The sequence below is a fragment of the Brevibacterium yomogidense genome, assembly GCF_900163715.1.
Taxonomy (GTDB): Bacteria; Actinomycetota; Actinomycetes; order Actinomycetales; family Brevibacteriaceae; genus Brevibacterium; species Brevibacterium yomogidense_A.
Window position 1 is genome coordinate 57,672 of the sequence record NZ_FWFF01000013.1, and the last position, 57,671, is coordinate 115,342.

Sequence of the window (57,671 nt, forward strand, 5' to 3'; positions counted from 1 at the left end):
AGTACGCGCGCTCGCCCTTCGCGACGATCATCACGCCCGAGGTCCCCACGTCCAGACGCTGCACGATCCCCTGTCGTTCGGCCGCGCCCGAGGTCGCGATCCGGTGCCCCGCGGCGGCCAGCCCGCCGATGACGGTGGGACCGTGCCAGCCGGCGGCCGCATGGGCTGCCACTCCCACCGGCTTGTCGACCACGATCAGCGCATCGTCCTCGTGGATGATCGACATGCCGGGAACCGGCTCCGCCACGATCTCCAGGGGACGCTCCGGCTCCGGCAGAGTCACATCGAGCCGGGCGCCGGACAGCGCGCGGTCGGACTTCCCCACACGGACGCCGTCCTGCTCGACGCCCCCGTCCTGCGCGATCTGCGCCGCGGAGCTCCGCGACAGCCCGAGCACGCGCGACAGCGCCGTGTCGATGCGTTCTCCGTCCAATCCCTCCGGTACGAACAGCGACCGTGTCGTCATCGTCTGCTCTCCTCCTCTTCCTCACCCGCGCCGACCTCGCCGGTCGCTTCGGGTCCTCGATCCGCATCGGCGGGGCCCGCCGACACCGTGTCATCTGCGCCGTGCTCCGCCTCGCGCTCCGACTCCAGGCGTCCGTCCAGTCCGATCCCCCTGAACGAGGCGATGATGAGCAGGGCCGCCGCACCGGTGATCGCGATGTCCGCGACGTTGCAGACGAAGAAGTACAGGTCGATGAAGTCGACGACGGCACCGTGGAAGAACTCGGGGGGCCTGGCGAGTCGATCGATCAGATTGCCCGTCAGTCCGCCCAGCAGCAGTCCGAGTGCCCAGGCCCACGCCCGCGACCCCAGCCGCCGACCGGCCCACAGGATGGCGACGAAGACGACCAGCGCGATGATCGTGAACACCCAGGTGGCGTTCGATCCCATGCCGAAGGCCGCTCCGTCGTTGCGGTGGAAGAGGAACCCCGCCAGGTCGCCGAGCACCGGTACCCGCGGCTCTCCCTCGAGCACTGCGACTGCGATCTGCTTCGTCACCTGGTCGATGACGACGACCGCCGCGGCCACCAGGTAGAGCACGGCGCGCAGTGCGCGTCCGCGAGCGGGCGCATTCGTCCGCGCGGAGCCAGGGGTCATCGTGGTCCTCTCGTGTTTCGGTCGGGTCTCACCGCCGATCGGTGCTCCCACATCCTAGGCGGTCGCACACTCCGCGATGTTCAGGGAGCAGGCCGCGCAGGCCCGCTGAATGCGAAGGGGTCCCGGCCAGTTCGGCCGGGACCCCCACGGGTGGGTGCGGAGGGAGGGCGGTGTCGCCTCCGCTCGCGTCAGATGGAGCGGCGTGCTGCGCCGTCTCCGAGCGTCTCCGGAGCCAGCGAGCCGGAGTTCTCCAGGTCGCGGAGCTGATCCGTGAGGTAGCTCTTGAGACGAGTGCGGTACTGGCGCTCGAAGTTCTGCAGAGTGTCGATCTCCCGCTGCAGATCCGACTTCTGCGTCTCGAGGTTGGTGAGCGTGTCGTCGCGCTTCTTCTCCGCGTCGCCCACGATGGACGTCGCGCGAGTCTCTGCTTCCGCGATCAGCTCATCGCGCTTGCGCTCACCCTCGGACACGTGCTCGTCGTGGACTCGCTGAGCGAGTGCGATGAGGCCGTGCGAGTCCGCACCGGACGGCGCGGCGGCCAGCGCTGCGGAATCCGTCGACTGCGCGGAGGCGGTCGGTGCCTGGGCGGCGTCGGTCGGAGCCTGGGCCGGGACCGCAGGCGCTTCCTCGACTGCCGGCTGGGGCTCCTGCGGAGCGACGACCGGTGCGACCGGCTCTGCCGGAGCCTCTCCCCACGCGGGAGCCTCTGCCGACTCTGCCGGAACCGCCGCGGGCATGGCCTGCGTCGCCTGCGGGTCCTCCGAGGCCTGCGGTGCTGCGGGAGCGCCCGAGGCGGCTTCGCCGACGCGGGACTCTGCCGCAGAGAGCTTCTGCTTCAGCTCGTCGTTCTCCTGGTAGAGACGGCGCAGCTCGACGACGACCTCGTCGAGGAAGTCGTCGACTTCGTCCTGGTCGTACCCATCGCGGAACTTGACATGCTGGAACCGCTTGTTCACTACGTCTTCTGGCGTAAGCGCCATGAGGCCAACCTCTTCTCGACAACAATGTGGCACTTCGACTGGTGACAGCCGAGCTGTTTGTCACGATACCGCATCGGTATGGCTGTGTCTTGCGCAGACGCGCCGAAGACCGCGGTCCATGACGACTGGTGTGCTCAGGCGACGACTGCGGCGAGGTAGTAGAACCAGCTCGCGATGAACTGCACACCGATGAACACGATGATGAAGCCCAGGTCCAGCGCCACGCCTCCCAAGCGCAGGGGCGGGATGAACCGGCGCACGAAGCGCACGGGCGGATCAGTCAGCGTATAGACGAACTCGCACAGGACGAGCAGGAAGCCCGATGGCCGCCAATCGCGGGCGAAGACCTGTATGAGGTCGATCACCACACGAGCCAGCAGCACGAATACGTAGAGGTTGAGCAGGGTACCTGCGAGGGTGAGGATGGTGCTGAGCACAGTGTCACTTTCAATCGTCGGCGAGGGCACCTCGTCCACCGCTGCACGTCCGAACGTGCACAGATGGCGGACTACCGACTGTAGTCCGCCATCCTGGGAATTCTTTCATCCGCGGTGCTCAGTACCGCTGGTTCAGCTCTGGTTGAAGAAGCTCGCCTGCTCGTCGGGGCGGTCTTCCGTCTCCGTCGTCACGGTGATGCGCTCCGGGCTGAGGAGGAAGACGCTGCCCGTCACCTTCTCGATGGAGCCGTGCAGGCCGAAGATCAGACCGGCGGAGAAGTCGACGAGCCTCTTGGAGTTCGCCTCGTCCATCGCGGAGAGGTCCATGATCACCGGCACGCCGTCACGGAAGGCCTGGCCGATGGCCTTCGCATCGTTGTAGCTGCGGGGGTGGATCGTGCGGATCGTGTGCAGCGACCCCGGGGCCGCGGACTCCACCGGTCGCACCGATGAGCGGATGGGCGACACCGTCGCTGCCGGCTCCTCGATGACGGGAGCCGCATCGTACTGATCGTGCGCGATCAGGTGAGCGCCCGAATCGCCCTCGTCGTGGAACTCCTCATACCTGTCTCGGTTCGCGCCCTCGGACAGGCGCGGGTCGTCCTCGTCCTCGACGAAGCCGAGGTAACTGGCGACCTTGCGCATTGCGGACATATCGTCTCCTTCGGCTGTGCTCGCGCGGAGCCTTGTGATCCCCTCCCATGAAACTACCGGAGCGTGAGACACCGACGGGTCAGGCGGAGGGGCGTGTCGCTCCATCGGCGGACGACATCCACACGACACCGGCGAATCGACCGGTCGTCCCGTCCCGCCGGTAGGAGAACAGGTCGTTCGACTCGAACGTGCAGTGCGGGGACCAGTCGCGGATCGACACGCCTTCCCGCACGAGCTGCTCGGCCACCCCTGCCGCCACATCCAGTGCCGGAGTGCCCTGGCGGGTGACTGACGCGGTCACCGGCTCTGCGGCGGACACGTCATCGCGCATGGTCGCCGGGACCTCGTAGCGGCGGGGACCGATCGACGGCCCGATCGCCGCGGAGATGGATTCCGCCCCTCGTGCGCGCATGCGCTTGAGGGTGGCCGCCACGACTCCATCGACCATTCCGCGACGGCCCGCGTGCACGGCGGCGATGACCCCGGCGTCCGGATCTGCGAGGAGCACCGGTGTGCAGTCCGCCACCAGGATCGCGAGCCCCACATCGAAAGCGTCGGTCACCTGCGCGTCCGCCTCGACCGGCACGGACGCCGCGGCGCCGACCGGTCCGAGCGAGGCGGCGGATTCCGCCGTCACGGCGTGCACCGCGGTGCCGTGCACCTGCTGCACGAACGAGATCCGGTCGATCCCCAGCGCCTGGCCGAGCAGGCTGCGGTTCGCCGTCACGATAGACGGGTCGTCGCCCACGTGCAGCGCGAGATTGAACGAACCGAACGCCCCGTGGCCGTAGCCGCCGTTGCGATCAGTGAATGCCATGCGGACGCGGCCGGCCGCGCCTGCCAGATCCACTCGGCTCAGCAGCACTGCGCCTCCCACTCATCTCACTTGAGGAAATCCGGGATGTCGAGGTCGGAATTGTCGAATCGCGTCGGAGCCTCGTCCGGCAGCGAACGGGGGAGATCCTGATTCCGCTCCTGTGCCGGGCGCTGCGCCTGGGGCGCCTCCTCGCGGATCGGCTGAGCAGCCTCCTCCGCTGCGATGGGCTCTTCGTATGCCGCCTCCGCGACTGCGGGTCGCTCGTCCGCACGCCCGAGCGAACGCACGTCCGCGGTCTCCGAGGCAGGAGTGTCGAAGCCGGCGGCGATGACCGTGATGCGGCACTCATCGCCGATGTTGTCGTCGATCACCGCACCGAAGATGATGTTCGCTTCGGGGTGCGCCGCCTCCTGCACGAGTCGTGCGGCTTCGTTGACCTCGAAGATCCCGAGGTCGGACCCGCCCTGCACGTAGAACAGCACGCCGTGCGCACCCTCGATGCTCGCCTCCAGCAGTGGTGAGGCGATCGCGGCCTCAGCGGCCTGGACGGATCGGTCCTCACCGGTGGCGGAGCCGATGCCCATGAGCGCGGTGCCGGCATTCTGCATGACGGACTTCACGTCCGCGAAGTCGAGGTTGATGATGCCCGGCACCGCGATGACGTCCGTGATGCCCTGCACCCCGGACCGCAGCACTTCGTCTGCGGAGTTGAAGGCCTCCAGCAGCGACACGTTGCGGTCGGAGATCGACAGCAGCCGGTCGTTCGGGATGACGATGAGGGTGTCGACCTCTTCGCGGAGGGTCCTGATCCCCGCTTCCGCCTGAGCGGAGCGACGCCGTCCCTCGAACGTGAAGGGGCGGGTGACGATGCCGATCGTCAGCGCGCCCAGCGACCGGGCAATCCGTGCGACGACGGGGGCCGCGCCGGTACCGGTGCCGCCGCCCTCCCCTGCGGTGACGAACACCATGTCCGCTCCGTCGAGTGCCTCACGGATCGCGTCCTCCGAGTCCTCGGCCGCCTTGCGGCCGACCTCCGGGTCCGCTCCCGCACCCAGTCCACGGGTCAGCTCGCGGCCGATCTCGAGCTTGAGATCGGCTTCGGACAGCAGCAGCGCCTGCGCGTCGGTGTTGATGGCGATGAATTCGACGCCGCGCAGACCCACGTCGATCATCCGCTGGACGGCATTGACACCGCCGCCGCCGCAGCCGGCGACCTTGATGTCTGCTCCTGCGCTCTGGAATTCAGCCACGTCGGTTTCCTCTTTCGACCCTGGGGAATGGGCGTAATGCAATCTGTGGTCGACGCTATTGCCCCCGTGCTCCGAGTGCAACGACGCCACGCGGAGTGTCGGCGGTGGGTTTGCCTCAGCCGACCTTCGGGACGTCCGGGACGGAGACGTCGATCGTGTCGTGCCCTTCGTCCAGCAGCACGGAGGCGACCTGCGCCTTCCGCTCAGCGTCCTCTGCCGTGCCGAAGACGACCTCCGCGTCGCCGTCCTCCGTGGCGAGCCGCAGAGTGAAGGTGCCGGTGGCGCCGACGGCGAGCGTCTTCGCCTCACCGGGGAGTCTACCTCCGATGTCCGTGAGCAGGCGCGCCCCGTCTCGCGCGGCCGCAGCGGCGTCCGCCTGCGACGCGACCGTGAGGGTCGGCACATCCGCGGCGTCGGCGGGGACTGTGTCGATCGCCGCCCCGTCCGCGTCGTACCGGACGGCCTGGGCGCCGTCCGCCACTGCCACGACGGGCACCCGGTCGGTGACGACGATGTGCAGGCTGCGGGGGCCCGCATACGACACCTCGATGTCAGCGGCGGCCGTGTGCTCTGCCTCCAGCTGCTCCGCCAGGCCGCCCGTGCGGACCTGGGGCAGGGGCGTGCCGACCGTGCTCTCCTGGACGTCGGCGCGCACGGCCTCAGCGTCGACGATGCCCCCGCCCTCCGCAGTGACGGACTCGATCGCCAGCAGCGGGGAGAACCAGGCGACGGCCGCGATCCCCGCCAGCACGAGGACCGACGCGATCGCGATGGTCCACCGCAGCAGCACGGTGCGGCGACGTGCGGTGCGGATCGCACCGAGGTCGACAGCGGTGCTCATGCGCCTCCGAGCGCCTCGACGATCTCCGGACCCAGCACCGTGACGTCGCCGGCACCGACCGTCAGGACGATGTCCCCCGGTCGCACGCGCTCGAGCAGATGCGGGACGACCTGCGTGAACGCGGGGAGGAACACTGCGCCGCCGTGCGGCACCTCGTCGGCGACGATCGCACCCGTCACGCCCGGCACGGGATCCTCACGAGCAGGGAAGACGTCGAGGACGATCGCCTCGTCTGCGATGCCCAGCGCGATGCCGAACTCACGGCGGAAGTTCTGCGTGCGGGAGAAGAGGTGCGGCTGGAACACGACGTGGACCCGGCCCCCGGGGTCGACGACGTCCCTGGCCGCCGTGAGCAGCGCAGTGATCTCCGTCGGGTGGTGTGCGTAGTCATCGAAGACCCGGACTCCTGACCCCTGGCCCCGGTACTCGAACCGGCGACGGGTGCCGTGATAGCCGGCGAGGCCCTGCGCCGCCTCCTGCGGGGCGTACCCCAGCGCCAGTGCGGTGCACACCGCGGCCGTCGCGTTCAGCGCGTTGTACTCCCCCGGCTGATGGAGCTCCACGGGGATGGATCGCCCATCGATCGTGATCGTGAAGTCCTGATCCTGTCCCTGCGTGCTGCCCGGAATGATCGCTGCGACCCGCACTCCGACGGCCCTCAGGTCCTCGAACGGACCGCGCCCGTAGCCGATCACGTCACACCCCTGCGAGGCTGCGTAGGCCCCGATCCCAGCGGCGCCAGGGTCGTCGAGGCACGCCACCAGGGTGCCGCCGGTCTCAGCAGTGCGTCGGGCGAACGCGCGGAAGGCCTCCGTGACCGCGTCCGCAGTGCCGTAGTGGTCGAGGTGGTCGGCCTCGACGTTGGTGACGATGCCGACGGTCGGCTCATACAGCAGGAACGAGCCGTCCGATTCGTCCGCCTCCGCGACGAAGACGTCTCCGGTCCCCTCGTGCGCATTCGCCCCCGTCGCGGTGAGGACCCCGCCGATCACGAACGAGGGGTCCGCCGCGCAGGCCTGCAGCGCCACCGTCGTCATCGACGTGGTCGTCGTCTTGCCGTGCGTGCCCGCGACCGCGACGGTCCGCCTGTCGGTCATGAGGGAGCCCAGCGCCGCTGACCGGTGGATCACCCGCAGGCCCAGCCCGCGTGCGCGCACGAGCTCCGGGTTGTCGTCGCGGATGGCCGAGGAGACGACGACGGTGTCCACGTCATCGACTGTGTCTCCCGCGTGGCCGATCGTCACGACCGCACCCAGCGCGCGGAGCCCCGTGACCACGTCGGAATCGCGCGCGTCGCTGCCGGACACTGCGATGCCGCGGGCCAGCATGACCCGGGCGATGCCCGACATGCCCGCGCCGCCGATCCCGATGAAATGGACACGGCCCAGGTCGGCCGCGGGGACGATCCCCGTCGAAGTCGTCATGCGTTCTCCTCACCAGAGCGGTAGAACCGCTCGTGCTTCGTCCAGCGATCAGGACCGTACTCGCGCTCGGGATGATGCGCACCCGCCGCGTCGTGGATCATCTGCGTCATCGTCCTCGCCGCGGTGCCGGGGAATCCCTCACGCCGCGCAGCCTCCCGCATGGCCCCGAGCCGTTCGGCATCCGTCACCAGCGGCAGAACGGTCTCGACGACGTAGTCGGCGCTGAAGTCCGCGTTGTCGACCATGACCGCTGCGCCGGCACCCACGTGGGTCGCCGCATTGAGCTGCTGCTCGCCGTTGCCGACTGCCAGCGGGACGAACACGGCGGGCACCCACACGACGGAGACCTCCGCCACGGTCCCCGCACCGGCCCGACAGACGAGGAGATCGGCCGCGAGGTACGCGTTCTCCATCCCGTCGACGTAGTCGCGCACATGGTAGTGGGCCAGATCTGCGGTCGCCTCGCGCAGGGCCTCCCCCTTGCCGGCGCCGGTGATGTGCAGGACCTGCACGCCGGCCGATCCGATCGCGGTGAGCGAACCCGCCATCGCGTCATTGATGGCCTGCGCACCCAGCGACCCGCCGGTGACGACGAGCGTCGGCATCTTCTCGTCGAGACCCAGGGACCGCCGTGCGGATCGGCGCTGTGCCGGCTCGTCGTAATCGACCGCCTCGATCTGCGCGCGCATCGGCATGCCGACGTGACGCCCCTTCAGGGGAGTCCCCGGGAACGCGTACCCCACGAGGTCCGAGCGGGTGAGCCGGGCTCCGACCCTGTTGGCCATGCCCGGACGGGCGTTCGCCTCGTGGACCACGATCGGAGTCCCGGTCCGTCGTGCGGCGAGGTAGGCCGGGGTCGACACGTAGCCGCCGACGCCCAGCACCACGTCCACGTCGCGCTCCCGCAGCAGGTCGACGACGGACCTGACCGCTCCGCGGAACCGGCCGGGGAAGCGCAGTGCATCGGCGTTGGGACGACGCGGCATCGGCACCTTGGGGATGGTGACGAGCTCGTACCCGGCGTCCGGGACGAGGCGGGATTCCAGCCCCTCCTCGGTGCCCAGCACGATGATGGACGCGTCGGGGTCCTGGAACCTCAGGTCGTCCGCGATCGCGAGGAGTGGGGAGACATGGCCGGCGGTGCCACCGCCGGCCAGCAGGACGGACAGGCTCATGAGCGACCTCCGGATCGACGGGCGAGGATGGGCAGGGGGCGTCTGCGTCCGCGGCGCCACGCGAGAGCGTCCGCCGCGCCGGGCTCCTGACGGGCGAATGCGAGGATCAGCCCCGCAGCGATGAGATTCGCGACGAGGGCGGACCCGCCGTACGACACGTACGGCAGCGGCACACCGATCACGGGCAGCAGCTGGATGACGACGGAGATGTTCACCGCCGCCTGTCCGATGACCCACATGAACACGGCCATCGAGGTGATGCGCATGAGCGGGTCCTTAGCGCGCAGGCTCACTCGCAGGAGGCCACAGCCGAGCATCACGAAGAGGCCCACCACGAGCAGGGTGCCGACGAGTCCGAGCTCCTCCCCGATGATCGCGAAGATGAAGTCGTTGTGCGCTTCCGGCAGCCACGACCACTTCTCGCGACTGGCGCCGAGCCCCACGCCGAAGACCCCGCCGGACGCGAGTGCGTACTCGCCGTGCGCGGACTGCCAGTGGGTCCCCAGCATGTCCGCCTCCGACGCATCCTCCCGGCCTCCCAGTGCCGCCGTGACGCGCCGGAGTCGGTTGGGGCTGGAGAGGACGAAGACGGCGACGGCCCCCGCGCCGGCCGCCGCGGTGCCGAACGACGCGGCGATCGGGAGGTCGGAGACGAAGAGAGCGCCCATGAAGAGGAGGAAGACGATGATCGCAGTGCCCAGGTCCTGCCCGAGCATGATGAGGCCGCCGGCGGCGGCGAGACCGCCGACCGCGGTGCCCCACGTCCGCAGGACGTGCGTGCGGACGCCCTCATGGCCGAGCACGGCGCCAAGCCAGAGCGCGAAGGCGACCTTCACGAACTCGGCCGGTTGGAGACGCATGCCCCCGCCCACTCCGATCCAGCTGCGGGAGCCGTTCACCTCCACGCCCAGGGGCGTCAGCGTGGCCGCCTGGAGCAGCAGCGCGAGCGCGAAGGCGACCCATGCGAGCGGTCGCCACCACCGGGGGCCGAACCGCGAGAGGACCAGCATCATCACGAGGCCGACGACGGCGAACACGGCTTGGCGCGCGACGATGCCGAACGAGCTGCCCTCACCGCCGTCGTAGGCGGTGATCGACGACGCGGACAGGACCATGATGAGCCCGAAGCCGGTGAGTGCCACCACGCTGACCAGTACGAGCACGAAGCTCGTCGCCGGCAGCGACAGGGCATGCCGGAGCCCCGCGACGGGCCCGAGCCTCGCCGGCGGGTCAGCGGGGCCGGCCCCGGCCCCGTCGGCAGTCGTCCGCTCTCCCACGACCGCTCCCCGACTCATCCGTCGACCGGGGTCGGAGTTTCGTCGAGGCGCGCGCGAACCGCTGCGGAGAACGCCTCGCCCCGTGAGCGGTAGTCGCGGAACTGGTCCATGCTGGCCGCTGCGGGCGCGAGCAGGACCGCATCGCCCGCCCGGGCATGCTCGCCCGCGAGCTCGACGGCGCGCGCCGCGACGGCGGCTCCCCGCAGCGAGTCCGTGCGGTCGTCTGCGGAGTCGACCACCACCTCGGCGACGGGGACGTCCGGAGCGTGTGCCGCGAGTGCCTCGCGGAGTGATCCGCGGTCCTCACCGATGAGGACCGCTGCACGCAGACGGTGCGCTGCATCGGCCACCAGCTCGTCGACACTCGCTCCCTTGAGCAGACCCCCCGCGATCCACACGACCGAATCGCAGGCGGCCAGCGCCGCTGCCGCCGCGTGCGGGTTCGTGGCCTTCGAATCGTCGATCCACCGGACTCCGTCGGCCTCTCCCACGAGTCGGGACCGGTGGTCGCCCGGTGTGTGAGACCGCAGCCCGTCGCGCACGGCTCCGGTCGGGACGTCGACGGACCGGGCCAGTGCAGCCGCTGCGAGCGCATCGGCGATGTGGTGGGGGCCGGGCGCATCGGTGCCGACCGCCGCAGCGACGTCGGCGAGCGAACCGAGTTCGGCTGCCGACGACTGCCGCTGGGGGATGTACGCGCGATCCACGAGCACGTCCTCCACGAGTCCCAGCTCACCGGGCGCGGGCATGCCGAGCGTGAAGCCGATCGCACGCGCTCCCTCGACCACATCGGCCGATTCCACGAGCGAGCGGGTGACGGGATCGTCGACGTTGAAGACGCATGCGCGCACGACGTTCTCGTACGCCCGCCCCTTGTCCGCCCGATACGCGTCAGGACCGCCGTGCCAGTCGAGGTGGTCATCGGCGATGTTGAGGACCGCAGCGGCATGCGCGCCCATCGAGAACTGCCAGTGCAGTTGGAAGCTGGACAGCTCGATCGCGAGCACGTCGAGCTCCGGGTCCAGGACGGCCTCGAGCAGGGGGTCGCCGATATTGCCGCACGCGCGGGTGCGGAGCCCGGCGGCCTCGAGCATCGAGGCGAGCATCGTCGTCGTGGTCGTCTTGCCGTTCGTCCCCGTCACGACCAGCCAGGGGGCCGAGTTCGCACCGCGGACCCGCCAGGCGAGCTCCACCTCGCCGATCACGGGGATGCCGGCGGCCGTCGCCTCGCGCAGGACGGGGGAATCGGGACGCCAGCCGGGTGAGGTCACGACGAGGTCGAAGGCACCGCCGTCAGCGGGCTCCGGCAGCGATGCCACATGCTCGGGGCCACGGCGCACATCCGCGTCGAAGACCTCGAGGATGCGGATACGCTCCGACTCGTCACGAGCCGTGTCCCCGTCGATGACCGTGACGCGCGCGCCGCGCTCAGCCAGGTGGACTGCGATGGGGAAGCCGCTCACTCCCAGCCCGGTCACGAGCACGCGGAGGTCCGCGAGCGATGACGACGGGCCCTGCAGGGCGGTGGGGATCCTGTCCGCGTGGGGGTATGCGGGAACGTCCCCGCCCAGAGTAGGCGCGGGGGCCGCTTCGGAGGTGCCGGTGCGGTCACTCAAAGTGCGACAGCCATTCCGCGTAGAAGAGCGCGACGCCGCCGATCACGAACAGGATGGCGATGATCCAGAAGCGGACGACGATCGTGACCTCCGCCCAGCCCTTGAGCTCGAAGTGGTGCTGGAGCGGAGCCATGCGGAAGACGCGCTTGCCGGTGGTCTTGAAGGACGCGACCTGGATGATCACGGACAGCGTGATGAGGACGAACAGACCGCCCATCACGATGAGGAGGAGCTCCGTGCGCGACAGGATCGCGATGCCGGCGAGGGCGCCGCCGATCGCCAGCGAGCCGGTGTCGCCCATGAAGATCTTCGCCGGGGACGTGTTCCACCAGAGGAAGCCGAGGCACGCCGCGGTCATCGCAGCGCCCACCATCGCGAGATCCCGCGGGTCGCGGACCTCGTAGCAGCCGACGGCGGCCGTCGTCTGCAGCACGCAGTTCTGGGTGGACTGCCACAGGTTGATGAGGACGTACCCGGTGAACACCACGACTGCGGCGCCGGAGGCGAGGCCGTCCAGGCCGTCGGTGAGGTTCACGGCGTTCGACACAGCGGTGACGATCAGGTTCGCCCAGAGGATGAAGAGGATGAAGCCGACGGCGGCACCGGCGAACGCGAGGTCGATCGGCAGGTCCCGGACGAACGAGATCGCCGTGGATGCCGGTGTGATGCCGTGCTCGTTGGGGAAGAGCAGCGCCATGACGGCGAAGGAGACGCCGACGAAGCCCTGGCCGAGGATCTTCCCGAGGGGACGCAGACCCAGGCTGCGCTGCTTCGAGACCTTGATGTAGTCGTCGAGGAAGCCGACCGTGCCCATCCCCACCGCCAGCCAGAGGACGAGGAGGCCGGACACCGTGGGGAGCGAGCCCGTGAGCAGGTGGCCCAGGAAGTAGGCGAGCACCGCGGACCCGATGATGACGACGCCGCCCATGGTGGGCGTACCGCGCTTGGTCGCGTGCGACTTGGGCCCATCGTCGCGGATGAACTGGCCGTAGCCGCGCTTGACGAGCACGCCGATGAAGGCGGGCGTGCCGACGAGTGCCAGCACCAGCGCGAAGACCGCGGCGAGGATGACGGCGATCATGGTGTGACCGTCACCCCCGCGATCTCGTCACCGAGGAAGCGCAGTCCCGCGTCATTGGAGGATTTGAACAGGACGATGTCCCCCGACTGCAGTTCGGTGCGCAGCAGTTCGCGGGCGTCCGCAAGGGAGGGGACCCAGACCGCCTCGTTGCCCCACGAGCCTTCGAGCTCCGCCGCCTGGAACACGGGACGGGCCCCGTCCCCCACGGCGATCGTGCGATCGATGTTGAGTCGAACGACCAGTTCGCCGATGTCTGCGTGAGCCGCCCGGGACTCCTCGCCCAGTTCGAGCATCTCGCCGATCACCGCGACGGTGCGCCGTGCAGGATTGTCGCCGTCGCCCCGCCCCATGGCCGCGAGGGTCTTGAGCGCCGAGCGCATCGAGTCCGGATTCGCGTTGAACGCGTCGTTGAGGACGGTGATCCCCTGCGGCGAATCGATGAGCTCCATGCGCCAGCGGCTGGCGGCGCCGGACGTCCGCAGGGTGGTGACGATCGCGCGCTGCGAGAGTCCGCAGCTGTGCGCGACGGCCGCCGCAGCGAGCGCGTTGGAGACGTGGTGCTCACCGAGCAGGGCGAGCTCGACGGAGGTCGGCTCTCCGCCCGGGACGGTGAGGGTGAAGGTGGGACGCCCGGATGCGCCGGTCACCGTGTCGGACGCGGACACCACGGGGGCGTCGGACCCCTCCACGCTGTCCCGGCCGGACGCGGAGAACCAGATCACGTCGACGTCGTCCGCCAGGAGGTCGGCCATCGTCCTCACCCGCGGGTCATCCGCATTGAGCACTGCCGTCCCGCCGGCACGGAGGGATTCGACCAGTTCGGCCTTCGCCCGGGCAGTGTTCTCGATCGATCCGAAGACGCCGGAGTGCGCCGTGCCGACCATGAGCTCGACCGCGATGTCAGGAGTCACGATCGACGTGAGGTACGTGAGGTTCCCGATCGACCGCGCGCCCATCTCGAGCACGAGGAACCGTGTGGATTCGCCGGCCTGCAGAGCAGTGAGCGGAACACCCACCTCGTTGTTGAAGGACTTGGGCGGCCAGACGGTCTCCCCTGCCGCTGACAGGAGGTCCCCGACCAGGTCCTTGACCGTGGTCTTCCCCGCCGACCCGGTGATCGCGACGACGGTGAGGTCGCCGTCGGCGCGCAGCGTCTCGACGTTGTGCCGCGCGATGTGACCGAGCGCCTCCGTCGCATCCTGGACCAGGAGCGTGGGGAGGTGCTCACCGTCGACTGACGGAACCGCCTCCGCCACGATGAGTGCGGCGCCGGCGTCTATCGCCGCGGGTGCGAAGTCGAGGCCGTCTGCGTGCTCACCGCGACGAGCGACGTAGACATCGCCGGCAGCGACATCGCGGGAGTCGGTCACGACTCCCGCTGAAAGCTGCGTATCCGGCGCGATGCCGTGGAGCTCTCCGCTCGTCGCATCGGCCAGATCCTGTGCTGAGAAAGGCTTCATATCAATCCTGAACTCTACCGGTTGCGGCACGGGTGGCCCGTGAGGCCACGGCTTCGCGTGTCCGCTCCCTATCGTCGAATGGGTGCACGTCGCCGGCGATCTCCTGGCCGGTCTCGTGCCCCTTGCCCGCGACGAGGAGCGCGCCCGCATCGCCTGCGTACTCCACGGCACGAGCGATCGCCTCCCCGCGCGGTGTCAGCTCGAGGAGCAGTTCGGGCCGCACCCGTGCGCTGCCGTCTGAGATCGCTGCGCGGGCACCGTCCAGCAGTGCCGCCCGGATGGCGGAGGGGTCCTCGGTCCTCGGGTTGTCGTCAGTGATGATCACCACATCCGCACGCCGCGCGGCGACCGCTCCCATCGCGGGCCGCTTCGTCGTGTCGCGGTCGCCCCCGGCGCCCACGACGACGACCAGCGGCGCTCCGGAATCGGAGAGCCCGCCGAGCACCTTGTCGAGGGCGTCCGGCGTGTGCGAGTAGTCGACGACGGCCAGCGGCGCGGCGTCGTGCACGCGCTCCATGCGCCCGGGGACCACGACCTCCAGACCGTGGGCCGCGGCCTCGAGCCGCTCCGCGGGCACGCCGTCCGCGTGGAGCATCGCGAGCGCCAGAGCCGTGTTGGTGCGGTTGAAGTCACCGGGGAGGGGCGAGGCCGCACGAATGCGGTCTCCGCCTGCCAGATGCAGCGTGAAGCGCTCCGGGTCGTCCTCCCGCACCAGCAGGTGATCGGGAGCGAGCCCGGGGTCGGAGGCGATCGTCGCCACCGGGATCGTGGCGGAGCGCGCCATGCGCGATCCCCACTCGTCCTCGACGACGATCACGCCGCGCCTGGAGTGCTCCGGGGTGAAGAGCGCGGCCTTCGCGGCGAAGTAGTCCTCCATCGTCGGGTGGAAGTCGAGGTGGTCCTGGCTGAGGTTCGTGAAGCCCGACACGGTGAACACCGCGCCGTCCGCACGATGCTGCGCGAGCGCGTGGGACGAGACCTCCATCGAGCAGACATCCACTCCGGCGTCGCGCATCCGGGCGAAGAGGCGGTGGAGATCCGGCGCCTCGGGCGTCGTGCGCACGCTCGACTCGACCCTGCCCGCGATCGTCGTCGCCACGGTGCCGATGAGGCCCGTCGTCAAGCCGAGCCGGGTGAGGAGGGCATCGAGGATGAAGGCGGTCGTGGTCTTCCCGTTCGTCCCGGTCAATCCGTACAGGGTCAGCGACGACGCGTCGGTGCCGAAGACCTGAGCGGAGATGCCGCCGAGCACGGCCCGCGGGGAGTCGACCACGACGACGGTGATCCCGTCGAGGTCGTCGAGCGAGCTGCGCAGCATCTCCAGGCCGGCCGCATCGGTGAGGACCGCGGTGATCCCACGGCCCAGGACCTCTGCGGCGAAGGAGGCTCCGTGCACGCGTGCACCCGGCAGCGCCGCCCACAGATCGCCCGGTGCCGCACTGCGGGAATCCTGCGAGACTCCGTCGACGACACGAGTCGCGTCACCCACGATGCGGGTGGTGAGCGGAAGGTGCAGATCGGAGAGTCGCATCATTTCCATTCCATCGGGGTGTCGGACGGCTCGCCAGTCGACAGGGGCACGCGGAGGTGCCTGAGGGCGAATCCGGTGACATCGGAGAACACGGGCGCTGCGGACTGCCCACCGTAGTATCCCTCGCGGGGCCGCTGCAGTGTGACGGAGACGGCGATGCGCGGGTTGTCGACGGGGGCGACGCCCACGAAGGAAGCAGTGTACCCGTCGTACCCACCGCCCTCTGCCGCCGGCGCCTGCGCCGTGCCGGTCTTGCCGCCCACCCGGTAGCCGGGCACGTCCGCGTTCCCAGCCGTGCCGCTGACGACGACGTGCTCGAGCATGTCCAGGACCTGAGCGGATGTGTCCTCGGACACGACTCGTGTCCCCTTCCCGACCTCGGCGGGGGTGAAGCGTCCCGAGGGGTCGACCGTCCCGTCGACGAGCTGGGAGTCCGGCAGCACTCCCCCGTTCGCGATCGCGGCGAACGCGGCCGTCGTCTGCACGGCGTTCGCAGTCATGCCCTGGCCGAACATGACGGTGTACTTCGTGCGTCCGTCCCATTCGTCCGCGGGGTGGAGGACACCGCCCGTCTCCCCGGGAAACCCGATGTCGGAGGTCTCGCCGAACCCGAACCGGGACAGGTAGTCGTAGCGCTGGTCGGTGGAGAGCTCGTTGCCCGCGAGGATCGTGCCGGTGTTCGACGACTGCGCGAGGATGCCTGCGAGCGTGAGCTTCTGGTCCGGGTGCGACGACGAGTCGCGGAACTCCTCGTCGTTCGGTGCGGTCCACTCGTCGGGGACGACGAACTCGTCGGTCGGGGTGAGGAGGCCCTCCTCAAGCAGCCCCGCGACCGTGATCATCTTCGCGGTCGATCCGGGCTCGAACCCGGCTGTGAAGATGCGCGAGCCGCGATCCTCTGCGTCGACGGAGCCGGGGGCGTTCGGGTCGACGCTGGGCGCCTCCGACGCGGCCAGGATCTTGCCCGTCTGCACGTCCATCATGACGACCGAGGCCCATTCCGCCTCGTGCTCCTCTGCCGCCTGCGCCGCGGCCTCCTGTGCGTAGTGCTGGATCGTCGGGTCGATCGTCAGCCGGATGCCGGTGCCGTCGACGGCGGGCGTATGACTCGTATCCCCCAGGGGGATGCGCTCGCCGAGCAGTCCGCGCTCGTACTGCTGCTTCCCGTCCTCACCCGCGAGGATGTCGTCGTAGCCGTACTCGAGGCCGGCCAGGGGCTGCCCGTCGGATCCGACGAAGCCCACGAGGTTGCCCCCGACAGCGCCGGACGGGTACGAGCGGATCGCGTACTCCTCGAACGTCAGCCCGGGGATCTCGAGCTCCTTGATCTCATCGCGGACTTCGCTCGTGAGACCTGTGGCGACGACGTTCCAGCGCCGGTCCCCGTCGAGCTTGGGGTGCAGCAGGCCGGGTTCCGTGTCGAGGACTCCCGCGAGTTCCTGGGATGCGCCCCACGCGCCCAGCAGCTCCCCCTCGTCGTCCGAGTACTCGGCGACGTTCTGCTGGTCGACGACCAGCCGGAATCGTGCCGCGTTGTCGGCGAGCAGAGTGCCGTCGGCGGCCTGGATGGCGCCACGGTGCGCCGGCAGGGTCACTTCGACGAGGCGCCCCTCGAGGGCCTTGGCAGCGGCCTGCTGCTGATCGACCCCCTGGATGGCGACGAGGTTCCACAGCACGATTCCGAGGATCGCGAGGAATGAGACGCCGACGAGGCGGATCCTCCCGGTGGGGGCGATCCGCCAGCGCTTCCTGCGCCCGGGCGCGTGGGCCATCGCGTCTCATCCCCTTCTGTTCGTGCGTCAGTCTCCGGTCATCCCTGCGGCGGCTCCTGTGCGGGCGCGTTGAACTCGCTGCCGTCACCGCCCACCACGGGCAGCCGCTCATCGGATCGTAGGTTGGGGCGGAAGTCATTCCGCGCATCGGCACGCGGACCCGGGATCCTCTCAGGGGATTCCACGGCGGGGTCCGCACCTCCGATCTCTTCGGGAGTGAGGACCTTCCCCGTCGACAGATCGATGTAGGCCGGGTCGATGTCGCGCTTCATGCCCTGCTCCTCCGCGTGCGCGGCGATGTTCTGCGGGCTCTCGCGGTAGGAGATGTCCTCGACGAGGCGGTCGCGGTCGTCGTGCAGCGCCGACTGCTCCTCCGTGAGCGACTGCACGCGGAACGTGGTGTGCGAGACGGCGATGTTCGCCAGCAGGATCGCGATCACGCCCACGAGGATGATGAGGACCACCCAGACGGCGGTCGGGAACGACGGGCGCGCGGGCTCCGGGAGGACGAGCCGCAGCCGCCGCACCGTGCGCTGCGGCAGGGTCGCGGGCGCGGGACGTCGCGTGCGCGCCGGTGGTGCGACGGCAGGGCGCGCGTGGGTCGTGCGCAGTGGAACGCTCATCGTGCCTCTCCGATCTTCTGTACTGCACGCAGCCGCACGCTCGCCGACCGCGGATTGCTCTCGATCTCCTCCGATGTCGCGGACTCCGCTCCGCGGGTGAGGGGGGTCAGCCATGCCTTGAGGTAGTCGGGGACGACCGGCAGGTCGGGAGGTGCCTGATCGCGGGTGCCGTTCGTGAAGATGCGCTTCACGATCACGTCCTCGAGCGACTGGTAGGACTCGATGACCGCCGTCCCGCCGATGTGGAGCCGCCCCAGTGCCGCGGGAAGCGCGCTCGACAGCGAATCGAGCTCGCGGTTGACCTCGATCCGCAGCGCCTGGAACGTTCGCTTCGCGGGATGGGACCGCTTCCGCTTGGCCGGACCGTCGCCCACGACGCGCTCGAGGAGGCCGGCGAGCTGGTCGGAGGTCTCCCAGGGCCGCTTCTCGCGGTCCGCCACGACGGCGCGCGCGACGCGTCGCGCCTGCCGCTCCTCGCCGTACTCGCGGATGATGCGCGCGAGGTCGGCCTCGGAGTAGGTGTTGAGGACGTCGGCAGCCGTCAGTCCCCTGCTCTGGTCCATCCGCATGTCCAGCGGAGCGGGCCGCGAGTAGGAGAACCCGCGCTCGTCCTCGTCCAGCTGCAGGGAGGAGACGCCCAGGTCGAGCAGGAGGGAGCTGATCCGGTCGATGCCGAGGTCGTCGAGGACCTCCTCGAGCTCGTCGTCGACCGCGTGGACCGGAGTGAGGCGGTCGCCGAACGCGGACAGGCGGGTTCGCGCCCGGTCGAGTGCGTCGGTGTCCCGGTCCAGGCCGATGACGCGGACATCCGGGAAGGCCTCGAGGATCCCTGCGGCGTGACCGCCCATGCCGAGCGTGCCGTCCACGACCACGGGGGCGATGCCGGCTTCGCGCGCAGCGGCGACTCCGACCCCGACCAGCTCGACGCAGCGCTCCAGCAGCACCGGGGTGTGGGCGAATCGCTCCATGTCACGCGCTCCTGCCTGCGGGTCCGTCGGTCTGCCTGATCGTCGTGGGAGGTTCCTGTGCCGCCTCCCACCGGGTGCGCTGGGTCCAGAACCCCGACCGCCCGCGCCCTGCCGCCGGGGAAGTGCGTCAGGACCTGTGGGCTTCGGAACCGGGGAAGTGCCCCGAAACCACAGGCGGGCGAGGATCTCGATCCAGCGCGTATTCGTCAGATGACCCCGGGGATCACCTCGTCCGAGCGATCCGCGAAGCCCTGCTCCGTCTCCGCCAGGTACTGCTCCCAGGTGGGGGCGTCCCAGATCTCAGCACGGTTCCCCATGCCGATGACGGCCACATCGCGGTCCAGCCCTGCGTACTGCCGCAGGGCCTGCGGAACGGTGACCCGGCTCTGCTTGTCGGGCTGCTCCGCAGACGCCCCTGAGAGGAACACGCGCAGGTAGTCCCTTGCGCTCTTGCTCGTCATGGGCGCCGCTCGCATCTGCTCGTGGACGCTCTCGAACTCCCTGGTGGAGAAGACCGTCAGGCAGCGCTCCTGCCCACGGGTCAGCACCAGGCCGTTCGCCAGCTCCTCACGGAACTTCGCGGGAAGGATGAGGCGGCCCTTGTCATCAAGACGCTGCGCATGCGTACCGAGGAACACGGTGCCTCACCCCCTTCGGATCCCCTGGGGGCTCCGATGGCTCCCACTGTACTCCACTTGCCTCCACAGTTTGCCGCATTCGACCCCGTTTTGCCTAGAGGAACAATGTTTGCCCAGGTCAACCGGGTGGAGGGAAGTGGGACGAACCGAGCGGAGCCGCATTTCCAGGCGTGTCGCGGGACGCGGAGCAGCCCCACATCGGCCGCCCGACCACCCACCCCGCACACCGCGCCTCTCCGGCATCCACGCAGGTGAGAGGGGTATAGCGCTCGTCGCGCCGCGTGCCTCCCGCGCGCCTCTGAGCACGGTGGAGGCGAGTGGAGGGCGCGAGTGGAGGTGAGTGGGGAGAGCCGGGGAGGGCGGTGGGGAGCACTGGCCGGAGGCGCTCAGCGGAGGCAAGTGGGGTGACCCCGCACACGCGAAGTGGAGCAGTGCTGGCCTGTAGGGGAGAATGGGCGCCATGACCGCGCTCGGGAACGACCACATCACGCACATCCAATCCGTCGCACAGAAGTCGCGTGCGGCGATGAACAGCGTGCTGGACGGCAAGGATCACGCTGTCCGCACTGCGCTCATCACCCTGTTCTCCGGAGGACATCTCCTCCTCGAGGACGTTCCGGGCGTGGGCAAGACGCTCCTGGCCAAGGCGCTCGGGCGAGTCGTCGGCGGAAGCGTCCGCCGCGTCCAGTTCACCCCGGACCTCCTGCCGTCCGACGTCGTCGGTGTGAGCATCTTCAACCAGGAGACACGTGCGTTCGAGTTCCGCGCGGGCCCGGTGTTCGCGAACGTGGTGATCGCGGACGAGATCAACCGCGCCTCCCCCAAGACGCAGTCCGCGATGCTCGAGTGCATGGCGGAGAACCAGGCGAGCGTCGATGGCACGACGTACCGCATGCCGCAGCCCTTCATGGTCGTCGCGACCCAGAACCCCGTGGACATGGAGGGCACGTACTCTCTCCCGGAGGCGCAGCGCGACCGCTTCACCGCGCGCATCTCGATCGGCTACCCGTCTTCAGCCGCAGAGTCGGACATGCTCGACCACCACGTCGAGTACGACCCCCTGGCGCAGACCTCTGCTGTGACGACCCTCGACGAGGTGACGCAGGCGCGGGACCTCATCCGCCACGTGCAGGCGACCCCGGAGCTGCGTGCGTACATCGTGTCCCTGCTGGACGCGACGCGGAACGACCCCGCCATCGCGTTGGGATCGTCACCCCGCGCCGGCGTGCAGCTGCTGCGGACGGCCAAGGTCCTCGCCGTGCTCGGCGGACGCGGCTATGTCACTCCCGACGACGTCCAGAGCCTGGCCGTCGACGTCCTCTCCCACCGCATCGTCCCGCGCGAGGGCGACGACCCCCAGCTCGCGGCGTCCATCGTGGGGGACATCCTCCGCCGGGTGCCGGTGCGCTGATGCGTCCCACCGCCTCCGGGCTCATCTTCCTGCTCCTCGGGGCGGCGCTGGGGATCGCGGCCTACCGCTTCTCTCTCCCGGGCATGCTCCCCGCGGGCCTCCTCCTCGTCGCGCTCGTCATCCTGTCCGGGCTCGTCGTCGCCGTCGCATCGGGGCGCCTCGCCGTGGCCCTCTCGTCACGGACCCGCCATGTGGACGGCAGCCCGCTGACCACGGTCGGCAAGGAGGCGCAGATCGACCTGAGCGTCCAGAACAGGACCCCGCTCCCCGTCGGGTCGTTCACACTGGATCTGCGCATGGAGGACGGCTTCGGCCCGGACCGGACGCTGAAGCTCCCGGGCCTCTCCGCGCGCGGAGAGGACGGAGCCTCGGTCACCGTCATCCCCACCCGTCGCGGCATCAGCGGAGTCGCGGACGTCGGCCTGCGCATCGACGGGCCCTTCGGCCTCGTCACCCGCCGTCGGCGGACCGGCACCCGCCTCACGGTCGCGGTCGCAGTGCCGGACCAGCGGCTCCCGGTGCACGCCGCACCGCGGACCAGCCTCGACCAGTCGGATTCCGACCGCCTGCTGCGCGGCACGTCGACGCTCGACTTCCACACGCGCGAATACGTCCCCGGTGACGACATGAGGCACGTCCACTGGTCGTCGACGGCGCGCCTGGGCGAGCTCATGGTCCGCGAGCGCGCCCATGAGGAGACGCCCACCGCCGTCATCCTGCTCGACACTCTCGGCGCAGACCCCGAAGGGCACGGCGCGGACATCGCGGTGACGGCCGCAGCAGCCGCTGCGCTCCACCACCTCGACAGGGACTCGGAGGTGATCTTCTGGTCGGGCCCGACCCGGCTGCTCCTGGCCAGCGGACGAGGACGCGACGCGGTCCGACTCGAATCCGCTCGTCACCCCGCCGGTGCCCAGGTCCCCGACGACACGAACGTTCCGAAGTCCGCATGGCACGTGTCCATCTGCGCCCTGTCGACCGCACGCGCCGATGCCCTCAGCTCGAAGCTGCCACGCGGGCAGGCACGCTCCCGGTTCGTCGTCGAAGAGCTCGACGACGATGGGGTGAGCCTCGACACCACACTGTTCGGCGGTGCCCTCAACGTGCCCCACCAGTGGCGCCGGGACGCGGGAGCAGTGCGATGAGCGCCGGCCCCACGACGGCTCCCGCGCCCCCGTCTCCCACGGCCGACGGGTCTCCCCAGAGCGGCGTCGGAGCACGTCACGACACCGCCCCCTGGCTCCCCGCGGTCTGCACAGCGCTCGCGATGATGCTCGCCGCCTACAGCGTGAGCGCGATCTTCGCCGACTGGGCATGGCTCCCGCCGACGCTCGTCATGATCGCGCTCGTCGTGGTCAGCGGCGCGCTGCTCCGCGCGATCCCCGCGATCCGCGCCACCGGATCCGCGGTCCTCGGCCAGTGCATCCTGGCCGTCATCGCGGCCCTATACCTCTGCGTCCCGTCCGCCATGCCGTTCGGCGTGCCGAGCCCGGGCGCATTCGCCGAACTCTTCTCAGTCCTCGGCTCCGGCATCGACGACATCTATGCGACCACTGCCCCGGCGCCGTCGACCCCGGGCTTCACCGCGATCCTGGTCGTGGGCATCGGCCTCATCACGATCCTCATCGACGGTCTCGTCGCCGATCTGCGCGCGCCGAAGATCGGCGGCATCCTCCTGCTGCTCATCTGGATCATCCCGGTGTTCCTGGCCGGCCCCCAGCTGGCGTGGCATCACTTCGCGGCGATCGGCGGCGCCTTCGTCGTGCTCATGCTGTCGCGCTACCTCGCGGTGCGCATGCGGAGAGCCGCAGCCTTCTCCATCGTGGCCGGTGCTGTTGCGCTGGTGCTGGGCGTGGGGCTGCCGATGCTGCTCCCGCCCGTCGCCCAGCGTCCGCAGCAGCCGCTCGGGCAGCCCGAGGACATCACGGTCATCAACCCGTTCCTCGACCTCCACGCCGACCTCGATCAGTCGAACGACCAGGTGGTGTTCACCTACTCCACCGATGATCCGCTGGCACCTCCGATCCGACTCACGAGCGTGAGCGCGTTCGACGGCACGACGTGGATGCCGGAGCCCTTCGACATCGATCCGTTCGCCGTCGCCGCGGACGGACTCCCCCGGCCCGCGGGCGTCGCCGCCGACACTCCGGTCGTCGAGCGGTCCGCGCAGATCTCGATCACGGACCTCGATGAGCAGCACCTGCCGGCGCCCTACGCGCCGTCCTCCGTGGACGGAGTGGAGCGGCGGTGGATCTACGATCCGTCCACACTCACGATCGTCGGCAACGGAGTGCTGTCCACCGACGCGGAGTACACGGTCGACTATCGGTCGGTCGAGCCCACCGTCGACCAGCTCGTGGAGGCGGAGCCCGTCGACGAGGACGAGTTCGAGTCCGCACTCGAGCTTCCGGACGACGTCCCGGACGTCATCGGCACGACTGCGCAGGACGTCACGGAGGGATCCGAGAACCAATGGGAGTCCGCCGTGGCGCTGCAGGACTGGCTCCGCAGCGACGAGTTTGAGTACTCCCTCGACGCGCCGGCCGACGCGTCGGGGTCCGCACTCGAGGACTTCCTGCGCGATCGTCGCGGATACTGCGTGCAGTTCTCCGGAGCGATGACCGCGATGGCGAGGTCGCTCGGCATACCCGCCCGGATCGGCGTCGGCTTCACGGCGGGAACGCCCACGGGCGACGGTGAGTTCGAAGTCCGCCTCAACCAGGCCCACGCCTGGCCGGAGCTCTACTTCGAGGGGGCCGGCTGGGTGCGGTTCGAACCCACCCCCGGCGGCCCTGCCGGCGACCCGCCGCCGTGGGCGGACGCCAGCGGCGGAGGCGAGGGCTCCGACGACGAGAGCGCATCCCCGACCGAGGAGACGGCCGAGGAGACGGAGACCGCTCAGGAGACGCCTCCGGCCGAGGAGGAGGAGACCGAGGCCGCCGACGACGCGGACCCGCTGTCCGGCTCTGTGCCGACATGGCTCGTCCTCACCGTCGGAGCCGTGCTGCTCGCACTGCTCCTCGTCGTTCCCGCAGTCATTCGGATCCTCATGCGCCGATCCCGCCTGTCGGGTGGAGCGACTGCCCGTGCGGAAGGCGTGTGGGAGGAGATCGCTGCGACGGCGATCGACGACGGCCGCGGCTGGGACCGCAGTCGGACGCTGCGCGATCACGAGCAGCGCCTGGCGACGGGGCTCGAGCCCGACGACGCGCAGACCCTCGCACGCGCGGCGGATGCAGCCGAAGCTCTGCGGTACGGAGGCGGCGCGGACGAACGCGCTGTGCCCTCCACCGACGAGTCCGCACGACTCATCGCCGCTCTGCGCAGCGCACGTGCTGGAGACATGGGCGTGTGGAGCCGCATCCGTGCGACGATCCTGCCGCGCAGCCTCTTCCAGCGGGTGCCGCGGGGGCGTGAGGTCTCGCGGAAGCAGGCGCCGGAGGCCGCGGCCCCGCAGACCGGTGCGGGAGACAGCTGAGGCAGGGGCCGCTCCCCCGTGGTCCGGCGGGCACACCGGTCGGGTCACGGGGAGGCGGAGCTCACGGGGAGGCAGGGCTCATGAGGAGGCGGCCCCTCGGAGGGGCGGCTTCACGGGTGCGACGGGTCCGACGCGACGCGCGCGTGTCATCTGAAGACGACTGAACCCCGGCACTCACGATCAGCTGATCGTGAGTGCCGGGGTTCGAATGACGTCAGAGCCGGCGCTCAGGCGTGAGGAATATCACTGCCCGCCGCGGCGCTTGTCCCAGCGATCCTCCATCCGGTCCATGAACCCGGAGGACTTCCGGCCGTTCTGGCCGGTCTGGCCAGTCGACGGGCCGGGCCCGCCTGCCGGGCGCGACGGCGGCGCTTCAGCGGTGGGCGTCTTGCCCGACGACAGCGCCCAGAAGCCGCCGCCCACCATGACGGCGAAGCCGAGCACACCGAGCGGCCAGATGCCCGACCAGATCGCACCGAGCACGATGGCCAGTCCGATGACGACGCCCACGACACCGATGACGACGCGAGTGGCGGACAATCCGGCCCCCGGACCGACCGGCTGATCCTCGGAGATGCTGCGGGTGAAACTGGGGTCTTCCCTCAGCTGCTGTTCGAGCTGGTCCAGCAGCTGCTGCTCGTGGTCTGAGAGAGCCATCCCGATCTCCTCGATTCGTGATCTGCGCGGTGTCCGCTGACGCGGAGCGGAATGATTCCGCGAGGCGCCGCGATACTCCTCCCATGATAGTCGCCAACCTGGGAAATAGCCCAGCCGTCATCCTCGGCGCAGCAGTGAGGCGGCCGTGATCGAGTCTCCGCCGAATCGGCGCCTCACCTCGTCGAGGGCGCGCTGGGCGTCGCTCGCCCCCTCCGCGGAGTCACCTGTCGACCCGTCGCCGGTGGTCGACTCCCCCGATTCGTCGACCTCGAACAGGGATCCTTGCCGCCCTGAGGATGCGAGGTCGGCGAGTCCGTGCGCGCGGACTCCCAGCAGTCTCACACCTGCACGATGCTCGGCCCGCAGCCTGCGCAGCGGGCCGAGCAGTGCAGTGCGCAGGTCGTGCGGGAGGTCGCTGGGCACGGGCAGCGTCACCGAACGGCTGAAGGTGGTGAAGTCCGCCAACCGGTACTTCAGCCCCACCCCGCGTGCCGTGGCGCCCTCCTTCCGCAGGCGACCGGCCACGTCGTCGCAGAGGCGGAGCAGCTCGATCTCCAGGATCTCGGGATCCCACACGTCCTCGGCGAACGTATGCTCGGCGCTCACGGAGTGGTCCTTCGGCTCACTGCGGAGCGGACGATCGTCGATGCCGTGGGCGAAGTCCCGCAGCGTTCTGCCGTGCGCGCCGAATGTCCGCGCCACCCACGCCTCGTCGGCATCAGCCAGATCCGCGATCGTGCGGAGACCGTACCGGGCGAAGGCGTTCTGCGTGCTCTGCCCCACGCCCGGCAGCGCCTCGACGGGCATCGGGCGGAGGAACGCCGCCACCTCGTCGACGGGCACGACCAGCAGCCCATCGGGCTTCGCCCGGGTGGAGGCCAGCTTCGCCACGACCTTCGTCGACGCCGCCCCGATGGACGCCACGAGTCCGGTCTCTCTCCGGATCACCGCGCGGAGGTCCTGGGCGATGCGACCCGGCGAACCCAGCCTGCGCACCGCCGAGGTCACGTCGACGTAGCCCTCATCGATGCTCACCCGGACGTAGTCGTCGGTCACCCGGGCCACGATGTCGAAGACCTGCTGCGAGTACGCGCTGTAGAGGCCCCTGGACGGAGGGATGAGGATCGCCTGCGGGCACAGCGTCATCGCTCTGCCCACCGGCATGGCCGCGTGCACTCCGTATGCGCGGGCCTCGTAGCTCGCGGACACGACCACGCCCCGGCCTCCGCTGCCGCCCACGACCACCGGTCGACCCACCAGGTCAGGACGGCTGAGAAGCTCGACGCCCACGAAGAAGGCGTCCATGTCGATGTGGAGGATCACACATCCGGCGTCGTCGGTGCCCAGTCGGTCGAGGTCGCCCCCGCCCCGGGCAAGCTGCTTTCGACTCACATCCACCCCCGCGCGGTACTCTGGTCTGCATGGTACTCCGCTCTCCCTGGACCGTGCTCGCCTGCACGGCCGCCGCACTCGCGCTCGCCGGCTGCTCCGCTCCGGAAACGGACGGCGACAGCGCTCCCCCGACAGAGTCCGCTCCCTCCGCTGAGGAGTCCGCCACCGGTGCGGGCACGGATGCTCCGGAAGAGGCCGAGACGCCCTCGGGCCCTGAGGTGCAGGCCACCAGCGGAGCGGTCGTCGACGGCTTCCCGTCTGCGATCCCGCCGCTTCCAGATTCCGAGGTGGTCCTCTCGTCCGTCCAACCGGCCGCCGACGGGCAGCCCGTCGTCGCGAACCTCACGATGCGCACCACCTCATCGGAAGAGGACGTGCTCGAGTTCTACAGCGACCACTTCGAGGACGCCGATTTCGAACCCGTGGGCGATCCCTCGTCCGACGCAGACGTCACCTCGCAGTCGTATCACTCCGATGAAGCGGGTCAGACCCTCGCCGTGAGCATCGCACCGGATCCGGACGGCGGAGACGGCCTGCTCGTATCGGTCGGCGGCAAGGTCCTTCCGTGACCGCGAGCCACGCGGACGGGCCGCGCAGCGGCAGACTGACCCCCGACACCGAGGTCCGGGCCCGTGTCGATGCGACCCTCGAGACGTTCCTCACCAGCACGGCGACGACCCTGCGGGAGATCTCCCCCGTCGCAGACAGGCTCATGGATCCGCTGCGGACGTTCACCTCCGGCGGAAAGCGCGTCCGCGCAGTCCTCACGTGGTGGGGATACGAACTGGCCGGCGGCGCTGATGCCGGAGCGATCGCGGCGGCCGCCGGATCGGTCGAGCTCCTCCACGCCGCGGCGCTGGTCCACGACGACATCATCGACGATTCGGAGACACGTCGCGGAAGACCGGCGATGCACGCCAGCTTCCGCGATGCCCACGCGCGCTTGAGCATGAGCGGCGATCCGGTCCTGTACGGAACGGGAGCGGGCATCATCGGCGGCGATCTCTGCCTCGCACTCAGCGAGGAGCTGTTCGACTCCGCCGGCTTCGCCAACGCACCGGCGGCGCGAGACGCGCACGCCGCTCTGCGCCGGGACGTCATGCTGGGCCAGTTCCTCGACATCGAGCTCCAGGCGGTGAACGCACCGCGTGCGGAGCTGCGCGAGCGCGCGGACGAAGTCCTCACGCACAAGACCGCGAAGTACACGGTCGTCCAGCCGCTGGTGCTCGGAGCAGCGCTCGCGGACGCCGACGACGCCCTGCGGGCGGCTCTCGCAGCGTTCGGGCTGCCCCTGGGCCGTGCGTTCCAGATGCGCGACGACGTGCTGGGCGTCTACGGCGATCCGCAGGTCACGGGGAAGCCCGCCGGCGACGACCTCGTCCAGGGAAAGCGGACGATCCTGGTCGCAGAGGTTCTCGACCGCGCCGCGGAGGCCGATGCACGCTGGTTCGAGGCGAGGCTGGGGGCTGAGGACATCTCCGGGGATGACGTCACCCGGATGACGGCGATCATGACCGACTGCGGGGCGCTGAGCGCATTCGAGCGCCTCATCGAGACGGAGACGGCGCGGGCGCTCACCGCGCTGGATGAGCTGGTGCGCTTGGGCGTCGCGCGCGACGATGCGGCGGTCCTGGAGGGATTCGCCGATGCGCTGACGCAGCGGCACCGGTGATCGGGCGCGCGGACACGCCGCGCACCGGCCCGCCCGATAGGCAGGTCAGAGTGCCAGTGCCTGCGCGCGCCTGCGGACCTCGCCCTTGTTCCCCGCCTGCAGCAGGTCGATGGGCCGACCGGGGAGCGTCTCGTCGGGCGTGAAGAGCCACACGATCGCCGCCTCCTCATCGAAGCCCGCATCCATCAGGGTCGTGAGCGTGCCGCGCAGGTGCTTGAGCGGCAGCGAGTCAGCGTCCAGGAAGAGCTCCGGAACCTGGAACACATCGCGGTCGCCCCGCCTCACTCCGATCAGCGCCCGGTCCTCGATGTGCCTGCGCACCTTCGAGATCCCCAGCCCGGACCGCTCAGCGATGTCGGGGAGCGGCAACCATGCGTCTACGAGTTCTTCTGATCCATTCACCCTCCCAGCCTAACGACTCGCGGCGGTCTTCCGCCTCCCCCATCGCGACACGCCTGTCAGGTGCCGCCGGTTCACTGCCCGGCCTGGATACGCTGTTCCCGTCTGCGTGATGCCGACTTCCCCCACGAGCACCGGACCACCTGCAGGACGGATGATGACATTGTCGACGGAGCACCCAGCGCCCACCGCGCGCCGCCGGGACCGAGCACGGACCTCCACCGCGCCGGATCCCTTCATGGTCTCCGCGCTGCTGTCATCGCCGGCGGACGCGCCGCAGACCCAGGAGTCGGACCACGCGCCCGCGCTCCCCCTCGACGTCGCCACAGCACCGGGCTTCACCTCCGGCACCGCGTCGGAATCCGTCCCGGCCACCCACGGCGGCCGCACGTACCGAGTCCGCAAGGGCGATGACCTGGTGAACGTCGCGGCGCGGTTCGGAGTATCGGTCCCCGCGCTCGTCGACCTCAACGGCCTGGCACGACGCCCCCAGCTGCGTCCCGGTCAGATCCTCTCGCTTCCGGAGCGTCAGGTGACCGACGGTCCCGCCACCCACCGTGCACGGCCCGGCGAAACCCTCCAGTCGATCGCTGCGCGGCACCGTCGCAGTCCAGCGGACCTGCAGCGGGCCAACGCCATGGGCACGTCGCAGCTCATCGTCGAGGGAGAGTTGCTCAGCCTGTCCGGCACGGGCGCCATGAGTGCGCGGCCGCGGACGGACGCACTGGATCTTCCGTCGCTGTCGGCCCCGACCGAGGGGTATCCGGACGACACCGCTAAGGCTGCGCGCATCAATCGACGCAGCCTGCTCGCGCGTCCGGTTCCGTCCCGCCGCGCAGCACGTGCTCTCGTCGAGCGCGTCTCCCGTGAGCTGGGCTTCGAACCGCACCTCGCACTCGCCGTCGCGCAGACGGAGAGCGGATTCAACCACGCCGTCGTGAGCCCCGGGAACGCCATCGGGATCATGCAGACGACACCGCACGCCGCGCACTGCGCGGCCCACACGATCGGACGCGCGCTCGACGTGCTCGATCCCGCCGACAACGTGACGGCCGGCGTCACGATCCTCGCGTCGCTCCTCGAGCGCGCGCAGACGCAGACAGAAGCACTCCACGGCTACTACCAGGGGCTCGCCTCCGTCCGGCTGCACGGACCGTACCGCGACGCACAGCGGTTCGCGGCGAATGTGCAGATCCTGACCGACAGGGCACGAGCGGAGGGAGGACGATGACCACGCTCACCGATCCGCTGATCGGTCAGGTGCTCGACGACAGGTACCGGATCGACGACGCCGTGGCGCGCGGCGGCATGGCGATGGTCTACAAGGGCACCGACCTGCGCCTGGACCGCGTCATCGCACTCAAGATCATGCACCGCCATCTGCTCGATGACGAGGGCTTCGTCGAGCGCTTCCAGCGAGAGGCACGATCCGCGGCGACCCTCATCCACCCCAACCTCGTCGCGGTGCATGACACCGGCCGCGACGGCGACTCCGTGTACCTGGTCATGGAGTACCTCCCCAACGTCACGCTGCGCAAGGAGCTCCGCCACAGGGGGACGCTGACTCCGCGACAGGCCGTCATCGTGCTCGATGCGATCCTCGCGGGACTCGAGGCGGTCCACTCCGCAGAGATGATCCACCGCGATCTCAAGCCCGACAACGTGCTGCTCGGCGCGGACGGTCAGATCAAGCTCGCGGACTTCGGCCTCGCCCGTGCCGTGAGCGCGGCCACCACCACGAAGACGCTCATGGGCACCGTGGGCTACGTCGCACCGGAGCTGGTCACCCGCACCGGCGCAGACGGACGCACCGATCTCTACACGGTCGGCATCATGCTCTACGAGATGCTCACCGGCTTCCAGCCGTACACCGACGACGTCGCCATCCAGGTCGCGTACCGCCACGTCCACGAGGATGTGCCGCCGCCCTCGGATGAGCGGCCCGGGCTCAGCCCGCGCTTCGACGCCCTGGTGCTGTGGGCGACGTCCCGCAACCCGGATGACCGTCCCCAGACTGCGACGGCGCTGCGCGAAGCGGTCGCGGAGGCACGATCCACTCTCACGGACGAGGAACTGGACCTCGGCCACGAGAAGGCGCTGGACGACCCCGCCTTCGCCACTCGCCCGATCCTGGTGCCGACCGCGACGATCTTCGAACCCAGCGCCGATTCCGCCCCTGTCCGCACAGGCGCCGGCACCGACGAGATCCCCTACCTCCACGACGACGAGTCCTCATCCGACGAGTCCACATCTGACGAGCCCTCATCCGACGACCCGGCGATCGTCAAGACAGGCGCCGCCGCGGCGGCGGGGTCCACGACTGATGCCGAGGCGCCGGAGACCGACCCCGCGCAGGACGGTGAGGGAGCATCCGGTGCGACGGCGGCGACCGCCGCCGGGACCTCGGCGGCGGGCTCGTCCACGACCGACGGCCGGAAGCGCAGGCGACGGCGCGGAGTGCTGGTCGCACTGATCGCGGTGCTCGTCGCCGCGGTCCTCACGGTCGGTGCCGCCGTCGCACTCACCGACCGCACCGCAGTGGTCCCGGACGTCACCGCGGGGCAGGACCCGGAGGAGTACATCAGTCTCGTCGAGGACGCCGGCCTCCGCGCCGAGACGTCCGAGGGCTACAGCGAGTCGATCCCGGAGGGACGGATCCTCGACGTGGACCCGGGAGCGGGCACCGAGCTCGACAGCGGATCCGTCGTCACGGTTACCGTGTCCCAGGGCGAAGAGCTCTTCACCGTCCCTGACGTCACCGGCTCCGCGGAGGCGGACGCACGCACGACGCTCGAATCCGCCGGCATGGTGCTCGGCAAGATCACACGCGAGTTCTCCGACGATGTGCCGGAGGGCGACGTGGTGAGCCAGGGCGAACCGGGCGGCGAGCCGGCGGAGAAGGCCACACCGGTCGACCTCGTCATCTCGAAGGGGGTCGAGCCCGTGTCTGTCCCCATCGTGACCGGACTCGACTACGACACGGCGTTCGGGAACCTCGCCCGCGAGGGATTCCGGATCTCCCGCGACGATGAGTACTCCGATGAGGTCGCGAAGGGCAAGGTCATCTCGCAGACACCCCGCGGCGGCGAGGATTCGGACGAGGGCGCGCTCGTCATGCTCACAGTGTCGAAGGGCGAAGAACCGGCGGATGAGCCGTCGGAGGACGCATCAGCCGATGAGGATGAGGAATCCGGCGACTCGGACTCGTCGGATTCCGGGTCGAGCGATTCCGGGTCGGCAGACGACTGATCGTCCGCGAGGATGACGGCGGTGTGAGGTCGAGCGACGATCAGGCCGCGTTCGCGGACTCCTCAGCGAGCTCCGCCAGGATGCGCGCGGTGTCGCGTGCGTCCTGCTCGGAGACATCCAGGTGCGTGACGAGACGGCATTCGTCCGCGTTCATCGCGATGAGGCGGACTCCCCTGTCAGCGGCCGCGCGTGCGAAGTCATCGGCGCTGACGCCTGCTCCACCGGTGCGCAGCAGGACGATGTTCGTCTCGACGGTGCTGGGGTCCACGAATGCGGGGACCGCAGCGGCAACCTCCTGAGCGATGAGCGCGGCATGCGCGTGGTCATCGGCGAGGCGGTCCAGATGGTGGTCGAGGGCGTACATGCCCGCAGCCGCGAGGATCCCCGCCTGGCGCATTCCTCCCCCATAGCGCTTGCGGAGGTAGCGCGCCTCGTCGATGAGGGCGACAGAACCGGTCAGCACGCTGCCCACCGGGGCGCCGAGGCCCTTCGACAGGCAGACGCTCATCGTGTCCACCACCGCACCCTGATCTGCGAATGAGGTTCCTGACGCGACGATGGCGTTGGCCACGCGGGCCCCATCCATGTGCATGCGGATGCCGCGGGCATCGGTGAGTCCGCGGAGCCGGCGCAGCTCGTCGATGTCCGCGATGCGCCCTCCGGAGAAGTTGTGCGTGTTCTCCACTGCGATGAGCGCGGTCCCGACCTGGTTGTACCCGCGAGCGTCCGCGGCCAGGGCGATCGCGTCATCGGCACTCAGCGTACCGTCGGGAGAGATCCACGTGCGGCTCGTGACGCCGGCGATCGCGCCGTGGCCCCCCACCTCGGAGCGCAGCACGTGTGCACGCGACTCCGCGAGGAGCTCCTGTCCCCGGCCCACGGACACGGCGACCCCCAGCATGTTCGTGAGGGAGCCCGACGCGCAGAACAGACCCGCCTCGTGGCCGAACATCTCCGCGAGACGCTCTTCGAGCGCGTTGATCGTCGGGTCCTCGGCATAGACGTCGTCGCCGACCTCCGCCTCCGCCATCGCCGTCCGCATCGCGGGGGTGGGGCGCGTGAGCGTGTCGGACCGCAGGTCGATCGTGGGCCGGGGCCGATGAGTCACGCGCGCGTGGCCTTCGTGAGCAGCTCCGCCACCTGGAACGCCATCTCGAGTGACTGATCGTGGTTGAGGCGAGGGTCGACCAGGGTCTCGTAGCGACGACGCAGGCCCTCCTCGTCGATCTCCGCTCCGCCGCCCAGGACCTCCGTGACGTCGTCGCCCGTGAGCTCCACGTGCAGTCCGCCGGGGATCGTGCCCGCTTCGGCATGCGCGTCGAAGAAGCCGGAGACCTCTTCGACCACGTCTTCGAAGCGCCGGGTCTTGAAGCCGTTGCCCGACGTGATCGTGTTGCCGTGCATCGGGTCGCACACCCACGCGACCTGCGGCAGCTCCGCCCCGACCTCGGCCAGCAGGGTGGGCAGCTTCTCGCGGATCTGGCCGGCGCCCATGCGGGTGATGAAGCTCAGGCGGCCGGGAGTGCGCTCCGGGTCGAGCTTGTCGACCAGACGCATGACGTCGTCCTTCGTCGTCGTGGGTCCGAGCTTCACACCGATCGGGTTGTGGACGCGGGACAGGAAGTCGACGTGCGCGCCGTCGACGTCACGGGTCCGCTCACCGATCCAGAGGAAGTGGCCGGACACCGCGTACGGATTGCCCGTCCGCGAATCGATCCGGGTCAGGGCGCTCTCGTATTCGAGCAGCAGCGCTTCGTGAGCGGCGAAGAACTCGACCGAGTTGATCGCATCGAAGTCCGCACCGCAGGCCGCCATGAACTTCAGCGCACGATCGATCTCGCGCGCGATCTGCTCGTAGCGGTGGTAGTTCGGGTTCGAACCGAGGAAGCCCTGGTTCCACTCGTGGACGCGCCGCAGATCGGCGAAGCCGCCCTGCGTGAATGCGCGGATGAGGTTCAGCGTCGACGCGGAGACGTGGTACGCCTGCAGCAGGCGGTTCGGATCGTGACGACGGCCTTCCGGTGTGAAGGCATGGTCGTTGACGATGTCGCCGCGGTAGGACGGAAGCGTGGTCCCCTCACGGGTCTCCGAATCCGATGACCGCGGCTTGGCGAACTGACCGGCCATGCGGCCCATCTTCACGACCGGGACGGACCCACCGTAGGTGAGGACCGCCGCCATCTGGAGGACGGTCTGGATGCGGCGCCGGATCTTGTCCGCCTCAGCATCCGCGAACGTCTCCGCGCAGTCGCCGCCGGTGAGGATGAAGGCCCTGCCCGCCGCGGCGTCCGCGATGCGGCTGCGCAGCAGATCCGCTTCGCCGGCGAAGATGAGCGGGGGAACAGCACGCAGTTCCGCCATCGCCTTCTCGAGCTCCGCCGCATCCTGATAGGTGGGCTGCTGCTGCGGATCGAGACCGCGCCATTCCTCGAGTCCTGCGAGGGTCTCCGGGGTCGCGCGGACGGATCCCACTGCATCGAAGCGCGGGTCAGCGTGCAAGCTCATATCGAGCCTTTCTCTGGTCGTTCGTGCCGAGCGCGAGGCGCGTCAGCGGCCGTCCGCGTCCTCCGCGGACGGATCGTCATCGGGATCATCGGACGGGTCGGACGCATCCGCCCGCCCGGGCTCTCCGGCCTGGTCGGGTCCTCCGGCCTGGTCGGGTTCAGCGTCGTCGGAATCCGACGCGCCGTCCGGTCCGTCTTCTGCCTCTGCGTCCGGGCTGAAGTCCTCAGCGGACACGTGATCGAGGAACTCCCGGAACTGCGCCACGGCGTCCTCATCAGGTTCAGGCGCGTCGATGCCGTCCTCATCCAGGACGGTCTCCGCCACGTAGACGGGCGCATCCGCGGTGAGGGCCAGGAGCACCGCATCCGACGGACGAGCGGAGATCTGCTTCCCATCGCTCGTGTCGATGCGCGCGTAGAACGTGTGCTCCTCGCGTCCTGTGACGGTCACCCGCTCAATGCTCGCACCGTAGTGGTCGAGGACGTCGAGCAGCAGCTGATGCGTCAGCGGACGAGCGGAGACCAGCCCCTTCTGCGTCATCTGGATGAGCGCCGATTCGGACGACCCGATCCAGATGGGCAGATATCGGGGCCGCTCGACCGCTTTGAGGACGAGGATCGGCTGATTCGCGGGGAGCTCGATCCTGACTCCGACGACTTCTACTTCGAGATCCGCCATCTGTTCCGCGCTCAGTTGGTCCGCGGACGCTGCTGGAAGATCATGCGGAACTTCCCGATCTGCACGTCCGCACCGTTCTGGAGCTCGATCGAATCGATGAGCTGACGACCCACGTAGGTGCCGTTGAGCGATCCGGTGTCCCGCAGGGTGAAGCCCGACGGCGTCCTCACGAACTCCGCGTGCTTGCGCGAGACCGTCACATCGTCCAGGAAGATGTCCGCATTGGGGCTGCGTCCCACCGTGACGACGTCCGTATCGAGCAGGATCTGTGCCCCGGCATCCGGACCGGACACGACGACCAGGAGAGCGTCCGTCTCATCGAGGTTCTGCAGATCGGGAACGGGGTGGATCTCACCCGTGTGCGGGTCGAGGATGCCGGAGAACTGCTGATTCCCCGGGCTGCCCTGCTCCTGTCCTGCTGCCATCTGCGAACCGGCCTGCGGGTCGTTCCACTGCTGCGGAGGACCGCTCTGCGTGTGGCCCTGTGAGCCGAAGGCGTGGCCGGACTGCCCGTCGGGGCTCTGGTGCTGGGGCCCGGAGCCGAACTGCCCGGACTGCGGCTGGGCCCACTGATCGCCCTGTCCCGCATAGTCCTGCGGTTCGGGCTGCGCCTGCTGGCCGTACTGCTGCGGGGGAACCTGGCCCTGCTGCTGCGCCCACTGCTGGTCGACCTGCGCCTGGCCCCATGCCTGAGGCTGCGAGCCCTGCTGGGGCTGGCTGTGCACTCCCTGGTCGTACTGCCCCTGGTCGTACTGCTGCGGGCTGTACTGCTGAGGTGCCGGCTGCTGGGACCAGTCCTGCTGGGGAACGGGCTGCGAGCTCTGGGGCTGTGAACCCTGCTGAGCGTCGTACTGCGGTTCCTGCGGAGCAGCCTCCGGCTCACCCTGCTGCCCGAACGGGAAGACATGTGGTGTCGCGGACGTCGACTCCTGGCCCTGCCACGGCTGCTGGCCGTCGGGGAACCCGCCGTTCTGCTGAGACATCAGGCTCCTTCGCTTTCGACCGCCGCACGGTATGCGGCGCTGTCCATCAGTGCGTCGACCTCTGCCGGGTCAGACAGTCGGACGTCATAGATCCACCCGCCCGAATACGGGTCGGAGTTGATCGTCTCCGGTGCGTCCTCGAGCGCTTCGTTCACCGTGATGACTTCACCGGAGACCGGGGCGACGAGGTCGGACACGCTCTTCGTGCTCTCCACCTCACCACTCGACTCACCAGCGGTGACGGTGTCCCCGACCTCAGGCATGTCGACGAAGACGACGTCACCGAGTGAGTCCTGTGCGAAGTCCGTGATGCCTACCCGGACGACCGAATCGTCGTCGGTTCGGTCGACCCACTCGTGCTCTGCGGAATAGTGCAGGCCTTCGGGAAAGGTGAGATCAGCCATGTCAACTCCTCCTCGTCAGGTCAATCCACCCCAGCATAGCCGCATCGGTGGCGCAGATCGCATTCCGGTGACGCGGACTGCGCGACTTCCCAGCACACCCCGCGCCGCGCGGGGCGCTGTCAGCAGAATTTGCCCTCCCACTCAGCATTCGGATAAGGTCATCCTCGGTTCACAGCGGAATCGACGGGCTATGGCGCAGCTTGGTAGCGCGCTTGACTGGGGGTCAAGAGGTCGTGGGTTCGAATCCCGCTAGCCCGACCATCTGAGGAATGCCGGGACATCGTGCAGACGATGTCCCGGCATTCCTCATTCACACTCATCACTCGAGCTGACCGAGTGCACCGAAGCTCTCACGCGTCCCACACCCCGGATGTCCCCCTCCTGTGGGATCCCACGAGATGCGTGTCGACGATGCCCAGCGCCTCCATGAGGGCGAACATCGTCGTGGGTCCCACGAACCGGAAACCCTCGCGCCGCAGGGCGCGGGCGAGCGCACGCGACTCGTCCGACTGCGTGGGGACCTCCGCGAGAGTCTGCGGTCGGGGCGTCTCCTGCGGCTGGAAGGACCAGATCAGCTCTGCGAGTCCTCCCCGCTCCCGCAGGGAGACCGTCGCCCGTGCATTGCCGACGGTCGCGAGGATCTTCGCGCGGTTGCGGACGATGCGGGCATCGGCGAGCAGGCGTGCGATGTCCGCATCGTCGAACCCGGCGACCGCGTCGGGATCGAAGCCCGCGAAGGCCTCACGGAACGCGGGGCGCTTCCTGAGGATCGTCGCCCAGGACAGTCCGGATTGGAACGCCTCGAGGCTGAGGCGCTCGAAGAGCCCCCGCTCGTCACGGACCGGCATCCCCCATTCCGTGTCGTAGTACGTGCGCAGGAGCGGATCGTGCGCTGCCCACGGCGGTCGTGCGAGGCCGTCGTCCCCCACGACCGTGCCCTGTGTCTCCGCCATCGTCATCCTTCCAGGCCCGTCTCCCGCAGTGTGATGTTGAGGCGGCCCGATTCCAGTCCGACGCCCGCCGGAGCTGTGCCGGGGTGGACCGCGGGCACAGCGTGGAAGGCCATCCGTGAGGGGCCGCCGAAGACGAACAGGTCGCCGGATTCCAGGACGATGTCCTCGTACGGCTTCGTGCGCGTCTGCGTGTTGCCGAACCGGAAGGTGCACGAATCCCCGATCGACAGGGACACGACCGGTGCGCGGGACCTCTCGTCCCGGTCCTGGTGCATCCCCATCCGCGCAGCGTCATCGTAGAAGTTCACGAGCGCGGTGTCCGGTGTGTAGTCCCCCTCGAGATGGGGGGTCTCCTCCGACATGCTCGCCTGCTCTCCATACGCCGCCTCGATCGCGCTGCGCCCCAGGCGGATCATCCAGTCGGGCATGTCGAGGACCGCGTTCCCATTCACGTCCACGGCATCCCGCGAGTACGCGTAGGGGCGCCAGTGCCATCCCAGGCACACGGTCTCCACGCTCATCTCGTGGCCGCGGATCTTCGCCGACCGCGGCGGGACCGGCCCCGCCGCCCACTCGTGGAAGCGGTCGACCAGCCAGGCTTGCTGCGTCGGGGTGAGGAATCCTGGGACCCAGACGGCACCCGGAGCCAGCTCCCGGCGGGGCCGCGGAAGCAGGTCCTCGCCGAACAGTGCGTCGTCGAACCGGGCACCTTCGCCACTGCCACCCATCCGCCGACTCACACGCCCTTGAAGTACACGAGCTGGGTCGTCGTCGCGAGCAGCTCCCCGTCCTCGCCCCACACGTGACCGATCTGGTCGAAGTGGCCCTCATGGAAGCGCGAGGCCGCCGCCCGGCACAGGAGGTGCTCGCCCTGGGCTGCCAGGGCCTCCGGTGCGGTGTGGAAGTACACGGTGTAGCTGACTGTCCCCGCCGGCGACGGTGTGCCCGTCCGGGCGAAGATCCGCGGGAAGAACACGTCGCAGGCTGCCGCGAGGGACACGTGGTCCCACGGCCGCGGCTGCGTCTGCGACACCCACATGAGGGTCTCCGACGATTCGGAGGCCGCAGTCGGAACCCCGGACACGATGCGGAAGACGTAGTTCTCCATCCACGGCAGTGCCATCTGGTACGGGGTGATGTCGACGTCCGCGGGCGCGGGGACCTGCGGGACGGACAGCTCTGTGTCGGTGAACGTCTCGCGCCCCCGGGCTAGCAGCGCGGTGCCTGTGAGCACCGTGCCCGACTCCTGATCGATGCGCACGGTCCAGTGCTGGTTCGAGCGATTCGTCCGCACGGGGTCGACGACGATGTCCATCGTCCCCTCCTCGACCGGCGCCGCGAAGTTGAGGGTGAGCGCGGCAGGGCGCCCCTGCGCCCGCGGATCCGCTGTGATGCCGGCGAGCGCCTGCGCCGCGGTCGCACCGCCGTAGGGGCCCACCATGTTCGCCCACGCGGGATGGGTCCTCGCGGTGACCGTCCGGGGGCCCTCAGGCCCTGCATCGGGCGTGGACTGCGCCCCGTCGGTCGGAACTTCCAAGGCGATGAGTGCATCGAACGTGTGAGTCATGAGCCGATCGTATCCGGGCTCACACCGGGCAGCACTCCGTCCTGCCCGACACCCTCCGTTCACCTGCTGCGGATATCATCGATCCGTCCATCTCGCAGAGCAGGAGACACCGACACGTGACCCACCTCCCCCACGAGTCTCCGACGGAGATGCACTCGCCGCAGTTCCCCGCCGGCGATCGGGCGCCTTCTGCCCGCACACTCATCGATCTGATCATGGAGACCGCTGCCGCGCACCCGGACTCGCCCGCCATCGACGACGGGACGACGGTGCTGCGGTACCGGGAGCTGCTCGAGACGATGCGGGACCGCGCACTCGCCCTGGCAGATGCCGGGGTGGGGCCGGGCGACACAGTGGGCGTGCGCGTCACGTCCGGGACGACGGACCTCTACACGGCCATCCTCGGCATCCTCATGGTCGGCGGCGCCTATGTCCCCGTCGACGTGGACGATCCGGATGAGAGAGCGCGCACCGTCTTCTCCGAGGCGGAGTGCGCCGCTGTGGTCACCGACGGGTTCACGATCGACGTCCGGCACCGCCGCACTCCGGACCAGGTCCCCCCGCTCAGAGCACCGGAGCCGTCCGATGACTGCTGGGTGATCTTCACCTCGGGCTCCACCGGCACTCCGAAGGGCGTCGCAGTCTCGCATCGCTCCGCAGCGGCCTTCGTCGACGCCGAGGCGAGGATCTTCTGCAGCGCGGAGCCGCTGCGGCCCGGCGACCGCGTGCTCGCCGGCCTGTCCGTGGCGTTCGACGCGAGCTGTGAGGAGATGTGGCTCGCGTGGAGATCCGGTGCCTGCCTGGTGCCCGCACCCCGGTCACTCGTGAAATCGGGCATGGATCTGGGCCCGTGGCTCGCGAACCGCGGCATCACGGTCGTGTCCACCGTGCCGACCCTCGCATCGCTGTGGCCCGCGGAGACCCTCGCGAACGTCCGACTGCTGATCTTCGGCGGGGAAGCGTGCCCTCCTGAACTGGCTGCCCGGCTCTCCGACGAGGATCGCGAGGTCTGGAACACCTACGGCCCGACCGAGGCCACGGTCGTCACCTGCGCGGCTCCACTCGATGGATCGGACCCCGTGCGCATCGGACTGCCGCTGGACGGATGGGACATGGCGATCGTCGACCCGGCGACCGGCGTCCCGGTCGCCGACGGGGCCACCGGCGAGCTGATCATCGGCGGCGTCGGCCTGGCCCGCTACCTCGACCCCGCCAAGGACGCGGAGAAGTACGCGCCCATGCCCACTCTCGGGTGGGAGCGCGCATACCGCTCCGGGGACCTCGTCGTCATGGACCCGGAGGGCCTCATCTTCGTGGGCCGCGCAGACGAGCAGGTGAAGCTGGGCGGCCGCCGCATCGAACTGGGAGAGATCGACGCCTCACTCCAAGCGCTGCCCGGAGTGGCCGGCGGCGCCGCCGCTGTGAAGGACACGCCCGCCGGCATGCAGCTGCTCATCGGGTACCTCGCCCCGGAGATACCCGGCGACGATCGGCGGGAGGACTGGACCGCACTGCTGCGGCAGGAGCTGCCCCCGGCACTGGTGCCCCGGCTGGTCCTCGTCGACGACCTGCCCACGAAGACCTCCGGCAAGGTCGACCGCAATGCACTGCCGTGGCCCCTGCCCGGTGAAGAGCCCGCAGACGGCGACCGCGACGAACTGCCCGAGTCCACGCGCTGGTTCGCGGACCAGTGGGAGGCGGTGCTGGGCACCGTGCCCACCCTCGACTCCGACTTCTTCGACTCCGGCGGCGGGTCACTCGCAGCCGCCCAGCTGGTCTCCCGCCTGCGCACGCGCCACGCCGGTGTGACGGTCGGCGACGTGTACTCCGTGCCCCGCTTCGGTGCGCTCGTCGACGTCGCCTCAGAGACCGACGATGCGGCGCCCGCGCGCGCTCGCCGGACGATCACGCGCACGCGGTACTCGATGCAGGCGCTCCAGACCCTGCTCGGCATCCCCGTCCACGTGCTCGCCGCGATGAAGTGGGCTGTGCTCGCGCTGGTCATCGTGAATCTCGCGGGTCTGGCGGGGATGGAGGTCCCGACGGTGAGCTGGTGGCTCATCGTTGCGCTCTTCGGCGTGTTCGTCACCCCGTGGGGCCGCATGCTCATCTCCGCGGGGGCAGCACGAGCGCTGCTGCGCGGAGTCTCACCTGGCACGTACCCGCGCTCCGGCTCCGTGCACCTGCGCCTGTGGCTCGCGGAGCACGTGGCGGACCTCGCCTCAGCCGTCTCCGTCGCCTCGGCGCCGTGGGTCACCTGGTACGGCCGGCTGCTCGGAAATCGGATCGGCCCGAACGTCGACCTGCACTCGATCCCGCCCGTCACCGGGATGCTCACACTCGCCGAGGGCGCCTCCATCGAGCCGGAGGTCGACTTCAAGGGCTGGTGGGTCGACGGCGACGTCGTCCACATCGGCCCGATCCGAGTGGGCGAGTACGCGGTCGTCGGCGCCCGTTTGACGCTGCTGCCCGGCTCGCGGGTGGGAGCAGGAGCCGTCGTCGAGCCCGGATCCGCTGTGAACGGGAAGCTGCGCCGGGGGCAGGTGTACTCCGGTTCGCCTGCCATGCGGGTCCGCAAGGCTCAGATCGACTTCCCCGAATCGCCTCCTCGCCGTCGGCGCACCCCCTTCCTGCTCTATGCGATCGGCTCCGTCCTCCATGCCGCCATCCCCCTGCTCGCCGCCGTCCCCGGTCTGGCTCTCATGTTCGCCGTGTCCGGTCCCGAGGCCGCGGTCACGCCCCTCGTCCTCCTCGCCTGGTCCCCCGTGCTCGGCCTCACCTGGTTCGCCACCACGGCGCTGCTGATCGTGCTGGCGGTGCGCGCACTGGCGATCGGGATGAAGGAGGACGTCGTCCCGGTGAGGTCCTTCGCGGGCTACCGCGTGTGGGCGACGGAGCGGATCATGGACATGGCTCGCGACCTCCTCTTCCCCCTCTACGCAGGGCTCCTCACCCCGGTGTGGCTGCGGCTGCTGGGCGCGAAGGTGGGACGAGACGTCGAGGTGTCGACCGTGCTCCTGGTGCCGTCGATGACCACGATCGCGGACGGCGCGTTCCTCGCGGACGACACGATGGTCGCGAGCTACGAGCTGGGCAACGGCTGGATGAGGGTCGGACGGGCGAAGGTGGGCAAGCGCGCCTTCCTCGGCAATTCCGGTATGGCTGCGGCCGGTCGACGTGTTCCGAAGAACGCACTCGTCGCCGTGCTGTCCGCTGCACCCACCAAGGCCAAGAAGGGCTCGAGCTGGATCGGCTCCCCACCCGTCGAGCTCCGTCGCTCGGAGGTCGCGGCCGACTCCGCGCTCACGTACAAGCCGTCGGCCCGCCTGCGTCGCCTCCGGGGGATGTGGGAGACGCTGCGCCTGCTGTCGGTCATCGCCGGGGCGCTCGTCGTCACGGGCGTCATCGGCGCTCTCATCGGACTCCACTCGGCACTCGCGCAGACCCTCTCGAACACCGCCGCCGCGGTCGTCATGCTCCTCCTGTCCGGTGTCGTCATGATGCTCGCCGGGGCGGTCGCCGCGGGCATCGCAGTCGCTGCGAAGTGGATCTGCGTGGGACGCATCCGCCGATCAGAGCATCCCCTCTGGTCATCGTTCATCTGGCGCAGCGAGCTCGCGGACACGTTCGTCGAGCTCGTCGCCGCACCCTGGTTCGCGCGCACGGCGGTCGGCACACCCGCGCTCGTCTGGTACCTGCGCGCGCTGGGCGCGAGGATCGGGCACGGCGTGTGGTGCGAGACGTACTGGCTGCCGGAGGCCGATCTCGTCTCCCTGGGAGACAACTCCACCGTCAACCGGGGCTGCGTCGTCCAGACCCACCTCTTCCACGACCGCGTCATGAGCCTCGACACCGTCACGCTCGACCCGGGCGCCACGCTCGGCCCGAACAGCGTCATCCTGCCGGCCGCAACCATCGGAGACGCGGCCACCGTCGGACCCGCGAGCCTCGTGATGCGCGGTGAGTTCGTCCCGGCGAATGCGTACTTCATGGGCAATCCGGTCGTACCCTGGATCGATGCGCCCACCATCCCCTCCGAGGAGGACTGACGTCCGTGCTTGATGACTACACCCCCGATTCGGGACATGAGGACTACACCGTCGAGCACTACGACCTCGACCTCGATTACCGACTGGGCCCCAATCGCCTCGATGGGACGGCCCGCCTGAGCGTCCGCGTACTCGCCGACGCCGCGTCGCTGAGGGTCGACCTCGTGGGACTCGGGGTCGACCGCGTCCGCGTCGACGGGCAGCGGGCGCGCTTCCGGCAGCGTCAGCGCCACGTCGACGTCACCCTGCCCGCGAAGAGGGGACCCGGCGACGAGCTCGTCCTGGAGATCCGCTATTCCGGCACTCCGGAGCCCGTGATGGGGACGTGGGGAGACGTCGGCTGGGAGGAGCTGGAGGACGGCTCGCTGGTCGCGGGCCAGCCCAACGGCTCGGCCACCTGGTACCCGGTCAACGACCACCCGGCCCACAAGGCGACGTACCGCATCAGCGTCCTCACCGACGCGGACTACTCCGTCATCGCCAACGGGCGGCTGACGGGGAAGAGCAGAGCCTCCCGCGGCACCCGCTGGGAGTGGACCTCGGACACGCCGCTGGCCCCCTACCTCGCGAGCGTCCAGATCGGCCGCTACCGCATCGACGACCTGCCCGGTGACGAGGGTGACGGGACAGTTCCGCAGTGGCTGGCCGCCCCCCGCCTCACCTGGCATGCAGCGGCCCTCGTCCTGAAGAAGCAGCGGCGGATGCTCGACGTCTTCGAGGACTGGTTCGGGCCCTACCCGTTCGACTCCTACGGCGTCGTCGTCACGCACGAGGCTCTCGAGATCCCCCTCGAGTCCCAGCCGTTCTCCATCCTGGGCGCCAACCACCTGCTGCCCACCTGGGAGGCGGAGAGGCTGGTCGCCCACGAGCTGTCGCACCAGTGGTTCGGCAATTCCGTGTCGATCCGCCGCTGGCGCGACCTCTGGCTGAATGAGGGGTTCGCCTGCTACGCGGAGTGGATCTGGTCGGACGCCAAGGACAGGCGATCGATCGCAGACTGCGCTGACGAGGTCCACGCGGAGCACGTCGACCTCCCGCAGGACATCCGCGTGGGCGATCCGGGCGGACCGGACATGTTCGACGATCGCGTGTACAAGCGCGGTGCGCTCACGCTCGAGGCTCTGCGGCGCACGGTCGGGGACGCGGACTTCCGGCGGATCGTCCAGGAGTGGTGCGCCCGGAACCGGCACGGCCACGGGGACGCGGAGACCTTCTTCGCTCTCGTCGCAGAGATCGCGGACATCGATGCGCACTCCCTGCTCGATCCGTGGCTCACGCAGGAGCGGCTCCCGGACCTGCCAGCGCGCGCAGGGCTGAACGCATGAGCGGACTCGTCCGGTTCGCGTGAGACGACCCGGGCGCGCCGCCTGAGCAGACCCCTCAGATGCTGCGCAGCAGGATGTCCGCACCGCCTTCGCGCCCGGCGATGACGAAGCCGTTCTCCGCGAAGAACTCCCCCGCCGTATTCAGCTCATGCACGGCGAGGCTCACGGATCCGCGCCCGGACAGGCGCAGCAGGTCCAGGACGGCGCGTACGAGGTGCGTGCCGTAGCCGTGGCCCTGCGCTGCCGGGTCGACCGCGATGCGGAGTTCGGGGATCTGGTCCCCGGCCCACCCCAGGCCGCGCCAGCCGTCGTGCGGCAGTCGGACCCACGCGGCGCCCACCGCCTGCTCGTCGTCGTCGAGGATGACGACGCCGGTGTCCCCCGGTCGCCCCCAGCCGTCCAGGTATCCGGCCAGCACGTCGTCCGCGGCGATCTGCGCATCGGACAGCGGAGGGGAATCGATCGACCAGTTGACGGTCTGCGCGAGGAAGGGGCGGAGCATGCCCTCCGCGCTCGCATCATCGGGAACGGGTACTAGCTTCATGACGACATTCTGTCCGATCACCGGCCGCAGTGCGAACCTCCGCGCGGATGCTCAGCGGATGCCGCGGGCAAGTGCCCGGTCGATCCATGCGCGTCCGCGGGCGCGCATGCCCAGCGTGACTCCGCGAGCGCCCAGGAACCCGAGGACGAAAGCGGCCCAGGCCGTGAGCGCGTGCGGCCAGAGTGCCATGGCGCCGTAGAGGATCACGGCGAACACCGCCAGGGACACGACCTGCGCGAGCGCGAGGTAGCGCGCGTCCTCTGCGCCCAGCAGCACGCCGTCCAGCACGAACACGACTCCGGCCAGGGGGAGGCTCACGGCGAACACGAGCAGCAGCGCGGTGATGAGCGACCGCACTGCCGGGTCTCCCGTGAACGCGGCGGGGATCCACGCGGCACCGGCAGCGATGAGGATCGCGCAGACGATGCCGAATCCCACGCCCCAGCGGACCAGTCGCGCTGTGATCCTCTGCACTCCGGGCACGTCCTGCGCGCCCAGCCGCAGAGCGATGAGAGCCTGGCCCGCGATCGCCAGCGCGTCGAGCGCGAGCGCCATCGCGAAGAACAGGGTCTGGACGACCTGGACAGCCGCCAGCTGCTGGGTGCCCAGCGCAGTGGCCTCGAAGACGAGGAGGATGAGTGCTGCGCGCAGGGCCGCACTCCGGACCACCAGCCACCCGGAGGTCCTGGCCGACGACCACACGCCCGTCCACTGGGGCAGCAGACTGGCCCCGTGCCGGGCGGCCGCGCGGAAGGCGATGACGAGGATGACGGCCGCCATGCCCGCCTGGGCGATGACGCTGCCGATCGCGGACCCCGCGATCCCGAGGTCCAGCCCGTAGATGAGGATCGCGTTGAGGACGATGTTCGCTCCGAATCCGCCGCCGGCGACCCAGAGCGGAGTCGTCGTGTCCTGCAGTCCGCGCAGCAGGCCGGTGCCCGCGATGACGAGCAGCATGAACGGCAGGCCCCACCACGAGATCGTCAGGTACGTGAGGGCGGCGGCCGCGACCTCGGGCCCGGGCCCGAACGCTCCGATCACCGGACCCACTAGCGGCAGCCCACCCAGCAGCAGGAGTGCGGAGATGACGACGGACAGCCACATCCCGTCGAATCCTGCGCTCACCGCCCCGCGGATATCGCCGCTGCCCATGCGCTTCGCGACGCGGGGCGTGGTGGCATAGGCGAGGAAGATCATGAGCCCCAGCACCGTCTGCAGCACGGTCGATGCGATCGCGAGCCCGCCCAGGGCGGGTGCCCCCAGATGGCCGACCATCGCGGTGTCGGCGAGGAGGAAGAGGGGTTCGGCGATGAGGGCGCCCAGTGCGGGCACGGCCAGGCGGAGGATCTCGCGATCGACGGGTTTCATCAGGGATGATTCTAGATCGGGATGCTTCCCGGTCGGCGCGCGGTGTCAGCCGATCGTCTGCGCCCAGGCGCGGGTGTCCGCCGGGTCGATGACGTCGTCGACGTCGAAGACCATCGCCGCGCTCAGCGCCCTGCCCTGCGCGTACAGCTGATCGACGAGCTCCGCCTCACGTGCGGCCCGGTCCCGCGCGTCGTCGATCGCGGCGAGCTCCTTCGCGTAGCCCAGGCGGACCGCTCCCTCCAGGCCCATCGGCCCGATCTCACCACTGGGCCACGCGACGGTGAAGTGCGGTACCGCGAACCCGCCGCCCACCATCGCCATGGCGCCCAGACCGTAGCCCTTGCGGATCACGAACGCGCCCAGCGGCGTCCGCAGGCGCGCGCCCGCGACGAAGAGATCGCCGAACGCTCGCACCCCCGGCTCGTGCTCGGCGTCGGGACCCACCATGAAGCCCGGGGTGTCGACGAACGACAGGACGGGCAGCCCGTGATCGTCCGCCAGCCGCAGGTGCTGCGTGAAGGAGCGGGCCGCATCGACGTCGATCGCGCCGCCCAGGTGGGAGTTGTCGTTGGCCAGGAACGCGAACGGCGCACCCGCGATGCGAAGGAAGCCGGTGATCGCACCGGGAGCGAAGCGGGGGCGTACCTCGACGAGGGAGTCCGCGTCCGCGACCGATTCGAGCACCGCCCGCATCGAGAAGGCGCGCAGCCGGTCCGCGGGGACAGCGCTGCGCGAGGAGTCGGCGGGCGGGGCGACGGTCTTCGCAGCGGGTGCCCTCCGCACGGACAGGTAGCCCAGCAGACGGCGCGCGGTCGCGACCGCGTCCGCCTCGTCACGGGCGACGAGGTCGAGCACTCCGGTCGCCTCGTGGACCTCGACGGGTCCGATGTCGTCGGGCCGGTGGCGGCCCAGTCCGCCGCCCTCGATCATCGCGGGTCCGCCCATGCCGATGTTCGCCTCCGGAGTCGCGATGATGAGGTCGCAGACACCGGCCAGCGCCGCATTGCCGGCGAAGCTCCGGCCGGAGACGACCGCCACGAGCGGTACCCGGCCCCGCAGCGCGGCCAGGGACCCGAAGGTGGGCACGCTCAGCCCCGCGGTGGGCGCGCGGTCCGTGTCGCCGGGACGTCCGCCTCCGCCCTCCGCGAAGAGGACGACCGGAGCGGACCTCCGCGCGGCGAGCTCCAGGAGCCGGTCCGTCTTCGCGTGGTTGCGCGTGCCCTGCGTGCCGGCGAGCACGGAGTAGTCGTAGCTCATGACGACGACCTCGTGGCCGTCGATCGTCGCGACTCCGCCGATCAGGCCGTCACCGGAGGTGCGGGCGATGAGGTCCTCGACGCTGCGCCTGCGCGTCTGGGCGGCGATGACGAGGGGACCGTACTCGACGAAGCTGCCGGGATCGACGAGGTCGGCGATGTTCTCCCGCGCCGTCCGCCTCCCGCGGGCCCGGATCCCCGCGAGCGCGTCCTCACGCTCCTCGTCGGCGACCGCTGCGTGCCGTTCCCGGACCTCGGCCACGTCGGGATGGGGTGCGGCCTCCTCCGCGGCGTCTGCCCCCGCGGCTGCGGCGCCCGTGACGACTGCGACCGGTGCCCCCTCGGCCACGTAGTCGCCCACCTCGACCAGGTGGCGCACGTGCGCCGACGGCGGGCCCGCGATCGGGTGGTGCATCTTCATCGCCTCGAGGAGTGCGTACTCCCCCGGCACGTCGCCGATCGCCACGACGGTGCCGGACACCGTCGCGCGCACCAGCGTCTGGTCGGGTCCCAGCTCGTGCTCCGCGAGGACCGCCGCCGAGGTCGTTCCCACCCCGCCGTCGCCGCCGGCGCGCGCGGACGGCGGGCTCGCGGTCGCGTCGCGTGCGCGGGCCTCGTCGTCGAGCTCCCGGGCGCGTTCCGCCAGGCGAGGGGCTGAGGTGTCGAACGACGTCGTCGTCTCGTGTCCCGGCTCCAGCTGCTCGCCGATAGCCCGCAGCAGACCCGCGTTCGTGTCGAGGCCCTCGATCCGCGTCTCCGCGAGCGCGCGGTCCGCTCCCCGGAGTGCGGTCTCAAGGCTGTCGCCGTGCACGATGATCTTCCCCAGAAGCGAATCGAACGCGCCCGTCACGGTGCTGCCCGCTTCGATCCACGTATCGACGCGCACGCCGGGACCAGTGGGCCAGGTGACCGCGGTCGTTCGCCCCACGCTGGGCACCGGGTCCCCGGCCGGAGACACCGTCTCCGCTGCGACGCGCAGCTGGACGGCGGTGCCGCGCGGGACCGGATCGCGGGGATGGGCAGGTTCTCTGCATGCGGCCACTGCGAGCTGGCAGGCGACGAGGTCGATCCCCGTGACTGCCTCCGTCACGGTGTGCTCCACCTGGATCCGCGGGTTCACCTCGAGGAGGACATGGGAGTCTCCCGTCACGAGGAACTCGACGGTCGCCAGCGACTGATAGGACAGGGGCTCCACGAGCCGGAGCGCGTCCGCGTGGATGCGCGCGCGCAGGTCCTCGCCGAGTCCGGGCGCGGGTGCGATCTCCACGAGCTTCTGCCGCCGGCGCTGGATCGAGCAGTCGCGGTCGCCCAGCACGTGCACGCCCTCCGGTGTGCCGAGCACCTGCACCTCGATGTGCCGAGCGTCGACCACCAGGGCCTCTGCGAAGACACGGCCGTCCCCGAAGCCGGCCCGGGCCTCGGCGGCGCATGCTGTCAGCGCCTCCGGCAGCGCGTCCGCCTCGTGCACGATGCGGATGCCGCGGCCACCGCCCCCGGCGACGGCCTTGATCGCCACGCCCGCGGGGTGAGCGGCGAGGAGGGCGCGGACCTCCACGACGGAGGGGTCGTCACCGGCGGCGCAGTCGCCGCCTGCCCCGGCCGGTGGGGGCGTTCCGGGAGCCGTGGGCTCCAGCAGTCCCGTCGCCGCGGGCACGGGGACGCCCACCGCGAGAGCGTGCGCGCGAGTGGCCGTCTTGTCCCCGAACAGCTCGAGCGCGTGCGGGTCCGGCCCCACCCAGGTGAGGCCGGCCTCCGCACAGCGCCGCGCGAGGTCAGCGGATTCGGCGAGGAAGCCGTAGCCCGGGTGGACGAGCGAGGCACCGGCCCCGCGCGCAGCGGCGACGATCGCGGAGGCGTCGAGGTAGGCCGCTGCGCCGCGCCCGGGCAGGGTCACGACCTCATCGGCGAGCCGCAGGTGCAGGCCCCCGCCCGTGCCGAGCACCTCCTCGTCGCTCGCACGCACCGCGACGGTCCGCAGACCGGCGGCGCGTGCGGCGCGGATGAGGCGGACTGCGATCTCGCCGCGGTTCGCGATCAGGATGCTGGTCTCCGCGCTCATCGTGCGCCTCCTCGTCGTATGCGGCTCAATGCGCCTCCGGTCTGTGCGCCTCCGTCAGTGCGCGTCGGGTCAGTGCGCGTCCGGCTGCGCCTGCCGGGCTTGGGTCGCCTCGTCGCGGACCGTCCGGCGGAGGATCTTGCCCGAGCTCGTCTTCGGCAGCTCGTCGACGATGGTCACCTCGACCGGCGCCTTGTAGCTCGCGAGGTGCTCCTTGCAATGGGCGATGATGTCCTCCGCGGTCGCCTGCGAGTCCGGCTGCAGGCTCACGAATGCGACGACCGTCTCACCGCGGTACTCGTCCGGCACACCCACGACCGCGCCCTCGCGGACCGCCGGGTGCATGTACAGGATGTCTTCGACCTCGCGGGGCCACACCTTGAAGCCGGACGCGTTGATCATGTCCTTCTTGCGATCGACGATGAACACCCACCCGTCCGGGTCCATGAAGCCCACATCACCCGTGCGCAGCTCACCGCCGGGAAGCGAGTCCGCGGTGGCCTGGGGGTTGCCGAGGTACTCGGTGGCGACCATGGGACCGCTGATCGCGACTTCGCCGACCTCCCGCGGGCCGACCGGATTCCCGTCGTCGTCGAGGATCCGGACCATCGCGTCGCGCTGCGGCAGGCCGGTCGAGAGGTTGCCGGACTCGGGGTCGACCGGTGCACGCAGGGAGTGCGGCACGGTGACGGCCTGGGCCGCGGTCTCCGTGAGCCCGTAGCCCTGCCCGATGTAGTGGCCCGTCTTCTCCTCGAACCGCTTGACGAGGCCCTCCGGCAGCGGCGCACCGCCGGACATGATCGAGTGGAAGGAGTCGAAGGCGTCCGCCCCGAAGGACGGGCTCGCCATCATCGCGGTGTAGACGGTGGCGGGGCCCGCCATGAACGCGGGCTTCTCCTGCCGCAGCAGGTCGAGGAACGACGCCGGGTCGAACCGGTGGTTGAGGACCAGGGTGCTGCCGTTGGCCGTGCTCGCGATCATCTGGCAGATGAACCCCGTGATGTGGAACAGCGGTGCCAGGGACACGACGCCCGCACCCTGCGGAAGGCCGGCGTTCCGCGCCGCCATCCGGGAATTGGACGAGATGCTCGAGTGGGGGTGCAGCGCGCCCTTGGCCTTCCCGGACGTGCCGGACGTGTAGCCGATGAGTGCGGGATCCTCCGGCCTGACCGTCAGCGGCTCGAAGTCCGTGTCGAGGCGTTCGTCGACGACGGTCCTGAGGTCTGGGAGCGGCACGTCCGGGAGGTCCGCGTAGGCGCCGAACACCGCATCCGGGCCGTCCTGGGCCCAGTCGAGGTCCCCCGCCAGGACGACGAGGGGCAGATCCGCGGCGTACTCCTTGACGCGCATCAGGTAGAGGGCCTTCTGGACGACGATCGCCTTGACGTCCGCGTCCGCGAACGCGTGCGTGAGCTCATCGCGGTACATCGGATTGAGCGGGACGACGACGGCTCCGGCCTTCCAGATCCCGTACGTGGCGATCGGGAAGTGCGGCGAGTTCTGCGCGTACACGGCGACGGCGTCACCCGGACGGATCCCCGATTCCGCGAGGTAGGCCGCGAAGGCGGTGGTCTGGCGGTCGAACTCCGCATATGTCGCCGACTGTCCGTAATGCGTCCACGCGGCCGTCGTGGGGTGGGCGGCGACGGTGTCCGCCAGATCCCGCAGCGGGGTGGACGGCTCCAGGGGCACGGCCTCCGTCTCCGTGAGTCCGAGGGTGCGCAGCCAGGGACGTTCGTCGAACCAGCTCATGGGCTTCTCCGTTCTCCGGCATCGGCACTGATACCGGTCGCGTGGTCGACGGGCTTCATCGCGCCGTCGTTGCCCGGGCCCGCCAGCGGGGCCCGGAACCCCGTCCGCATCGAGCGGACGGGGTGGAGCGCCGTGCCGGGAGATGAGTCCCAGCACGGCGCAGGGGGGCGTGTGTCAGACGACCTCGAAGAGGCCGGCGGCGCCCATGCCGCCGCCCACGCACATCGTCACCACGACGTGCTTGGCACCGCGGCGCTTGCCCTCGATGAGGGCGTGGCCGACGAGGCGTGCGCCCGTCATGCCGTAGGGGTGGCCCACGGAGATCCCGCCGCCGTTGACGTTGTAGACCTCCGGGTCGATGCCCAGCTGGTCACGGCAGTACAGGGCCTGGACCGCGAAGGCCTCGTTGAGCTCCCACAGGCCGATGTCGTCGACCGTGAGGCCGTGGCGCTCCAGCAGGCGCGGGACGGCGTAGATCGGGCCGATCCCCATCTCCTCCGGGGCGTTGCCCGCAACGGCGATGCCCTTGTAGATGCCCAGCGGCTGCAGACCGCGCTTCTCCGCCTCCTCCGCGCTCATGAGCACGGATGCCGAGGCCGCGTCGGACAGCTGCGAGGCGTTGCCCGCCGTGACGGTCGGGACCTTCGATGCGACGCCCGGCTCCAGCACCGGGTTGAGGCCCTGGAGGCTCTCCAGCGTCGTCGAGGGGCGGTTGCCCTCGTCCTTCTCGAGGGTCACCTCGACCTCGCTGGTCTCCCCCGTCTCCTTGTCGACGACGATCTTCGTCGATGTGAGCGGGACGATCTCCGCGTCGAAGCGACCGGCTTCCTGCGCGGCCGCGGTGCGCTGCTGCGAGGACAGCGAGTACTCGTCCTGCGCCTCACGGGACACGCCGTAGCGCTCGGAGACGACCTCCGCGGTGTGGAGCATCGGCATGTAGATCTCCGGGAGGTTCTCCACCAGCCACGGATCCTTGGCGCGGAAGGTGTTCGCCTTGTCATTCTGCACGAGCGAGATCGACTCGACGCCGCCGCCCACCGCGACCTTCATGCCGTCGTGGACGATCTGCTTGGCGGCCGTCGCGATCGCCATGAGTCCGGACGCGCACTGACGGTCCAGGGACATGCCTGCCACGGACGTGGGTAGGCCCGCGCGCATGGCGGCCTGACGCGCGACGTTGCCGCCCTGGGCGCCCTGCTGGACGGCGGCGCCGAGGATGACGTCCTCGATCTCCGCCGGATCCACGCCGGAGCGCTCGACGGCGTGGCGGATCGCGTGGCCCGCCAGCTCCTGGGACTGGGTGTTGTTGAAAGCACCGCGGTACGCCTTGCCGATCGGCGTGCGTGCGGTGGAAACGATGACTGCCTGGGTCATGGTGCTCCTTCAGAGGTGGAGTGGTGCCTGAGTGATGGGTGAGTGCGGACGAGCAGGTGCGTCCGGGCGATCAGAGGTCGACGAGGCGGCCCAGCGCGTCGCGCTGCGCCTCAGCACCGCCGAGCATGACCTCATCGAGCTTCGCCCGCTTGAGCAGCAGGTGGACGGGGAACTCCCACGTCATCCCGTTGCCGCCGTGGAACTGGAGGATCTCTTCGACGATCCGGGATGTCTGCGCCTTCGCGTACGCACTGGCGGTGCGCACTGCGATCGCGGCGTCGGAACGGCTGACCGTGCCGGCGTCCGACGCGTCGACGGTCCGCACCGCGGCGACGGCGGCGGCGCGCAGCTGGTTCGCTGCGATCCACGCGTCCGCGAACCGGTGCTTGATCGCCTGATAGGAGCCGATCGTGCGTCCGAACTGACGGCGCTCCTTCACGTACTGAAGCCCGATGTCGAGTGCGGAGTCCACGATTCCCGACTGCTCGCACGCGAGCACTGCGAGAGTGTCGATCAGGGCGCGTTCGAGTGCGCGCTGCGCACCGTCGCCCACGGCGATGACCCGCCCGCGGATGCCCGCGAACTTCACCTCGGACAGACGGCGCGTCTCGTCCAGCGACGGGAAGACGGCGACCTGGGCGTCCGCGGCCTCCGCGACCGCGATCACCAGGGCTCCGCCCACTGTGCGAGCGGGGACGACCAGCAGACCCGCGCGGTGCGCGTCCGCGACCCCGTGGACGATGCCGATGAGTTCGACCGTGGCTCCGGGCTCCAGCGGATCGTCGGCGGCCGACGGCCCGGCCGTGTTCGCGGTCACATGGAGCGAACCGGTCCACTTCCGTGCGGTTACGTCGATCGCCAGGGCCGCGGTGGTGCCGTCCGTGGCGAGGCGACGCAGCAGCTTGTGCGCCGGACCGTCCGCTCCGGTGCGCCGCTCCGCCGCCGCGGCGCGGAACACCACGCGGGAGGCGACGACCGCCGAACTGAGGAACAGCGAGGGAGCGGCTGTGCGCCCGATCTCCGAGGCGACGGTCCCGGCTGCCGACAGTCCTGCACCGTCACCGCCGTCCGCCTCGGGGATCACGAGTCCGGCGAGCTCGAGCTCGTCGAAGAGTCCCGCGTCGACGGCCGGCACGTCGAAGCCCGGATCGTCGTAGACGCGCGAGACGTCGGAGGCGGAGGCGCGAGCGGCGAGCAGAGCGCGCACGTTGGTGCGCAGGTCCTCGTCGATGTCTGTGGGGAGAAGATCGATATCGTTCATCGTGGCATGTCCTTGAACGGAACGTCCTTGTCAGTGCGGTGCTCGCCGGGCAGGCCGAGCACCTTCTCGGCGATGATGTTGAGGATGATCTCCGTCGTCCCGCCCTCGATCGAGTTGCCCTTCGCCCGCAGGTATCGGTACACGGGGTTCCGGCCCGTCATCGAGTAGTCGGTGGGGCGGCGGTCCTCCCAGCTGTCGTAGCGCAGACCGTCGACTCCCCGCATGCGGAGGTCGAGGTCGGACAGAGCCTGGGCGGTCCGGGAGAAGGCCACCTTGGCGCCCGAGCCCTCCGGCCCGGGTCGTCCGGCGGCGAGCTTCTGATTCAGCAGCACGCCGGAGGTCCGCTGGACCTCCGCATCGACCCAGTGGCCGAGCAGCTCGTCGCGCAGCACCGGGCTGCGGTACTTCGTCGAGGACCTCCAGGCGGAGGCCACGACGCCGATCATGCCGCCCTCGCGGGGAGCACCCGAACCGATCGACACGCGCTCGCTGTTGAGCGTCGTGTTGGCGACGCGCCAGCCTTCGCCCACGTCGCCCAGACGACGGGAATCGGGAACGACCGCATCATCGAGGAACACCTCGTTGAACTCGGACTCCCCCGTGATCTGGCGCAGGCCGCGAGTCTCGATCCCCGGTTGCTTCATGTCGATGAGGAAGTAGGTGAGCCCCTTGTGCTTGGGCACGTCCGGATCCGTGCGCGTGACGAGGATCGCGATGTCCGCGTTCTGCGCCCCGGATGTCCAGACCTTCTGACCGGTCACGCGCCAGTCGTCCCCGTCCCGCACGGCTCGCGTCGCGACCGCGGCGAGGTCAGAGCCCGCGCCGGGCTCGGAGAACAGCTGGCAGAAGATCCGGTCGAGCGTAAAGATGTCTCGCAGGAGCTTCCGCTGGTCGTCCGTGCCGTGGACCACGATCGTCGGTGCGGCCATGCCGAACCCGATCGTGTTGCGGCCCGGATCAGGCTGGGAGAGTCCGGCGCCCTCGATCGCCGCGCGGGCGTACCCGCGCAGGCTTCCCGAGACGCCCAGGCCCCCGCTGCCGCGCGGGAAGTCGACCCATGCGAGCCCGTGATCGTAGAGGACGCCCCAGACGGCGGCGTCGTCGGTGAGGTCCCGTGCAGCGGCCGCCGCCGCGGACACGGCGGCGTCGATCGCCTCCGTGTCCGCGGTGGTGTCACCGCTGGGGACCGCTGTGTCGCTGCTGCTCATGTCTCTCCCTCAGGCCTTCGGTCCGCCGGCGACGTAGATGACCTGACCGGACACGAAGCCCGCTCCCTCGCTCGCGAGGAACGATGCGGTGTGCGCGATGTCCTCGGGCTTGCCGGAGCGCGCGACGGGGATCTGTGCGATCGCGCCCTTGACGAAGTCCTCGAAGTCCACGCCGACTCGTTCGGCTGTCGACTTCGTCATGTCGGTCTCGATGAAGCCCGGCGCGATCGCGTTCGCGGTGACGCCGAACTTCCCGAGCTCGAACGCGTAGGTCTTCGTCATGCCCTGGATGCCGGCCTTGGCCGCCGAGTAGTTCGTCTGCCCCCGGTTGCCCAGTGCCGACGTCGACGACAGCGAGATGATGCGGCCGAACTTCTGCTCGACCATGTGTCCCTGCACAGCGCGGGTCATGAGGAAGTTGCCCGTCAGGTGCACGCCCATCACGGACTCGAAGTCATCGCGCGTCATCTTGAACAGCATGTTGTCCCGAATGATGCCCGCGTTGTTGACGAGCACCGTGGGAGCACCCAGCTCGCTCGCCACCCGTTCGACTGCTGCTGCGGCCTGCTCCTCATCCGCGACATTCGCGCCGATGCCCAGAGCCTCGCCACCGGACGCCCGGATGCGGCCCACGACGTCTGCAGTGTCCTCCTCGCGGAGGTCGATGACCGCGACCTTCATCCCGTCAGCTGCGAGGCGCTCCGCGATCGCGGCACCGATCCCCCGCGCACCTCCGGTGACGATGGCCGTACGTGTGCTGGTCTGACTCATCAGACGGTGTCCTTCCTGTACTTCTTGATCTCGTTGCGGGCGATCGAGCGCTTGTGGACCTCGTCCGGGCCGTCGGCCAGACGCAGTGTGCGCAGCCCTGCCCACCAGCCGGCGAGCGGGAAGTCCTGCGTGACGCCGCCGCCGCCGTGGACCTGGATCGCCCGATCAAGCACCTTGAGCGCCATATTAGGCGCAGTGACCTTGATCTGGGCGATCTCGTTCTTCGCGACCTTGTTCCCGTGCTTGTCCATCATGTCTGCGGCGTGCAGGGTCGACAGGCGCGCCTGGTCGATCTCGATGCGCGATTCTGCGATCCACTCCTGGATGTTCGCACGCTCGGAGAGCTTCTGCCCCCAGGTGATGCGGGACTCCGCGCGCTTCACCATGAACTCGAGAGCGCGCTCCGCCATGCCGATCGAGCGCATGCAGTGGTGGATGCGTCCCGGTCCCAGGCGGGCCTGTGCGATCGCGAAGCCCTCTCCCTCGCCCTTGAGGACGTCCTTCGAGGGGACGCGCACCTGGTCGAAGGTGATGTCCGCGTGACCCTCGCGGTCGCTGTAGCCGAAGACGGTGAGGTTGCGGTTGATCGTGACGCCGGGTGCATCGATCGGGACGACCATCATCGACTGCTGGCGGTGCGGCGCCTCGTTCGGGTCCGTCTTGCCCATCACGATGAGCACCTTGCAGTTGGGGTGCAGCGCGTTGGAGGTGAACCACTTGCGTCCGTCGAGGATGTACTCGTCGCCGTCCTTCTTCATGAGCATCTCGATGTTCGTCGCGTCCGAGGACGCGACGGCGGGCTCCGTCATCGCGAAGCCCGAGCGGATCTCGCCGTCGAGCAGCGGCTGCAGCCACTTCTCCTTGTGCTCGTCCGACCCGAAGACCGTGAAGACCTCCATGTTGCCGGTGTCCGGCGCGTTGCAGTTCATCGATTCCGGCGCGAGGTCGGGAGAGCGTCCCATGATCTCCGCCAGGGGCGCGTACTCGAAGTTCGTGAGCCCCGGGCCCCACTCCTTGTGCGGCTGGAAGAGGTTCCAGAGGCCGCGGGCCTTCGCCTCCGCCTTGAGATCCTCGAGGATCTGCGGGTGGAAGTGCGGCGTGTCCGCGGCTGCCATCTGCTCCTCGTAGACGGCCTCCGCCGGGTAGATCTTCTCGTCCATGAAGGCGAGCAGCTTCTCCCGGTATTCCTGCCCGCGTGCGGTTGTCTCCAGCATGTGGTCCTCCTCTGTCGATGCGTGTGCTGCCGTTATGTGTCTGTGTCTGTGTCTCGCCTGTGCCTGGAACTGCTGTGCTCGAGCCGGCCTCAGTGCCGGCGAAGTCGGATGGGAGCGGTCGAAGTGGCGGCTTGCCCGCCCTTCACTCGCCCTGAGCGATCTTGCGCAGCTTCGCCTGGTAACGGCGCATGCCGGTCAACCACCGGTCGTAGTCGGAGCCCTTCATGCGGTACATGTCGAGGACTTCCGGGTGCGGGAGGATGAGGAACTCCTCCTGCTCGACAGCATCGAGCACCATGCGGGCGACATCCTCCGGATCGAGGACGCTCCCCGCTTCGGAGACAGCCTTCTGCGCGGCGAGCGCGTCTCCTGTCTTCGGGTTGTCCGGGTCGCCCCAGAGGATCTTCGTATTGACGCCCATGGGGGCGAGGACGGAGACGCGGACGCCCTCGTCTCCGTAGGTGACGGACAGCCATTCCGCGAAGGCCAGCGCCGCGTGC

The 57,671-nt window shown here is 69.9% G+C and carries 49 protein-coding genes and 1 tRNA gene (2 of these 50 cut by a window edge); 10 read left to right on the plus strand and 40 right to left on the minus strand.

Features of this window, described 5'->3' with window-relative positions; genetic code table 11:
- The 19 genes from FM105_RS07515 to mraZ all read right to left on the minus strand — a co-directional run.
- On the minus strand, window positions 1-466 hold the 5' portion of the coding sequence (locus FM105_RS07515; RefSeq protein WP_087006902.1) for an RluA family pseudouridine synthase. 464 nt of this gene lie to the left of the window's left edge; only the first 466 of its 930 coding nucleotides appear in the window; the start codon lies at window positions 464-466; its stop codon lies off the left edge, out of view.
- Window positions 463-1,101 (minus strand): signal peptidase II, encoded by a 639-nt coding sequence (locus tag FM105_RS07520; protein ID WP_087006904.1) that lies wholly within the window; start codon window positions 1,099-1,101, stop codon window positions 463-465. The genes FM105_RS07515 and FM105_RS07520 overlap by 4 nt, the downstream gene beginning before the upstream one ends.
- A 188-nt stretch (window positions 1,102-1,289) precedes the next feature.
- Window positions 1,290-2,081, minus strand: coding sequence for a DivIVA domain-containing protein (locus FM105_RS07525; RefSeq protein WP_087006907.1), 792 nt, complete (start codon window positions 2,079-2,081; stop codon window positions 1,290-1,292).
- A 134-nt stretch (window positions 2,082-2,215) separates the two neighbouring features.
- A complete protein-coding gene (locus FM105_RS07530; RefSeq protein WP_087006909.1) occupies window positions 2,216-2,518 on the minus strand; it encodes a YggT family protein in 303 nt (100 codons plus the stop codon).
- A 132-nt stretch (window positions 2,519-2,650) separates the two neighbouring features.
- Window positions 2,651-3,172, minus strand: coding sequence for a cell division protein SepF (locus tag FM105_RS07535; RefSeq protein WP_087006911.1), 522 nt, complete (start codon window positions 3,170-3,172; stop codon window positions 2,651-2,653).
- A 79-nt stretch (window positions 3,173-3,251) separates the two neighbouring features.
- The gene (gene pgeF, locus FM105_RS07540; RefSeq protein WP_256970291.1) at window positions 3,252-4,037 is read right to left on the minus strand and encodes a peptidoglycan editing factor PgeF; all 786 of its coding nucleotides are present in this window, start codon (window positions 4,035-4,037) and stop codon (window positions 3,252-3,254) included.
- A 17-nt stretch (window positions 4,038-4,054) separates the two neighbouring features.
- A complete protein-coding gene (gene ftsZ / locus FM105_RS07545; protein ID WP_087006913.1) occupies window positions 4,055-5,239 on the minus strand; it encodes a cell division protein FtsZ in 1,185 nt (394 codons plus the stop codon).
- A gap of 115 nt (window positions 5,240-5,354) precedes the next feature.
- Complete coding sequence (locus FM105_RS07550; RefSeq protein ID WP_087006915.1) at window positions 5,355-6,080, minus strand: cell division protein FtsQ/DivIB; 726 nt, start codon at window positions 6,078-6,080, stop codon at window positions 5,355-5,357.
- Window positions 6,077-7,504, minus strand: a complete 1,428-nt coding sequence (gene murC / locus FM105_RS07555) for a UDP-N-acetylmuramate--L-alanine ligase (RefSeq protein ID WP_087006917.1) — start codon at window positions 7,502-7,504, stop codon at window positions 6,077-6,079. The genes FM105_RS07550 and murC overlap by 4 nt, the downstream gene beginning before the upstream one ends.
- Window positions 7,501-8,679: a UDP-N-acetylglucosamine--N-acetylmuramyl-(pentapeptide) pyrophosphoryl-undecaprenol N-acetylglucosamine transferase gene (locus FM105_RS07560; RefSeq protein WP_087006919.1), complete on the minus strand. Its 1,179-nt coding sequence runs from the start codon at window positions 8,677-8,679 to the stop codon at window positions 7,501-7,503. The genes murC and FM105_RS07560 overlap by 4 nt, the downstream gene beginning before the upstream one ends.
- Window positions 8,676-9,956: an FtsW/RodA/SpoVE family cell cycle protein gene (locus FM105_RS07565; protein WP_256970292.1), complete on the minus strand. Its 1,281-nt coding sequence runs from the start codon at window positions 9,954-9,956 to the stop codon at window positions 8,676-8,678. Before FM105_RS07565 ends, FM105_RS07560 begins: the two co-directional genes overlap by 4 nt.
- Window positions 9,957-9,970: 14 nt before the next feature.
- Window positions 9,971-11,527 carry a UDP-N-acetylmuramoyl-L-alanine--D-glutamate ligase gene (gene murD / locus FM105_RS07570; RefSeq protein WP_087007052.1) on the minus strand — a complete coding sequence of 519 codons (1,557 nt, stop codon included), beginning with the start codon at window positions 11,525-11,527 and terminating at the stop codon, window positions 9,971-9,973.
- Between the two features lie 37 nt (window positions 11,528-11,564).
- Complete coding sequence (gene mraY / locus FM105_RS07575; protein ID WP_087006923.1) at window positions 11,565-12,653, minus strand: phospho-N-acetylmuramoyl-pentapeptide-transferase; 1,089 nt, start codon at window positions 12,651-12,653, stop codon at window positions 11,565-11,567.
- Window positions 12,650-14,113 (minus strand): UDP-N-acetylmuramoyl-tripeptide--D-alanyl-D-alanine ligase, encoded by a 1,464-nt coding sequence (locus FM105_RS07580; RefSeq protein WP_087006924.1) that lies wholly within the window; start codon window positions 14,111-14,113, stop codon window positions 12,650-12,652. Before FM105_RS07580 ends, mraY begins: the two co-directional genes overlap by 4 nt.
- A gap of 1 nt (window position 14,114) precedes the next feature.
- Entirely contained in the window at window positions 14,115-15,647 is a 1,533-nt protein-coding gene (locus FM105_RS07585; RefSeq protein WP_087006926.1) for a UDP-N-acetylmuramoyl-L-alanyl-D-glutamate--2,6-diaminopimelate ligase, read from the minus strand.
- Complete coding sequence (locus FM105_RS07590; RefSeq protein ID WP_087006928.1) at window positions 15,644-17,416, minus strand: peptidoglycan D,D-transpeptidase FtsI family protein; 1,773 nt, start codon at window positions 17,414-17,416, stop codon at window positions 15,644-15,646. The genes FM105_RS07585 and FM105_RS07590 overlap by 4 nt, the downstream gene beginning before the upstream one ends.
- Before the next feature lie 38 nt (window positions 17,417-17,454).
- Window positions 17,455-18,039, minus strand: coding sequence for a hypothetical protein (locus FM105_RS07595; RefSeq protein WP_087006930.1), 585 nt, complete (start codon window positions 18,037-18,039; stop codon window positions 17,455-17,457).
- Window positions 18,036-19,007, minus strand: coding sequence for a 16S rRNA (cytosine(1402)-N(4))-methyltransferase RsmH (gene rsmH / locus FM105_RS07600; protein WP_087006932.1), 972 nt, complete (start codon window positions 19,005-19,007; stop codon window positions 18,036-18,038). Before rsmH ends, FM105_RS07595 begins: the two co-directional genes overlap by 4 nt.
- 206 nt (window positions 19,008-19,213) lie before the next feature.
- Entirely contained in the window at window positions 19,214-19,645 is a 432-nt protein-coding gene (mraZ, locus tag FM105_RS07605; RefSeq protein WP_087006934.1) for a division/cell wall cluster transcriptional repressor MraZ, read from the minus strand.
- 460 nt (window positions 19,646-20,105) lie between these two features.
- On the opposite strand from mraZ, the gene FM105_RS07610 reads away from it, so the two are divergent.
- From FM105_RS07610 to FM105_RS07620, 3 genes are read left to right on the plus strand one after another with little or no spacing between them, the layout of a single operon-like run.
- The gene (locus tag FM105_RS07610; protein ID WP_087006936.1) at window positions 20,106-21,056 is read left to right on the plus strand and encodes an AAA family ATPase; all 951 of its coding nucleotides are present in this window, start codon (window positions 20,106-20,108) and stop codon (window positions 21,054-21,056) included.
- Entirely contained in the window at window positions 21,056-22,201 is a 1,146-nt protein-coding gene (locus FM105_RS07615; RefSeq protein WP_101599286.1) for a DUF58 domain-containing protein, read from the plus strand. The genes FM105_RS07610 and FM105_RS07615 overlap by 1 nt, the downstream gene beginning before the upstream one ends.
- Complete coding sequence (locus FM105_RS07620) at window positions 22,198-24,534, plus strand: transglutaminase family protein (protein ID WP_179207116.1); 2,337 nt, start codon at window positions 22,198-22,200, stop codon at window positions 24,532-24,534. Before FM105_RS07615 ends, FM105_RS07620 begins: the two co-directional genes overlap by 4 nt.
- A gap of 243 nt (window positions 24,535-24,777) precedes the next feature.
- On the opposite strand, the gene FM105_RS07625 is transcribed toward FM105_RS07620, so the two are convergent.
- Window positions 24,778-25,191: a DUF3040 domain-containing protein gene (locus tag FM105_RS07625; protein WP_087006940.1), complete on the minus strand. Its 414-nt coding sequence runs from the start codon at window positions 25,189-25,191 to the stop codon at window positions 24,778-24,780.
- Window positions 25,192-25,308: 117 nt separating this feature from the next.
- Window positions 25,309-26,583 (minus strand): DNA polymerase IV, encoded by a 1,275-nt coding sequence (dinB, locus tag FM105_RS07630; protein WP_179207117.1) that lies wholly within the window; start codon window positions 26,581-26,583, stop codon window positions 25,309-25,311.
- Window positions 26,584-26,612: 29 nt separating this feature from the next.
- Here dinB and FM105_RS07635 point away from each other — a divergent pair, with 29 nt between their 5' ends.
- Both FM105_RS07635 and FM105_RS07640 read left to right on the plus strand, forming a co-directional pair.
- Window positions 26,613-27,152, plus strand: a complete 540-nt coding sequence (locus tag FM105_RS07635) for a hypothetical protein (protein WP_101599283.1) — start codon at window positions 26,613-26,615, stop codon at window positions 27,150-27,152.
- Window positions 27,149-28,255, plus strand: a complete 1,107-nt coding sequence (locus tag FM105_RS07640) for a polyprenyl synthetase family protein (protein WP_087006946.1) — start codon at window positions 27,149-27,151, stop codon at window positions 28,253-28,255. The genes FM105_RS07635 and FM105_RS07640 overlap by 4 nt, the downstream gene beginning before the upstream one ends.
- Before the next feature lie 45 nt (window positions 28,256-28,300).
- Here FM105_RS07640 and FM105_RS07645 read toward each other — a convergent pair whose 3' ends face one another.
- Window positions 28,301-28,657: an Rv2175c family DNA-binding protein gene (locus tag FM105_RS07645; RefSeq protein WP_087006948.1), complete on the minus strand. Its 357-nt coding sequence runs from the start codon at window positions 28,655-28,657 to the stop codon at window positions 28,301-28,303.
- Between the two features lie 154 nt (window positions 28,658-28,811).
- On the opposite strand from FM105_RS07645, the gene FM105_RS07650 reads away from it, so the two are divergent.
- Together FM105_RS07650 and FM105_RS07655 are read left to right on the plus strand one after the other, a co-directional pair.
- Complete coding sequence (locus tag FM105_RS07650) at window positions 28,812-29,885, plus strand: transglycosylase SLT domain-containing protein (protein WP_179207118.1); 1,074 nt, start codon at window positions 28,812-28,814, stop codon at window positions 29,883-29,885.
- On the plus strand, window positions 29,882-31,903 hold the full coding sequence (locus FM105_RS07655; RefSeq protein WP_087006952.1) for a protein kinase domain-containing protein: 2,022 nt from the start codon (window positions 29,882-29,884) through the stop codon (window positions 31,901-31,903). The genes FM105_RS07650 and FM105_RS07655 overlap by 4 nt, the downstream gene beginning before the upstream one ends.
- Before the next feature lie 40 nt (window positions 31,904-31,943).
- Here FM105_RS07655 and FM105_RS07660 read toward each other — a convergent pair whose 3' ends face one another.
- The 5 genes from FM105_RS07660 to gcvH are packed head-to-tail and all read right to left on the minus strand — an operon-like array spanning window position 31,944 to window position 36,473.
- Window positions 31,944-33,011, minus strand: coding sequence for a threonine aldolase family protein (locus tag FM105_RS07660; RefSeq protein ID WP_256970293.1), 1,068 nt, complete (start codon window positions 33,009-33,011; stop codon window positions 31,944-31,946).
- Complete coding sequence (locus tag FM105_RS07665; protein ID WP_087006953.1) at window positions 33,008-34,408, minus strand: class II 3-deoxy-7-phosphoheptulonate synthase; 1,401 nt, start codon at window positions 34,406-34,408, stop codon at window positions 33,008-33,010. The genes FM105_RS07660 and FM105_RS07665 overlap by 4 nt, the downstream gene beginning before the upstream one ends.
- Before the next feature lie 42 nt (window positions 34,409-34,450).
- Window positions 34,451-35,086, minus strand: a complete 636-nt coding sequence (locus FM105_RS07670) for a bifunctional nuclease family protein (protein ID WP_087006955.1) — start codon at window positions 35,084-35,086, stop codon at window positions 34,451-34,453.
- Between the two features lie 11 nt (window positions 35,087-35,097).
- Window positions 35,098-36,069 (minus strand): FHA domain-containing protein, encoded by a 972-nt coding sequence (locus FM105_RS15045; protein WP_087006957.1) that lies wholly within the window; start codon window positions 36,067-36,069, stop codon window positions 35,098-35,100.
- Window positions 36,069-36,473, minus strand: coding sequence for a glycine cleavage system protein GcvH (gcvH, locus tag FM105_RS07680; RefSeq protein WP_087006959.1), 405 nt, complete (start codon window positions 36,471-36,473; stop codon window positions 36,069-36,071). Before gcvH ends, FM105_RS15045 begins: the two co-directional genes overlap by 1 nt.
- Window positions 36,474-36,657: 184 nt before the next feature.
- On the opposite strand from gcvH, the gene FM105_RS07685 reads away from it, so the two are divergent.
- Window positions 36,658-36,734: transfer RNA gene (locus FM105_RS07685), tRNA-Pro, on the plus strand.
- Between the two features lie 89 nt (window positions 36,735-36,823).
- Here FM105_RS07685 and FM105_RS07690 read toward each other — a convergent pair.
- Genes FM105_RS07690 through FM105_RS07700 form a run of 3 tightly spaced genes read right to left on the minus strand, consistent with a single transcriptional unit; the run spans window position 36,824 to window position 38,993 of the window.
- Entirely contained in the window at window positions 36,824-37,426 is a 603-nt protein-coding gene (locus FM105_RS07690) for a DNA-3-methyladenine glycosylase I (RefSeq protein WP_218777926.1), read from the minus strand.
- A 2-nt stretch (window positions 37,427-37,428) separates the two neighbouring features.
- On the minus strand, window positions 37,429-38,154 hold the full coding sequence (locus tag FM105_RS07695; protein WP_087006963.1) for an alpha-ketoglutarate-dependent dioxygenase AlkB family protein: 726 nt from the start codon (window positions 38,152-38,154) through the stop codon (window positions 37,429-37,431).
- An 8-nt stretch (window positions 38,155-38,162) separates the two neighbouring features.
- The gene (locus FM105_RS07700; RefSeq protein WP_087006965.1) at window positions 38,163-38,993 is read right to left on the minus strand and encodes a thioesterase family protein; all 831 of its coding nucleotides are present in this window, start codon (window positions 38,991-38,993) and stop codon (window positions 38,163-38,165) included.
- A 149-nt stretch (window positions 38,994-39,142) separates the two neighbouring features.
- Between FM105_RS07700 and FM105_RS07705 the strand changes: the two genes are divergently transcribed.
- Together FM105_RS07705 and FM105_RS07710 are read left to right on the plus strand one after the other, a co-directional pair.
- The gene (locus FM105_RS07705; protein ID WP_087007058.1) at window positions 39,143-43,042 is read left to right on the plus strand and encodes a Pls/PosA family non-ribosomal peptide synthetase; all 3,900 of its coding nucleotides are present in this window, start codon (window positions 39,143-39,145) and stop codon (window positions 43,040-43,042) included.
- A gap of 5 nt (window positions 43,043-43,047) precedes the next feature.
- Window positions 43,048-44,367 carry a M1 family metallopeptidase gene (locus FM105_RS07710; RefSeq protein ID WP_087006967.1) on the plus strand — a complete coding sequence of 440 codons (1,320 nt, stop codon included), beginning with the start codon at window positions 43,048-43,050 and terminating at the stop codon, window positions 44,365-44,367.
- A 55-nt stretch (window positions 44,368-44,422) separates the two neighbouring features.
- Here FM105_RS07710 and FM105_RS07715 read toward each other — a convergent pair whose 3' ends face one another.
- The 10 genes from FM105_RS07715 to FM105_RS07760 form a co-directional block, all read right to left on the minus strand.
- Window positions 44,423-44,911 (minus strand): GNAT family N-acetyltransferase, encoded by a 489-nt coding sequence (locus FM105_RS07715; protein WP_143275847.1) that lies wholly within the window; start codon window positions 44,909-44,911, stop codon window positions 44,423-44,425.
- Window positions 44,912-44,962: 51 nt separating this feature from the next.
- Window positions 44,963-46,279, minus strand: coding sequence for an MATE family efflux transporter (locus FM105_RS07720; RefSeq protein WP_087006971.1), 1,317 nt, complete (start codon window positions 46,277-46,279; stop codon window positions 44,963-44,965).
- 45 nt (window positions 46,280-46,324) lie between these two features.
- Window positions 46,325-49,594, minus strand: coding sequence for a carboxyl transferase domain-containing protein (locus tag FM105_RS07725; protein WP_087006973.1), 3,270 nt, complete (start codon window positions 49,592-49,594; stop codon window positions 46,325-46,327).
- A 69-nt stretch (window positions 49,595-49,663) separates the two neighbouring features.
- Window positions 49,664-51,343 carry a class I adenylate-forming enzyme family protein gene (locus FM105_RS07730; protein ID WP_087006975.1) on the minus strand — a complete coding sequence of 560 codons (1,680 nt, stop codon included), beginning with the start codon at window positions 51,341-51,343 and terminating at the stop codon, window positions 49,664-49,666.
- A gap of 174 nt (window positions 51,344-51,517) precedes the next feature.
- A complete protein-coding gene (locus FM105_RS07735) occupies window positions 51,518-52,717 on the minus strand; it encodes an acetyl-CoA C-acyltransferase (RefSeq protein WP_087006977.1) in 1,200 nt (399 codons plus the stop codon).
- A 70-nt stretch (window positions 52,718-52,787) separates the two neighbouring features.
- A complete protein-coding gene (locus FM105_RS07740; protein ID WP_087006979.1) occupies window positions 52,788-53,978 on the minus strand; it encodes an acyl-CoA dehydrogenase family protein in 1,191 nt (396 codons plus the stop codon).
- Window positions 53,975-55,186, minus strand: a complete 1,212-nt coding sequence (locus tag FM105_RS07745) for an acyl-CoA dehydrogenase family protein (RefSeq protein WP_087006981.1) — start codon at window positions 55,184-55,186, stop codon at window positions 53,975-53,977. The genes FM105_RS07740 and FM105_RS07745 overlap by 4 nt, the downstream gene beginning before the upstream one ends.
- Before the next feature lie 9 nt (window positions 55,187-55,195).
- Entirely contained in the window at window positions 55,196-55,957 is a 762-nt protein-coding gene (locus tag FM105_RS07750; protein WP_087006983.1) for an SDR family oxidoreductase, read from the minus strand.
- On the minus strand, window positions 55,957-57,171 hold the full coding sequence (locus FM105_RS07755; RefSeq protein ID WP_087006985.1) for an acyl-CoA dehydrogenase family protein: 1,215 nt from the start codon (window positions 57,169-57,171) through the stop codon (window positions 55,957-55,959). The genes FM105_RS07750 and FM105_RS07755 overlap by 1 nt, the downstream gene beginning before the upstream one ends.
- 142 nt (window positions 57,172-57,313) lie before the next feature.
- Window positions 57,314-57,671, minus strand: the final stretch of a protein-coding gene (locus FM105_RS07760; RefSeq protein ID WP_087006987.1) for an SDR family oxidoreductase. Its footprint extends 449 nt past the window's final position; 358 of the gene's 807 nt are visible here — the last part of the coding sequence; its start codon lies beyond the right edge, outside the window; its stop codon occupies window positions 57,314-57,316.

Coding starts and splice junctions, on each gene's coding strand:
- FM105_RS07520 (WP_087006904.1), bottom strand. CDS start 1,101: ATGACCCCTGGCTCCGCGCGGACGAATGCGCCCGCTCGCGGACGCGCA.
- FM105_RS07525 (WP_087006907.1), bottom strand. CDS start 2,081: ATGGCGCTTACGCCAGAAGACGTAGTGAACAAGCGGTTCCAGCATGTC.
- FM105_RS07535 (WP_087006911.1), bottom strand. CDS start 3,172: ATGTCCGCAATGCGCAAGGTCGCCAGTTACCTCGGCTTCGTCGAGGAC.
- FM105_RS07550 (WP_087006915.1), bottom strand. CDS start 6,080: ATGAGCACCGCTGTCGACCTCGGTGCGATCCGCACCGCACGTCGCCGC.
- murC (WP_087006917.1), bottom strand. CDS start 7,504: ATGACGACTTCGACGGGGATCGTCCCCGCGGCCGACCTGGGCCGTGTC.
- FM105_RS07560 (WP_087006919.1), bottom strand. CDS start 8,679: ATGAGCCTGTCCGTCCTGCTGGCCGGCGGTGGCACCGCCGGCCATGTC.
- mraY (WP_087006923.1), bottom strand. CDS start 12,653: ATGATCGCCGTCATCCTCGCCGCGGTCTTCGCGCTGGTGCTGGCACTC.
- FM105_RS07580 (WP_087006924.1), bottom strand. CDS start 14,113: ATGAAGCCTTTCTCAGCACAGGATCTGGCCGATGCGACGAGCGGAGAG.
- FM105_RS07585 (WP_087006926.1), bottom strand. CDS start 15,647: ATGATGCGACTCTCCGATCTGCACCTTCCGCTCACCACCCGCATCGTG.
- FM105_RS07590 (WP_087006928.1), bottom strand. CDS start 17,416: ATGGCCCACGCGCCCGGGCGCAGGAAGCGCTGGCGGATCGCCCCCACC.
- FM105_RS07595 (WP_087006930.1), bottom strand. CDS start 18,039: ATGAGCGTTCCACTGCGCACGACCCACGCGCGCCCTGCCGTCGCACCA.
- rsmH (WP_087006932.1), bottom strand. CDS start 19,007: ATGGAGCGATTCGCCCACACCCCGGTGCTGCTGGAGCGCTGCGTCGAG.
- FM105_RS07610 (WP_087006936.1), top strand. CDS start 20,106: ATGACCGCGCTCGGGAACGACCACATCACGCACATCCAATCCGTCGCA.
- FM105_RS07615 (WP_101599286.1), top strand. CDS start 21,056: ATGCGTCCCACCGCCTCCGGGCTCATCTTCCTGCTCCTCGGGGCGGCG.
- FM105_RS07620 (WP_179207116.1), top strand. CDS start 22,198: ATGAGCGCCGGCCCCACGACGGCTCCCGCGCCCCCGTCTCCCACGGCC.
- FM105_RS07625 (WP_087006940.1), bottom strand. CDS start 25,191: ATGGCTCTCTCAGACCACGAGCAGCAGCTGCTGGACCAGCTCGAACAG.
- FM105_RS07635 (WP_101599283.1), top strand. CDS start 26,613: ATGGTACTCCGCTCTCCCTGGACCGTGCTCGCCTGCACGGCCGCCGCA.
- FM105_RS07650 (WP_179207118.1), top strand. CDS start 28,812: ATGACATTGTCGACGGAGCACCCAGCGCCCACCGCGCGCCGCCGGGAC.
- FM105_RS07655 (WP_087006952.1), top strand. CDS start 29,882: ATGACCACGCTCACCGATCCGCTGATCGGTCAGGTGCTCGACGACAGG.
- FM105_RS07665 (WP_087006953.1), bottom strand. CDS start 34,408: ATGAGCTTGCACGCTGACCCGCGCTTCGATGCAGTGGGATCCGTCCGC.
- FM105_RS07670 (WP_087006955.1), bottom strand. CDS start 35,086: ATGGCGGATCTCGAAGTAGAAGTCGTCGGAGTCAGGATCGAGCTCCCC.
- FM105_RS15045 (WP_087006957.1), bottom strand. CDS start 36,069: ATGTCTCAGCAGAACGGCGGGTTCCCCGACGGCCAGCAGCCGTGGCAG.
- gcvH (WP_087006959.1), bottom strand. CDS start 36,473: ATGGCTGATCTCACCTTTCCCGAAGGCCTGCACTATTCCGCAGAGCAC.
- FM105_RS07690 (WP_218777926.1), bottom strand. CDS start 37,426: ATGGCGGAGACACAGGGCACGGTCGTGGGGGACGACGGCCTCGCACGA.
- FM105_RS07695 (WP_087006963.1), bottom strand. CDS start 38,154: ATGGGTGGCAGTGGCGAAGGTGCCCGGTTCGACGACGCACTGTTCGGC.
- FM105_RS07700 (WP_087006965.1), bottom strand. CDS start 38,993: ATGACTCACACGTTCGATGCACTCATCGCCTTGGAAGTTCCGACCGAC.
- FM105_RS07705 (WP_087007058.1), top strand. CDS start 39,143: ATGCACTCGCCGCAGTTCCCCGCCGGCGATCGGGCGCCTTCTGCCCGC.
- FM105_RS07715 (WP_143275847.1), bottom strand. CDS start 44,911: ATGAAGCTAGTACCCGTTCCCGATGATGCGAGCGCGGAGGGCATGCTC.
- FM105_RS07720 (WP_087006971.1), bottom strand. CDS start 46,279: ATGAAACCCGTCGATCGCGAGATCCTCCGCCTGGCCGTGCCCGCACTG.
- FM105_RS07725 (WP_087006973.1), bottom strand. CDS start 49,594: ATGAGCGCGGAGACCAGCATCCTGATCGCGAACCGCGGCGAGATCGCA.
- FM105_RS07730 (WP_087006975.1), bottom strand. CDS start 51,343: ATGAGCTGGTTCGACGAACGTCCCTGGCTGCGCACCCTCGGACTCACG.
- FM105_RS07735 (WP_087006977.1), bottom strand. CDS start 52,717: ATGACCCAGGCAGTCATCGTTTCCACCGCACGCACGCCGATCGGCAAG.
- FM105_RS07740 (WP_087006979.1), bottom strand. CDS start 53,978: ATGAACGATATCGATCTTCTCCCCACAGACATCGACGAGGACCTGCGC.
- FM105_RS07745 (WP_087006981.1), bottom strand. CDS start 55,186: ATGAGCAGCAGCGACACAGCGGTCCCCAGCGGTGACACCACCGCGGAC.
- FM105_RS07750 (WP_087006983.1), bottom strand. CDS start 55,957: ATGAGTCAGACCAGCACACGTACGGCCATCGTCACCGGAGGTGCGCGG.
- FM105_RS07755 (WP_087006985.1), bottom strand. CDS start 57,171: ATGCTGGAGACAACCGCACGCGGGCAGGAATACCGGGAGAAGCTGCTC.